This window comes from Bradyrhizobium sp. U531, from assembly GCF_051710265.1.
Lineage (GTDB): Bacteria > Pseudomonadota > Alphaproteobacteria > Rhizobiales > Xanthobacteraceae > Bradyrhizobium.
In genome coordinates, this window is record NZ_JASVEN010000004.1 from 56656 (window position 1) to 110407 (window position 53752).

General features: G+C 65.2%; 63 protein-coding genes, 1 tRNA gene and 1 other RNA gene (1 of these 65 cut by a window edge). 29 read left to right on the forward strand and 36 right to left on the reverse strand.

Going from position 1 to position 53752, the window contains the following annotated elements; translation table 11 throughout:
* Positions 1–90: 90 nt before the first annotated feature.
* Both QRQ56_RS19720 and QRQ56_RS19725 read left to right on the forward strand, forming a co-directional pair.
* Positions 91–813 (forward strand): response regulator, encoded by a 723-nt coding sequence (locus QRQ56_RS19720; protein ID WP_438742440.1) that lies wholly within the window; start codon positions 91–93, stop codon positions 811–813.
* A complete protein-coding gene (locus QRQ56_RS19725; RefSeq protein ID WP_438742442.1) occupies positions 813–2165 on the forward strand; it encodes a sensor histidine kinase in 1353 nt (450 codons plus the stop codon). The genes QRQ56_RS19720 and QRQ56_RS19725 overlap by 1 nt, the downstream gene beginning before the upstream one ends.
* A 27-nt stretch (positions 2166–2192) precedes the next feature.
* Here the strand turns inward: QRQ56_RS19725 and QRQ56_RS19730 are convergent, their stop codons facing one another.
* The 9 genes from QRQ56_RS19730 to QRQ56_RS19770 all read right to left on the reverse strand — a co-directional run bounded on the left by QRQ56_RS19730 (position 2193) and on the right by QRQ56_RS19770 (position 9663).
* Positions 2193–2702: an Lrp/AsnC family transcriptional regulator gene (locus QRQ56_RS19730; RefSeq protein ID WP_097661776.1), complete on the reverse strand. Its 510-nt coding sequence runs from the start codon at positions 2700–2702 to the stop codon at positions 2193–2195.
* A 70-nt stretch (positions 2703–2772) separates the two neighbouring features.
* Complete coding sequence (locus tag QRQ56_RS19735) at positions 2773–3723, reverse strand: sugar kinase (RefSeq protein ID WP_438742444.1); 951 nt, start codon at positions 3721–3723, stop codon at positions 2773–2775.
* A gap of 10 nt (positions 3724–3733) precedes the next feature.
* Complete coding sequence (gene nudC, locus QRQ56_RS19740) at positions 3734–4678, reverse strand: NAD(+) diphosphatase (RefSeq protein WP_438742446.1); 945 nt, start codon at positions 4676–4678, stop codon at positions 3734–3736.
* A 9-nt stretch (positions 4679–4687) separates the two neighbouring features.
* On the reverse strand, positions 4688–5107 hold the full coding sequence (locus tag QRQ56_RS19745) for an HIT domain-containing protein (RefSeq protein WP_438742448.1): 420 nt from the start codon (positions 5105–5107) through the stop codon (positions 4688–4690).
* Between the two features lie 257 nt (positions 5108–5364).
* The gene (locus QRQ56_RS19750) at positions 5365–6492 is read right to left on the reverse strand and encodes a muconate cycloisomerase family protein (RefSeq protein ID WP_438742450.1); all 1128 of its coding nucleotides are present in this window, start codon (positions 6490–6492) and stop codon (positions 5365–5367) included.
* Positions 6489–7244 carry an SDR family NAD(P)-dependent oxidoreductase gene (locus QRQ56_RS19755; RefSeq protein WP_438742451.1) on the reverse strand — a complete coding sequence of 252 codons (756 nt, stop codon included), beginning with the start codon at positions 7242–7244 and terminating at the stop codon, positions 6489–6491. Before QRQ56_RS19755 ends, QRQ56_RS19750 begins: the two co-directional genes overlap by 4 nt.
* Entirely contained in the window at positions 7244–8038 is a 795-nt protein-coding gene (locus tag QRQ56_RS19760; RefSeq protein ID WP_438742452.1) for an amino acid ABC transporter ATP-binding protein, read from the reverse strand. The genes QRQ56_RS19755 and QRQ56_RS19760 overlap by 1 nt, the downstream gene beginning before the upstream one ends.
* The gene (locus tag QRQ56_RS19765) at positions 8035–8697 is read right to left on the reverse strand and encodes an amino acid ABC transporter permease (RefSeq protein WP_438742453.1); all 663 of its coding nucleotides are present in this window, start codon (positions 8695–8697) and stop codon (positions 8035–8037) included. The genes QRQ56_RS19760 and QRQ56_RS19765 overlap by 4 nt, the downstream gene beginning before the upstream one ends.
* Positions 8698–8817: 120 nt before the next feature.
* Positions 8818–9663 carry a transporter substrate-binding domain-containing protein gene (locus QRQ56_RS19770; RefSeq protein ID WP_438742454.1) on the reverse strand — a complete coding sequence of 282 codons (846 nt, stop codon included), beginning with the start codon at positions 9661–9663 and terminating at the stop codon, positions 8818–8820.
* A gap of 183 nt (positions 9664–9846) precedes the next feature.
* Between QRQ56_RS19770 and ffs the strand changes: the two genes are divergently transcribed.
* From ffs to QRQ56_RS19795, 5 genes are all read left to right on the forward strand, one after another.
* An RNA gene (ffs, locus tag QRQ56_RS19775) (signal recognition particle sRNA small type) lies at positions 9847–9943 on the forward strand.
* 95 nt (positions 9944–10038) lie between these two features.
* Positions 10039–11877 carry a DNA polymerase III subunit gamma/tau gene (locus QRQ56_RS19780; RefSeq protein ID WP_438742455.1) on the forward strand — a complete coding sequence of 613 codons (1839 nt, stop codon included), beginning with the start codon at positions 10039–10041 and terminating at the stop codon, positions 11875–11877.
* Between the two features lie 29 nt (positions 11878–11906).
* Positions 11907–12227 carry a YbaB/EbfC family nucleoid-associated protein gene (locus QRQ56_RS19785; protein WP_438742456.1) on the forward strand — a complete coding sequence of 107 codons (321 nt, stop codon included), beginning with the start codon at positions 11907–11909 and terminating at the stop codon, positions 12225–12227.
* A gap of 1 nt (position 12228) precedes the next feature.
* On the forward strand, positions 12229–12831 hold the full coding sequence (recR, locus tag QRQ56_RS19790) for a recombination mediator RecR (protein ID WP_438742458.1): 603 nt from the start codon (positions 12229–12231) through the stop codon (positions 12829–12831).
* A 90-nt stretch (positions 12832–12921) separates the two neighbouring features.
* On the forward strand, positions 12922–13356 hold the full coding sequence (locus QRQ56_RS19795) for a hypothetical protein (protein WP_438742459.1): 435 nt from the start codon (positions 12922–12924) through the stop codon (positions 13354–13356).
* Between the two features lie 138 nt (positions 13357–13494).
* Here the strand turns inward: QRQ56_RS19795 and QRQ56_RS19800 are convergent, their stop codons facing one another.
* The 3 genes from QRQ56_RS19800 to QRQ56_RS19810 form a co-directional block, all read right to left on the reverse strand.
* Positions 13495–14856, reverse strand: coding sequence for an AmpG family muropeptide MFS transporter (locus QRQ56_RS19800; protein WP_438742460.1), 1362 nt, complete (start codon positions 14854–14856; stop codon positions 13495–13497).
* Positions 14857–15036: 180 nt separating this feature from the next.
* Positions 15037–15339, reverse strand: coding sequence for a GIY-YIG nuclease family protein (locus QRQ56_RS19805; protein ID WP_438742462.1), 303 nt, complete (start codon positions 15337–15339; stop codon positions 15037–15039).
* Between the two features lie 130 nt (positions 15340–15469).
* Positions 15470–16666: a DNA recombination protein RmuC gene (locus QRQ56_RS19810; RefSeq protein ID WP_438742464.1), complete on the reverse strand. Its 1197-nt coding sequence runs from the start codon at positions 16664–16666 to the stop codon at positions 15470–15472.
* Positions 16667–16836: 170 nt separating this feature from the next.
* Here QRQ56_RS19810 and def point away from each other — a divergent pair, with 170 nt between their 5' ends.
* The 3 genes from def (at position 16837) to truA (ending at position 19265) form a co-directional block, all read left to right on the forward strand.
* Entirely contained in the window at positions 16837–17361 is a 525-nt protein-coding gene (def, locus tag QRQ56_RS19815; protein WP_438742467.1) for a peptide deformylase, read from the forward strand.
* 122 nt (positions 17362–17483) lie between these two features.
* The gene (gene fmt / locus QRQ56_RS19820; protein WP_438742469.1) at positions 17484–18407 is read left to right on the forward strand and encodes a methionyl-tRNA formyltransferase; all 924 of its coding nucleotides are present in this window, start codon (positions 17484–17486) and stop codon (positions 18405–18407) included.
* Between the two features lie 120 nt (positions 18408–18527).
* The gene (gene truA / locus QRQ56_RS19825) at positions 18528–19265 is read left to right on the forward strand and encodes a tRNA pseudouridine(38-40) synthase TruA (RefSeq protein WP_438742471.1); all 738 of its coding nucleotides are present in this window, start codon (positions 18528–18530) and stop codon (positions 19263–19265) included.
* 159 nt (positions 19266–19424) lie between these two features.
* Here truA and dapE read toward each other — a convergent pair whose 3' ends face one another.
* The 11 genes from dapE to rpmH all read right to left on the reverse strand — a co-directional run bounded on the left by dapE (position 19425) and on the right by rpmH (position 29002).
* On the reverse strand, positions 19425–20591 hold the full coding sequence (gene dapE / locus QRQ56_RS19830) for a succinyl-diaminopimelate desuccinylase (RefSeq protein WP_438742473.1): 1167 nt from the start codon (positions 20589–20591) through the stop codon (positions 19425–19427).
* Positions 20588–21244: a DUF805 domain-containing protein gene (locus QRQ56_RS19835; protein ID WP_438742474.1), complete on the reverse strand. Its 657-nt coding sequence runs from the start codon at positions 21242–21244 to the stop codon at positions 20588–20590. Before QRQ56_RS19835 ends, dapE begins: the two co-directional genes overlap by 4 nt.
* Before the next feature lie 144 nt (positions 21245–21388).
* The gene (dapD, locus tag QRQ56_RS19840) at positions 21389–22234 is read right to left on the reverse strand and encodes a 2,3,4,5-tetrahydropyridine-2,6-dicarboxylate N-succinyltransferase (protein ID WP_438742475.1); all 846 of its coding nucleotides are present in this window, start codon (positions 22232–22234) and stop codon (positions 21389–21391) included.
* A gap of 193 nt (positions 22235–22427) precedes the next feature.
* Positions 22428–23117, reverse strand: a complete 690-nt coding sequence (locus tag QRQ56_RS19845; RefSeq protein WP_438742477.1) for a pyrimidine 5'-nucleotidase — start codon at positions 23115–23117, stop codon at positions 22428–22430.
* Positions 23118–23131: 14 nt separating this feature from the next.
* Complete coding sequence (locus QRQ56_RS19850; protein WP_438743008.1) at positions 23132–24118, reverse strand: DUF1036 domain-containing protein; 987 nt, start codon at positions 24116–24118, stop codon at positions 23132–23134.
* Positions 24119–24303: 185 nt separating this feature from the next.
* A complete protein-coding gene (gene argB, locus QRQ56_RS19855) occupies positions 24304–25191 on the reverse strand; it encodes an acetylglutamate kinase (RefSeq protein ID WP_438742479.1) in 888 nt (295 codons plus the stop codon).
* 239 nt (positions 25192–25430) lie between these two features.
* Positions 25431–25799, reverse strand: coding sequence for a DUF423 domain-containing protein (locus QRQ56_RS19860; protein WP_438742481.1), 369 nt, complete (start codon positions 25797–25799; stop codon positions 25431–25433).
* Entirely contained in the window at positions 25799–26452 is a 654-nt protein-coding gene (gene yihA, locus QRQ56_RS19865) for a ribosome biogenesis GTP-binding protein YihA/YsxC (RefSeq protein ID WP_438742483.1), read from the reverse strand. The genes QRQ56_RS19860 and yihA overlap by 1 nt, the downstream gene beginning before the upstream one ends.
* A gap of 109 nt (positions 26453–26561) precedes the next feature.
* Positions 26562–28412 (reverse strand): membrane protein insertase YidC, encoded by a 1851-nt coding sequence (gene yidC, locus QRQ56_RS19870; protein WP_438742485.1) that lies wholly within the window; start codon positions 28410–28412, stop codon positions 26562–26564.
* A 16-nt stretch (positions 28413–28428) separates the two neighbouring features.
* Positions 28429–28839, reverse strand: a complete 411-nt coding sequence (rnpA, locus tag QRQ56_RS19875) for a ribonuclease P protein component (RefSeq protein WP_438742487.1) — start codon at positions 28837–28839, stop codon at positions 28429–28431.
* Positions 28840–28867: 28 nt separating this feature from the next.
* Positions 28868–29002, reverse strand: coding sequence for a 50S ribosomal protein L34 (gene rpmH / locus QRQ56_RS19880; protein ID WP_008542748.1), 135 nt, complete (start codon positions 29000–29002; stop codon positions 28868–28870).
* 364 nt (positions 29003–29366) lie between these two features.
* On the opposite strand from rpmH, the gene QRQ56_RS19885 reads away from it, so the two are divergent.
* The 6 genes from QRQ56_RS19885 (at position 29367) to QRQ56_RS19910 (ending at position 33364) form a co-directional block, all read left to right on the forward strand.
* Positions 29367–30866 carry an ATP-binding protein gene (locus QRQ56_RS19885; RefSeq protein ID WP_438742489.1) on the forward strand — a complete coding sequence of 500 codons (1500 nt, stop codon included), beginning with the start codon at positions 29367–29369 and terminating at the stop codon, positions 30864–30866.
* Between the two features lie 298 nt (positions 30867–31164).
* Positions 31165–31241 (forward strand) — tRNA-Arg (locus QRQ56_RS19890).
* 84 nt (positions 31242–31325) lie between these two features.
* Entirely contained in the window at positions 31326–31682 is a 357-nt protein-coding gene (gene queD / locus QRQ56_RS19895; protein ID WP_438742490.1) for a 6-carboxytetrahydropterin synthase QueD, read from the forward strand.
* Between the two features lie 165 nt (positions 31683–31847).
* Positions 31848–32045: a type II toxin-antitoxin system RelE/ParE family toxin gene (locus tag QRQ56_RS19900; RefSeq protein ID WP_438743009.1), complete on the forward strand. Its 198-nt coding sequence runs from the start codon at positions 31848–31850 to the stop codon at positions 32043–32045.
* 13 nt (positions 32046–32058) lie between these two features.
* Positions 32059–32367: a HigA family addiction module antitoxin gene (locus tag QRQ56_RS19905; protein ID WP_063199905.1), complete on the forward strand. Its 309-nt coding sequence runs from the start codon at positions 32059–32061 to the stop codon at positions 32365–32367.
* Positions 32368–32467: 100 nt separating this feature from the next.
* Complete coding sequence (locus QRQ56_RS19910; RefSeq protein WP_438742493.1) at positions 32468–33364, forward strand: hypothetical protein; 897 nt, start codon at positions 32468–32470, stop codon at positions 33362–33364.
* A 67-nt stretch (positions 33365–33431) separates the two neighbouring features.
* Here the strand turns inward: QRQ56_RS19910 and QRQ56_RS19915 are convergent, their stop codons facing one another.
* The 4 genes from QRQ56_RS19915 to QRQ56_RS19930 form a co-directional block, all read right to left on the reverse strand.
* A complete protein-coding gene (locus tag QRQ56_RS19915) occupies positions 33432–33791 on the reverse strand; it encodes a BA14K family protein (protein ID WP_438743010.1) in 360 nt (119 codons plus the stop codon).
* 171 nt (positions 33792–33962) lie between these two features.
* Positions 33963–34226, reverse strand: coding sequence for a hypothetical protein (locus QRQ56_RS19920; protein ID WP_438742495.1), 264 nt, complete (start codon positions 34224–34226; stop codon positions 33963–33965).
* Positions 34227–34461: 235 nt separating this feature from the next.
* Positions 34462–34902 (reverse strand): nucleoside diphosphate kinase regulator, encoded by a 441-nt coding sequence (gene rnk / locus QRQ56_RS19925; protein WP_438742497.1) that lies wholly within the window; start codon positions 34900–34902, stop codon positions 34462–34464.
* Between the two features lie 9 nt (positions 34903–34911).
* On the reverse strand, positions 34912–35451 hold the full coding sequence (locus tag QRQ56_RS19930) for a GreA/GreB family elongation factor (RefSeq protein ID WP_438742498.1): 540 nt from the start codon (positions 35449–35451) through the stop codon (positions 34912–34914).
* A 370-nt stretch (positions 35452–35821) separates the two neighbouring features.
* On the opposite strand from QRQ56_RS19930, the gene QRQ56_RS19935 reads away from it, so the two are divergent.
* Complete coding sequence (locus QRQ56_RS19935) at positions 35822–36487, forward strand: class I SAM-dependent methyltransferase (protein WP_438742500.1); 666 nt, start codon at positions 35822–35824, stop codon at positions 36485–36487.
* 13 nt (positions 36488–36500) lie between these two features.
* Positions 36501–37544 (forward strand): zinc-binding dehydrogenase, encoded by a 1044-nt coding sequence (locus QRQ56_RS19940; protein ID WP_438742501.1) that lies wholly within the window; start codon positions 36501–36503, stop codon positions 37542–37544.
* Here QRQ56_RS19940 and QRQ56_RS19945 read toward each other — a convergent pair.
* Positions 37537–38769 (reverse strand): MFS transporter, encoded by a 1233-nt coding sequence (locus QRQ56_RS19945; protein WP_438742502.1) that lies wholly within the window; start codon positions 38767–38769, stop codon positions 37537–37539. The genes QRQ56_RS19940 and QRQ56_RS19945 overlap by 8 nt on opposite strands.
* Positions 38770–38911: 142 nt before the next feature.
* On the opposite strand from QRQ56_RS19945, the gene QRQ56_RS19950 reads away from it, so the two are divergent.
* The 6 genes from QRQ56_RS19950 (at position 38912) to QRQ56_RS19975 (ending at position 45418) form a co-directional block, all read left to right on the forward strand.
* Positions 38912–39541, forward strand: coding sequence for a LysR family transcriptional regulator (locus QRQ56_RS19950; RefSeq protein WP_438742504.1), 630 nt, complete (start codon positions 38912–38914; stop codon positions 39539–39541).
* Positions 39542–39631: 90 nt separating this feature from the next.
* Positions 39632–41833, forward strand: a complete 2202-nt coding sequence (locus QRQ56_RS19955) for a GumC family protein (RefSeq protein WP_438742505.1) — start codon at positions 39632–39634, stop codon at positions 41831–41833.
* Positions 41834–41835: 2 nt separating this feature from the next.
* Positions 41836–42978 carry a glycoside hydrolase family 5 protein gene (locus QRQ56_RS19960; protein ID WP_438742507.1) on the forward strand — a complete coding sequence of 381 codons (1143 nt, stop codon included), beginning with the start codon at positions 41836–41838 and terminating at the stop codon, positions 42976–42978.
* An 82-nt stretch (positions 42979–43060) separates the two neighbouring features.
* Positions 43061–44620: a hypothetical protein gene (locus QRQ56_RS19965; protein ID WP_438742508.1), complete on the forward strand. Its 1560-nt coding sequence runs from the start codon at positions 43061–43063 to the stop codon at positions 44618–44620.
* Between the two features lie 87 nt (positions 44621–44707).
* The gene (locus QRQ56_RS19970; protein WP_438742509.1) at positions 44708–44926 is read left to right on the forward strand and encodes a hypothetical protein; all 219 of its coding nucleotides are present in this window, start codon (positions 44708–44710) and stop codon (positions 44924–44926) included.
* 33 nt (positions 44927–44959) lie between these two features.
* Positions 44960–45418 carry a hypothetical protein gene (locus QRQ56_RS19975; RefSeq protein ID WP_438742510.1) on the forward strand — a complete coding sequence of 153 codons (459 nt, stop codon included), beginning with the start codon at positions 44960–44962 and terminating at the stop codon, positions 45416–45418.
* Between the two features lie 58 nt (positions 45419–45476).
* Here the strand turns inward: QRQ56_RS19975 and QRQ56_RS19980 are convergent, their stop codons facing one another.
* Positions 45477–45905, reverse strand: a complete 429-nt coding sequence (locus tag QRQ56_RS19980; protein WP_438742511.1) for a hypothetical protein — start codon at positions 45903–45905, stop codon at positions 45477–45479.
* Positions 45906–45946: 41 nt separating this feature from the next.
* Here QRQ56_RS19980 and QRQ56_RS19985 point away from each other — a divergent pair, with 41 nt between their 5' ends.
* On the forward strand, positions 45947–46228 hold the full coding sequence (locus QRQ56_RS19985) for a hypothetical protein (protein WP_438742512.1): 282 nt from the start codon (positions 45947–45949) through the stop codon (positions 46226–46228).
* A 112-nt stretch (positions 46229–46340) separates the two neighbouring features.
* On the opposite strand, the gene QRQ56_RS19990 is transcribed toward QRQ56_RS19985, so the two are convergent.
* From QRQ56_RS19990 to QRQ56_RS20000, 3 genes are all read right to left on the reverse strand, one after another.
* The gene (locus QRQ56_RS19990; protein ID WP_438742513.1) at positions 46341–46877 is read right to left on the reverse strand and encodes a hypothetical protein; all 537 of its coding nucleotides are present in this window, start codon (positions 46875–46877) and stop codon (positions 46341–46343) included.
* A gap of 215 nt (positions 46878–47092) precedes the next feature.
* Positions 47093–47491 carry a hypothetical protein gene (locus QRQ56_RS19995; RefSeq protein WP_438742514.1) on the reverse strand — a complete coding sequence of 133 codons (399 nt, stop codon included), beginning with the start codon at positions 47489–47491 and terminating at the stop codon, positions 47093–47095.
* 72 nt (positions 47492–47563) lie between these two features.
* The gene (locus tag QRQ56_RS20000; protein WP_438742515.1) at positions 47564–47908 is read right to left on the reverse strand and encodes a DUF1236 domain-containing protein; all 345 of its coding nucleotides are present in this window, start codon (positions 47906–47908) and stop codon (positions 47564–47566) included.
* A gap of 358 nt (positions 47909–48266) precedes the next feature.
* Between QRQ56_RS20000 and QRQ56_RS20005 the strand changes: the two genes are divergently transcribed.
* Entirely contained in the window at positions 48267–48425 is a 159-nt protein-coding gene (locus QRQ56_RS20005; protein WP_438742517.1) for a hypothetical protein, read from the forward strand.
* Between the two features lie 92 nt (positions 48426–48517).
* Positions 48518–48811, forward strand: a complete 294-nt coding sequence (locus QRQ56_RS20010; RefSeq protein ID WP_438742518.1) for a hypothetical protein — start codon at positions 48518–48520, stop codon at positions 48809–48811.
* 148 nt (positions 48812–48959) lie between these two features.
* On the opposite strand, the gene QRQ56_RS20015 is transcribed toward QRQ56_RS20010, so the two are convergent.
* From QRQ56_RS20015 to QRQ56_RS20025, 3 genes are all read right to left on the reverse strand, one after another.
* Positions 48960–49421 (reverse strand): DUF2846 domain-containing protein, encoded by a 462-nt coding sequence (locus QRQ56_RS20015; RefSeq protein ID WP_438742519.1) that lies wholly within the window; start codon positions 49419–49421, stop codon positions 48960–48962.
* 93 nt (positions 49422–49514) lie between these two features.
* The gene (locus tag QRQ56_RS20020) at positions 49515–50537 is read right to left on the reverse strand and encodes an LLM class flavin-dependent oxidoreductase (protein ID WP_438742520.1); all 1023 of its coding nucleotides are present in this window, start codon (positions 50535–50537) and stop codon (positions 49515–49517) included.
* A 30-nt stretch (positions 50538–50567) separates the two neighbouring features.
* Positions 50568–51494, reverse strand: coding sequence for a LysR substrate-binding domain-containing protein (locus QRQ56_RS20025; RefSeq protein WP_438742521.1), 927 nt, complete (start codon positions 51492–51494; stop codon positions 50568–50570).
* Positions 51495–51614: 120 nt separating this feature from the next.
* Here QRQ56_RS20025 and styA point away from each other — a divergent pair, with 120 nt between their 5' ends.
* Together styA and styB are read left to right on the forward strand one after the other, a co-directional pair.
* Positions 51615–52865 (forward strand): styrene monooxygenase subunit StyA, encoded by a 1251-nt coding sequence (styA, locus tag QRQ56_RS20030; protein ID WP_438742522.1) that lies wholly within the window; start codon positions 51615–51617, stop codon positions 52863–52865.
* Positions 52866–52871: 6 nt separating this feature from the next.
* Positions 52872–53375, forward strand: a complete 504-nt coding sequence (styB, locus tag QRQ56_RS20035; protein WP_438742523.1) for a styrene monooxygenase NADH-dependent flavin reductase subunit StyB — start codon at positions 52872–52874, stop codon at positions 53373–53375.
* Between the two features lie 7 nt (positions 53376–53382).
* Here styB and QRQ56_RS20040 read toward each other — a convergent pair whose 3' ends face one another.
* Positions 53383–53752, reverse strand: partial view of a methyltransferase domain-containing protein gene (locus QRQ56_RS20040; RefSeq protein ID WP_438743011.1) — the 3' portion only. 314 nt of this gene lie beyond the right edge of the window; 370 of the gene's 684 nt are visible here — the last part of the coding sequence; its start codon lies off the right edge, out of view; its stop codon occupies positions 53383–53385.

Consider the following 53752-nt stretch of genomic DNA (forward strand, 5'->3'; position numbering starts at 1 on the left):
ATTGTTATGGCTTTGTCGGCCCGATGTAACACTATGTAACAAGGGCGCCGCTGCCCTTGCGCGGCGCGCGCGGTCGTCCACAATGCCGTTATGAACGCGCATTCGGCCACAATTCTCATGGTGGAGGACGATTCCGAGATCAGCCGGCTCGTCGCCGATTTCATGCGGCGCGAGGGGTTCGAGGTCGCTTGCGTCGCCGACGGCAAGGCGATGGACCAGATGCTTCAGCGCCTGCGGCCCGATCTCGTCATCCTCGATTTGATGCTGCCGGGCGAGGACGGTCTTTCGATCTGCCGTCGCTTGCGCGCCGACGATTCCCTCCCGATCCTGATGTTGACCGCCAAGAGCGACGAGATCGACCGGGTGGTCGGTCTCGAGATGGGGGCCGACGATTATCTGACGAAGCCGTTCGGGCCTCGGGAGCTCCTTGCACGCGTTCGCGCAATCCTGCGCCGCGCCAACGGTGTGCCGGCAAAGCCGCTGGTCCGCCGTTTCGCGTTCGATCGCTTCGTCATAGATCTCGATTCCCGCAGCGTCGAGATGGTCGCGGCCGCGACGGCGGCATTGCAATTGACCAGCGCCGAGTTCGACCTGCTCGGCTGCTTCGTGCAGCGTCCGCGCCGGGTGCTGACCCGCGACCAGATCCTCGACTGGACGCGCGGCCGATCGGCCGAGCCGTTCGACCGCACGGTGGACATGCTGATCTCGCGGCTGCGCAAGAAGCTCGATGGCGCAAGCCCCGGCTCCGGCCTGATCACGACGGTACGCAACGGCGGATATCTGTTCACCGCGGCCGTGAAACAGGTGTCGTGATGCTGCGCGTGACGCTTGCCGCGCGGCTGGCGCTGATCGGACTGGTCGGCTTCTCGGTGGTCGTCACCGTCATCCTGGCGGTCTTCTACCGGACCACGGTGCACGAGAACGAGCTGACGCGGCCGTCGCCCGCGCGGCTCGATGCGCTGGCAACGCTGCTCGAGCGCGTGACCGGCGACTCGCGGCAGGCCGTCCTGGACGCGGTGTCGTCGCCACAATTCATGGTGCGGATCGTGCCGTCGGGCACGCCCGTCAGCGGCGAGACGCCGCCGCAGCAGGCGCAATTGCGCGAGACCTATGCAGCCGGTCTCGCCGGCCGGCCCGTCGAGATCGTGGCACCGCCCGATCATCGCGCCAGCCGGCTGTTTCCCCGCATCGCACGGCTGATGGCTAACGCGATCGAATTCCGCATCGGCCTGCGCGGCGGCGATCTCTTGATCATCGACGCCTACACCCGGCTGCCGGTCACCCCGTTCGGTCTGCCGGTCGGTTTCGGCGCGGGCCTGTTCGGCTCGATCGTGGCGCTGCTGGCCCTGCTGGTCATGCAGCGCGAGACGCGCCCCCTGGCGCAACTCGCCGCGGCGGTCGATCGTGTGGACTTGTCCGCCGATCCGCCGCAGTTGCCCGACGCGAGGCGCAGCGCACCGGAGATCCGCGCCGTCATCGCCGCGTTCAACCGCTTGCAGAGCCGGCTCGCGGAGATGTTGCGGGCGCGAATGACGCTGGTCGGCGGCATCGCCCATGACGTCAGGACGTTTGCAACGCGGCTGCGGCTACGGGTCGAGCACATTCCCGACGATGTCGAACGCCAGCGGGCGGTGGCCGATATCGACGACATGATCCGGCTGCTCGACGATGCGCTGCTGTCGACGCGGGCGGGAGCGGGCGGCCTGTCGCAGGAGATGATCGAGCTTGCGGCCTTGATCGCAGTCGAGGTGCACGACCGGCGCGTTCAGGGCGCGTCGATTGATCTGGTCACGGAGGAGCGCGCGCGGAACGCCGTCGTCCTCGGCGACCGGCTGGCGCTGCGGCGCATCCTCGCCAACATCATCGACAATGCGCTCGCCTATGGTCACGCGGCGCATGTGCGCGTGGCCCTGAGGGGCGGGGCCATCGTCGTGTCGATCGACGACGAGGGGCAGGGCATTCCCGCAGATCAGCGCCAGACCGTGCTGGAGCCGTTTCACCGGTTGGAGAAGTCGCGCAATCGCGCGACCGGGGGCGCCGGCCTCGGCCTTGCCGTGGTTCGCAACCTGGTCGAGGCGCATGACGGGACGATCGACATCGGCGCGGCCCCGGGCGGAGGGACGCGCGTCGACGTCACCTTGCCGGTGTTCCGGCCGGCTTCGTAAAGAAACGCTTCAAAGCGAGAACCCGCCTCAGGCCGCCACCACCGCCGGGATCGGCAGCGCCGTGACCGACTTGATCTTCTCCATCGCGAAGCGCGAGGTGACGTTCTTCAGCGGCACGGCGCTGATCAGCTTCTTGTAGAACACGTCATAGGCCTGCATGTCCGCGACCACGACGCGCAGCATGTAGTCGACGTCGCCGGCCATCCGGTAGAATTCCATCACCTCGGGCATGGCGCTGACGGCTTCGGCGAATTTCTTCAGCCAGGCGTCGGAATGGTCGGAGCTTTCCACCGAGACGAACACCGAGATGCCGAGCCCGATCTTGTTCTGGTCGACGAGGGCGACTCGCTTGATGATCACGCCGTCGGCTTCCAGCCGCTGGATGCGCTTCCAGCAGGGGGTCGAGGACAGGCCGACGCGGTCGCCGATCTCGGCGACGGACAGCGAGGCATCCTCCTGAAGCACCATCAGAATCTTGCGGTCGATGGCATCGAGGCGGCGGCTGGTCTCGGGGGGCTGGACAGCGAGGTCAGTCATCTGAAGAACTTTGTTCCATATCAGGGGTATAATTCCCTGATATAGAGAAAATATTTCTATAGCAAGCCCATTATCTCGGCGGTCGGTCGGCCTCCGTCAGCCCCGCGTCGCGCAAAAGCCGTTCAACTTCAATGCGTTGAGGGGCAGCTTGGCCGCCGCCATGGCGAGTGCATTTCAGCGCTGCGGCGGCCGCGGCGAATCGCAGCGCCTCCCGCACCCCCGCGCCCTCGGCGAGGCGAAGCGCGAAGGCGCCATGGAAAACGTCACCTGCGCCGAGCGTGTCGACCGCTGCGACCGGGAAGGCCGCGGTCTCTTCGAGCTCGCCGGTCTCGTTCAGCCAGATCGTGCCGTCCGGTCCGCGCGTGGCCGCGAGGAAGGCGGGCGTCACCTTGGCGAGAAGCCTCAAGGCCTCGCCGTCCTCGGTGACGCCGGAGGTCTCCTGCACCTGCTCGCTGGCGAACAGGAGGTGCGAGCCCGCCATCAGCAGGCCGTCCTGCAGCGACATCGCGCGATCGACGCCGACGATGACGGGAATGCCGCGCTGACGTGCCTCGGCGCAGAGCCCAGTGGCGAACGCGGCGCAGCGGCTTTCCACGAGCAGTGCCCCGCAATCGGCGAGCAATTCGTCGGCGTCGGGCAACGCGACGGTCCAGAGAGCCGGATCGCGGAAGATCGTCAGCGTCCGCTCACCCGTCGCGTCGATGATGATCGCAGAGACGGGCGTGCTCACATCGGGCATGCGCACGATATGGCTGGTGTCGATACCCTCGGCGGCCATGCGTTCAAGAATGAAGCTGCTCGACGTCTCCCGCGCATCGCCCATGGGCCCCGCGAATGCGACGCGGCCGCCAAGCCGCGCGATGGCGATCGCGGCATTGAGCGCGTTGCCACCGCAGATCTCGGCGAGATGGCTGGCATTGGCCTTGCTGCCGCGCGCGGGAACCGCCTCGACCCGGAAGGTGAGGTCGCGCACGGGAATGCCGATGCAGAGGATGCGCGGCGCTGTCCCGGATCGCAGCATCGATGATCGCTTATGCGCCGCTCTTGTCGTGGACCCAGCGGCCGAGCAAGTGATGGGCGATGGCGAAGGGATGCGGGCCGGCGAGCCCGTCCGGATGCGTGCGGGTCAGCATCAACGTGGCCTCCTCGCGCGTGAACCAGCGCGCGTCCTCCAGCTCCATGCGATCGACGACGATATCCTCGCTCACGGCCCGCGCGCTGCAGCCGATCATCAGCGACGACGGATAGGGCCAGGGCTGGGTCATGTAATACTGCACGTCGGTGCAGCGAATGCCTGATTCCTCGAGGATCTCGCGGCGCACCGCGTCCTCGATGGTCTCGGCGGCTTCCACGAAGCCGGCGAGGCAGGAATACATGCCGGGCGGAAACTGCTTCTGGCGGCCGAGCAGGCACTTGTCGCCGGAGGCAACGTGCATGATCACGACCGGATCGGTACGCGGAAAATGCTCGGCCTTGCAGGAAGGACAGTCGCGCTTCCAGCCGCCTTCCTTCATCGCGCTGCGCGTGCCGCAATTGGCGCAATAGCCGTGGCGCTGGTGCCAGCTCACCATCGACTTCGCCATCGCGATCGCCGAGAGCTCCTCAGGGGGAATCGCGCCCTGCATCGCCATGCCGCGCAGCTCGGTCAGGGTATAGTCCTCGCGCCCTACCAGCTTCTCGGCGGTCGCCTGCGACAGGCCCATGCCGAACATCGCGGCGCCGTCGCGTAGCCCCAAGAAGATCGTGCCGGGATTGGCGCCGCACTTCAGCGCCTCCTCGATCCCGAGCAGCGCACGCACCTTGTCGCCCTCGCGCTTGACCAGCAGCGAGTCACGGTAAACCACATAGGCGCGCGAGGAGGGCTTCTGCTCCATCGCGAACAGCTTCTCGTCGTCGCGGCGCAGATGCGCGGCGCGATCGAGGATGTTGGTGACGAAGGCCGGCTGTCCCAGCGGAAAGGCGTCGAATGCTGACATTATGTTCTTTCAACCCAACCAGATCTTGCGGCGAAGTGCGCTGATGAAATTCTGAACCTCCGCGGCGTCGTGCGCCAGAGGCGGCATCACGCCCCAGACCGGCCGCGGCCAGGCCGCGTCACTGGTGCGGCGCGCGATGATGTGGACGTGAAGCTGCGGCACGAGATTGCCGAGGGCGGCGACGTTGAGCTTGTCGCATTTGGTGATCTCCTTCAGCGCGCGCGAGACGCGGGAGATTTCGGTCATCAACTGTGCCTGCTGCACCTCGTCGAGATCGATGATCTCGACCGCATCGGGCCGCCGCGGCACCAGCAGTAGCCAGGGATAATGCGCGTCCTTGATGACCAGCACCTTCGACAGCGGCAAATCGCCGATATCGATGGTGTCCTCTTTCAGGCGGGAATGCAGCGACCAGGCGGGTTCGGACATATGTGTTTCCGGATGGCCCGATGGGGAGCGGGCATGCTTGATATGACCATACGATAGGGATTCCGATAGGGGAAGGATCGTGCCCCGCGGTCACCGCATACGCGATCGTCGTCCCGGACAAGCGCAGCGAAGATCCGGGACCCATAACCACAGGGGGTGGTTGTTATGCGAGCCGGCAACTCCGAGTCTTCGCCAAACTCGATCCTGTGGCTATGGATTCCGGGCTCGCGCTGCGCGCGCCCCGGAATGACAAAAGACTACGCCTCCGCCAGCACCCGCGCATTTCCGCGCACGGAGGCTTCGCTGACGCGGATGCCCAGGCCGGGGCCGTCGGGCACCACGACAAGACCGTTGCGATTCGCAACGCGCTCTTCCAGCACGTCCTCGGTCAGCACGTGGTGCGGCATGTAAAATTCGCAGCCGAGCGAGATGCCTGGCGTCGCCGCGATCAGCTGCGTGCTGGCGGCAAGGCCGATGCCGCCTTCCCACAACGTGCCGCCATAGCCGGGCAGGCCGGCGATGTCGGCGATCGCCATGATCGCCTGCGCCTCGAACAGGCCGCCGGCTTTCATCAACTTGATCGAGACGGCGTCGGCCGCCTCGCGGCGCACCACCTCCATCATGTCGCGGCGGTCGAAGCAGCTCTCGTCGGCGAGCACGGGCGTCTCCAGCGCGGCGGTGAGCTGCGCCATCGCGTCGAGGAATTTGCGCGGCACCGGCTGCTCGATGAAGGTCGGCGCAAATTCCTCGACGTCGCGCAGGATCTTGATGGCGCCGAACGGCGCCAGCGCCTGGTTGTAGTCGACGCGCAAATCCACCTTGTCGCCGAACTCTTTCCGGATTGCTTCGAGATGATCGAGATCCTCGCGATGCGGCTTCACTCCCGTCTTGACCTTATAGATGACGTTGCCGTCGGGAACCATTTTCCGCATGCGTTCCAGATCGGCGGCGAAATCGGGATCGGCGATCGAGAAGGAGAGGGGGATGGTGTCGCGCACGCGGCCGCCGAGCAGGTCGGCAACGGAAAGCCCCGACGATTTGCCGACGATGTCGAGCAGGGCCATCTCGATTGCGACCTTGGCCTCGGCATGTCCGACCAACGCGCGGTCGAGCTCTGCCATCAGCGCGCGGATGCGGCGCACGGGTTTGCCGAGCACGATCGGACGCAGATAGATGTTGAGCGCGGAGAAGGCCGCTTCCGGCGTTCCCGTGAACACTTCCCACGGCGCTGCCTCGCCCCAGCCGATCACGCCGTCGCTCGAGGTGAGCTCGATCAGCACGCGCTTCACGGTGCCCTTGACGTTGCCGACGCCTTGCAGGCGCGCCATCTTGATCGGGCTCTCGATCAGGAACAGCCTGATTCTTTCGACGGTTGCTTCGCTCATGTCAGGCCTCCATTGACGTGCCAGACCTGGCCGGTGACGTAGGACGCCTTCGGTGACGCCAGGAAGGCGATGATCTCTGCGACTTCCTCCGGACGGCCGCGGCGGCGCATCGGGATCAGCGCTTCGGTGGCGGCGATCTGCTCGGGCGACAGCCGGCTCTCGCTGGGCTTGTCCTTGACGATCAGGCCCGGTGAAACCGCGTTGACGGTGATGCCGTCCTTCGCAAGCTCGATCGCGGTGAGGCGCACCAGCGCTTCCAGCGCGGCGCGGCTCGCGGCGGTCGCGGCGAAGGGTGCGAATTCGGGCCGGATCGCATGGGCGACGAAGGATGATACCGCGACGATGCGCGCATCCTGTCCCGCGCGCAGCAGCGGCAGCGCGGCTTCGACTAGCCTCGTGAAGGCCAGCGCCGATTCGTCCATCGCCTGGCGAAACGCATCTGCCGGCGTGCCGATGGCGCTGCCGCGGCGGGCGTGGCCGCCGACGAGGACGAGGCCATCGAGCCGGCCGAAGGCGGTTTGCGCGGCTGCGACGGCTTCGGTCGCTGCCGCTTCCCCGGCGAGGTCGCCGAGGCATTTGGCGACCATTGCACCTTTCGCTTCGGCATCGGCGGCCGTGGCATCGAGGCCTTCGGCGTTCGAGCGCGTGTGGAGCAGCAGCGCGACGCCCGGCGCGGCGAGCAGTTTTGCGGTGGCACGGCCGATGCCGCTGGCGGCGCCGGTCACGAGATAGACGCGGTTGATATCTGGCATCAGCTTGTCGCGTTGGCCGGCGGCAGCGCGCCGGTGCGGTGGAAATGGCTGAGGAAGGCGCGCGTTGCGGCCTCCCCGGGGTTGTCGATTACCTGCCGCGCGGGGCCTTCCTCCACCACGACGCCGTAGCGCATGAAGATGAGGCGGTCAGCGACCTCGCGGGCAAAGGCGATCTCGTGGGTCACGATCACCATGGTCATGCCTTCGGACGCCAGCTGCTGGATCACGTTCAGCACCTCGCCGACCAATTCAGGATCGAGCGCCGAGGTTGCCTCGTCGAACAGCATCACGTCAGGCTCCATCGCCAGCGCGCGCGCGATCGCGACGCGCTGCTTCTGCCCGCCGGAGAGCGTCGCCGGATATTGGTCGGCCTTTTCCGCGAGCCCTACCTTGGCGAGCTGCGCCCGCGCGAGCTTCTCGGCATCCGCCCTCGCCATGCGCCGCACCGTCACCGGTCCCTCCATGACGTTCTGCAGCGTCGTCATGTGCGGGAACAGGTTGAAGTGCTGGAACACCATGCCGGTGGTGGCGCGGAATTTGGCCAGAGTCTTCACATCGGGCAGCTTCGCGCCATCGCCGAACGCAAAGCGCGTGTCGCCGACGCGGACGCTGCCGCCGTCGGGCACGACCAGCAGATTGATGCAGCGGAGCAGCGTCGACTTGCCCGAGCCTGACGGTCCGATCAGCGCAACGACCCCGCCCTTGGCGACGTCGAGGCTGATGTTCTTCAGGACCTCGTTGCTGCCGAAGCTTTTGCGTAAGGCTCGGATCTCGATTTTAGACGGCTCGCTCATTCGCTCACCGCCAGTCGCTTCTCGCCGCGGCGGACGATGATGGTCAGCGGAATCAGGATCGCCGCATAGGCGACCGCGACCGCGGTGTAGGCCTCCAGCGGCCGGTAGCTGTCATGCGCCGCGACCTGGCTCTGATAGACGAGGTCGGGCACCGCGAGCACCGAGACCAGCGAGGTGTTCTTGAACTGGATGATCGACTGGTTCATCAGTGCCGGGATCATGCGCTTGATCGCCTGCGGCAGCACGATGCGCCGCATGCTCTGGCCCGGCGTCATGCCGAGCGCGGCGCCGGCCTCCGACTGGCCCTTGTCGATCGAGATGATGCCGCCGCGGATGATCTCCGAATAGAACGAGCCGCCGTAGAGCGAGAGCGCCAGCGCCGAGGCCGTGATCGGCGTCATCTCGACGCCGGCGAGGATCGGCAGCGCGTAATAGAACCAGATCAGTTGCACCAGGATGGGGGTGCAGCGGAACGCCTCGATGAAGGTGAGGGCGAGCAGGCGCAACGCCCTGAAGCGAGACAGGCTGCCGAAGGCACCCAGCAGGCCGAACAGCAGCCCGCACACCACGATGACGATCGTGAAGCCGACGGTGACGCCAAGCCCGTTGAGAAACAGCCAGCGATAGCTCCAGAGGATGCCGAAGTCCCAATGATACATGCGTGCGTTACTCGTCGTGGGTGCGATCTCGCACCGTCGTTCCGGGGCTCGCGAAGCGAGAACCCGGAACCTCGAGATTCCGGGTTCGCCCTTCGGGCGCCCCGGAATGACCGTGAAGATTTACAGCGACACGCCCGGCGGAATGTCCGCTTCCGTCACGCCCACCAGCTCCATGTTGGTGATGATGGCGTTGCGGATGAAGCCGAGGCCCTTGTTGAAGTCGATCCAGGTGTTGACGTAGTCGCGCCAGGTCTTGTCGCTCTCGCGGCGGAAGCCTGCATTCGACGTCGTCGCGAAGATCGGCGTCGGCAGCACGAGCTGGCCGAGCGAGGGGTTCTTCTTCAGCACGGTCAGCGACAGCATGGTGATCAGGCACTGCGCGTCGACGCGGCCGGTCTGCAGTGCGGCGGTGGCATCGTCCGCGGTCTTCAGCCGCGTGATCTGCGCCTTCGGCGTCAGGCGGCTGACGACCTGGTCGTGCGAGGAGCCCTGGTCGACCGCGATCTTGATGTCGGGCGAGTTCAGCTCGGCCCAGCTCTTCGGCTTGAAATCCTTCTTGCAGAGGATGGCGAAGGCGTTGTTGAAGACCGGCACCGAGAAGTCGACCACCAGCGCGCGCTTCGGGGTCGGGTTGAGGCCAAAGAAGATGTCGATCTTGTTGGCCTGCAGGTCCAGCACCGAATTGCCCCACGTGGTCTCGGTGATCTCGAGCTCGGCCTCCATGTCGTCAGCCAGTCCCTTGGCGATGTCGACGTAGAAGCCCTTCCACTGACCGCTGGAGAGATCCTTCATGTAATAGGGCGCGCCGCCGCCGACCGCACCGATCCGCATCTTCTTGGTGCGGCGGATGCGGGCAAAGGTCGATTCGCTGGGATCGGCAGTCTGGGCCACGGCCGGAGCGGCCAGCGTGGCTGCGGCTACCGCACCAAGCCCGACGATCGATGCAACATCACGACGTGTAACCATTGGGATCACTGCTTTTCTGGTTGGGTGGAGTTCCGCCAAGGTTCTTAGCAAAGGTGGTGCCAGCAGAGAAAGCACAGCCTATCGGCTGGGCAGTGCCGGAATTGCCCGGATGCTGGGCAAGATCAAGCTGTTCGGGTCGATACCCGCTTGCTTTCCGGTCCCTTTGGCCCCAAATAGGGACCGGGAGATTGGCGGTGGACGAGCCACTCGCCAACCGGGTCAGGTCCGGAAGGAAGCAGCCCTAACGAGGTCCGGATCGGGTCGCTCGTCAGTCTCCTACCTGTTTTTCGAGCGAACCAGCGCCGGCGGCACCAGTCGCCAGCGCGCTCCTTTCCGCAAAAACCGGCCAAGAGACATTTCATTGCGGATCGACCGATGACCGACGCTGGCGCCCCTCCGAACCCCGATAGCGCCGGCCAGGCCAACGCACCTTACCGGGTGCTGGCGCGCAAATACCGCCCCTCCTCATTCGACGATCTGATCGGCCAGGAGGCCGTGGTCCGCACCGTCTCCAATGCGTTCGAGACCGGCCGTATTCCACAGGCCTGGATCCTCACGGGCGTCCGCGGTGTCGGCAAGACCACCACCGCGCGCATCCTGGCCCGTGCGCTCAACTACGAGATGCCGGATGGCTCGGTGAAGGGGCCGACCATCCACATGCCGACGCTCGGCGTGCATTGCCAGGCGATCATGGAAAGCCGGCACATGGACGTGCTGGAGATGGACGCGGCGTCGCACACCGGCGTCGACGATGTCCGCCAGATCAATGACAGCGTGCGCTATGCACCGGCCAGCGCCCGCTACAAGGTCTACATCATCGACGAAGTCCACATGCTGTCGACGGCGGCGTTCAACGCCTTCTTGAAGACGCTGGAGGAGCCGCCGGAGCACGCCAAGTTCGTGTTCGCTACCACCGAGATCCGCAAGGTTCCGGTCACGGTGCTGTCGCGCTGCCAGCGTTTTGATCTGCGCCGCGTCGAGGCCGACGTGCTCATGAAGCATCTCGCCAATATCGCCAGCAAGGAAAACGTCGAGATCGAACCGGAGGCGCTCGGCATCATCGCGCGGGCGGCCGAAGGCTCGGTGCGCGATTCGCTCTCGCTGCTCGACCAGGCGATCGCGCATGCGGCAGGCCAGGTGAAGGCGGACGCGGTCAGGCAGATGCTCGGCCTTGCCGACCGCACCCGCGTCATCGACCTCTTCGATTCGCTGGCGCGCGGCGATATCGCTGCCGCCTTTAGGGAATTCCGCGACCAGTATGACGTCGGCGCCGATCCCATCGTCGTGCTGTCGGACCTTGCCGAATTCGTCAATTTCGTCACCCGCGTGAAGATCGTGCCGGCGACGGCCGACAACGTCGCCTATGGCGAGACCGAGCGCGTGCGCGCGAAGGAGTTCGCCTCGAAGATCTCGATGCGCGTGCTGTCGCGGATGTGGCAGATGCTGCTCAAGGGCATCACCGAGGTGCAGGCCGCGACGCGCCCCGCCGCAGCCGCCGAGATGGTGCTGGTGCGCATCGCCTATGTCGCCGACCTGCCGACGCCGGACGAAGCGATCAGGATGCTGGAGCAGAACGGCGGCGGCTCGCCGGTCGTGGGCGGCGGCGGTGCTGCGCGCGGCGGCGCGCCCTCTGCGCCGATGGCGTCCGCGGCGCCGGTATCGGCTGCGCCAATTCGCATGCCGACATCGTCGCCGACGGCGTTCGGTGGCGGCGGCGCCCGGCCGCAGATGGTTGCCCCCGCGCCGGATCCGCAAGGCGCCGCGCCGCAGCTGCGCATCACGAGCTTCACCCAGCTCGTCGCGCTTGCCAGCCAGAAGCGCGACGTCATGACCAAGGCCGCGCTGGAAGGCGACATGCGCCTCGTCCGTTTCGAGGAGGGCCGGCTCGAAATCGCGCTCGAGCCGAACGCCTCGAAGACCATGATCACCGAGCTCGCGCGAAAATTCGAGATGTGGACCGGTCGGCGCTGGACCGTGATCGTCTCGAACGAACAGGGCCAGCCGACGCTGCGCTCCGTGAACCAGGCCGCGAAGCAGGAGCATGCCCGCACCGCCGAGGCCGATCCGCGCGTGAAGGAGGTGCTGTCGCGCTTCCCCGGTGCGAAGGTCGTCGAGGTCCGCAGGCTTGCCCCCGAGACGCCGGAAACCAATATAAACACTGACTATGGCAGTGACGATCCGCCCGACGGTTCCGACGGCGACGACGATCTCTGATCCATCAATTTCTTAGGGACACCCGAGCTATGGCTGATTTTCTCGGCATGATGAAGCAGGCAGCGCAGCTGCAGTCCAAGATGCAGGAAATGCAGGAATCCCTGGCCAATGTGGAGGTCGAGGGCATCTCCGGCGGCGGTCTCGTCGCCGTGCGCATGACTGCGAAGATGGACGTCAAGGGTGTCAAGATCGATCCCTCCCTGATGAAGCCGGAAGAGCAGGAAGTGCTGGAAGATCTGCTCGTCACCGCCCTCAGCGATGCGCGCCGCAAGGCGGAGGCGGCGATGCAGGAGAAGATGCAGTCGCTCACCGGCGGGCTCGGCCTGCCGCCGGGGCTGTTCGGCCAGTAAGATGGGCGCGGTTGCAGGTCCCGAAATCGAGCGGCTGGTTCAGCTGCTCGCGCGGCTGCCGGGCCTTGGCCCGCGCTCGGCGCGGCGCGCGGCGCTGCATCTGATCAAGAAGCGAGAAGCGTTGATGATGCCGCTGGCCTCGGCCATGCAGGTCGCGCTGGACAAGGTCCAGGTCTGCAAGACCTGCGGCAACATCGACACGCAAAATCCCTGCACCGTCTGCATCGACCCGAAGCGCGATCCCGCCATCATCGTCGTCGTCGCTGACGTCGCCGATCTCTGGGCGCTGGAGCGGGCCAATGCGACTCAAGGGCGCTATCATGTGCTGGGCGCGACATTGTCGCCGCTCGACGGTGTCGGCCCGCAGGATCTGACCATCGACGCGTTGGTGGCGCGCGCGCATGATGCGCAGGTGCACGAGATCATCCTGGCGTTGAATGCGACGGTCGACGGCCAGACCACGGCGCATTACATCACCGATCTGCTGCAGGACGCCAATGTAAAGGTGACGCGGCTCGCTCACGGAGTTCCAGTCGGCGGCGAGCTTGATTATCTCGACGAAGGTACGCTATCGGCAGCGATGCGGCAGCGCACCCTATTCTAGAGCGTTTTCGAGCGAAGTGGATACCGGTTCGCGTGAAAAAAAACGCGTCACAACAACAATCTCCATCCAAGATCTCACGGAACGGACGACATGACGAAACTTTTCGCCACACGTTTGGCTTTGGTCGCGACGATGGCCATGCTGGTGACCCCGGCCATCTCCGCGCAGCAGGGTGACGAGGCGCCGCCGCCGTCGAAGCCCGGCAAGCCGATCAACAACGGCGACGTGCTGTCGGGCGAGCTGAACGCGATGAAGGTGCGCGACGTTAAGAACGGCAAGCGGGTTCCGATGTATCAGATCACCTCCGAGCCGCGACGCCTGCCGGCACCGAACGGGCTGTGCAATCTGGAGACCGGCCCGGAGACCTTCCAGCTCGTCACCTCCAGCGACGCGCAGGCCACGCAGCTGAAATCGTTCGTCGGCAAGGAGATTTCCGTCAAGGTCGACGAGATCGCCTGCGCCAGCGATGCCGGCCAGATGAGCGAGGCCGTGATCACGAAGTGGAGTCTGATCAAGAAGCAGTAGGGCGGCGACGTCCTCACCACGATTCCCGTGTCATCGCCCGCGAAGGCGGGCGATCCAGTACGCCGCGGCTTCTCGGTCAGTCACGGCTGTCTCTGGAATACTGGATGCCCCGCCTTCGCGGGGCATGACAGCGAGATATTAAACCCGCACCGGCCCCAGCGCGTCGAAATGCCCGCGCTTCTGCAACCAGGCCAGCAGCACCAGGCTCGGGATCGCCACCAGCACGCAGATCACGAAGAACATCGGCCAGCCGGTCGCCGCGGCCACGAAGCCCGCGCCTGACGAGAGATAGGTCCGCCCCACCGCCGCGAGCGCGGTGAGCAGCGCATATTGCGTCGCCGTGTGCAGCGGGTTCTGGCACAGCGCGGAGAGATAGGCGACGAAGATCACGGTGCCGATGGCGCTGGTGAAGTTCTCGGCGCAGATCGCGAACGCCAGCGCCCATTGACTGGTGCCAACCACGGCGAGCCAGGAAAAGGACAGGTTTGCCAGCGCCTGCACGATGCCGCCGATCCAGAGCGATGCCGCAAGCGGATAGCGCCGCGCCACGAAGCCGCCGGCAAAGCCGCCGACCAGGGTCGCAGCCAAGCCGACGCCCTTCACGATCGCCGCATAATCGTTGCGGGTGAAGCCGAGGTCGATCACGAACGGCGCGGTCATCGTGCCGGAGAAGGCGTCGGTGAACTTGAACAGCACGACGAAAGCCAGCGCGACCAGAGCGTCCTTGCGCGTCAGGAATTCCGAGAAGGCGCCGACCGCAGCCTGGATGACACGGTCGAAGGCCGGCGCCGCCTGCGTCGCGGCGTCTGCGCGCGCCGATTGCGCAGGCTCGGTCGCGACCAGCGCCGTGATCGTGCCGATCAGCACCATCGCGGCCATCACCACATAGCCCCACATCCAGGCGGAGGTGCGGGTGATGCCGGTGCTCTCGAAGCCCGAGACCATGAACAGCGCGCCCGCGGTCGAGATCAGCATGCCGATCCGATAGGCCGCGACGTAGGCGGCCATGCCGGCGGCCTGCTCGCTCTCCGGCAGGCTCTCGACGCGGAAGGCATCGACCACGATGTCCTGGGTCGAGGACGTCGCTGCGACCAGCAACGCGCCGAGCGCGACATAGAACGGCGAGCGCGCGGGGTCGGTCATCGCCAGCAGCAGGATCGCGACGATCAGCAGCAATTGCGAAAACACCAGCCAGCCGCGCCGCCGCCCGAAGGCGCGGGTGAACAGCGGCACGTGCAGCGCATCCACCAGCGGCGCCCACAGGAATTTCAGCGTGTAGGGCGTGCCGACCAACGCAAACAGCCCGATGGTCTTCAGGTCAACCCCGGCCTCGCGCATCCACACCAGCAGTGTCGATCCCGACAATGCCAGCGGCAGGCCGGAGGAGAAGCCGAGAAACAGCACGATCAGCACCCGCGGTTGCAGGTAAACGGCAAGACTGTCGCGCCAGGAGGTCGCAGGGGCGGGAGCGGCGGATGAGGTCGCGTCGGGTGCGGTCATGGGGCGATGTTAGCAGATTCTGGGGGAAAAGACTCGCTGGCGTCAGAGAGGCGTAAGCGCCTTCAGCATCCTCGCTGTCATCGTCCGCGAAGGCGGACGATCCAGTATTCACCAGCGATTCGGTTCAATCAGAGCTGCTGCGGCGTACTGGATACCCCGCCTTCGCGGGGTATGACGGCGTCACGGTGGCCCGGCAATCTCGTGATACAGATCATCCCAATTCGGATTGTGCTGTTCGATCAGCCGAACTTTCCAGGCCCTGTTCCACTTCTTGAGCCGTTTCTCCCGCTTGATTGCGTTCTCTGGGTCGTCGAACTGTTCGAAGTAGACCAGTCTTGCGACATCATACTTCTCTGTGAAGCTCTCGATGACCTTCGACTTGTGCTGCGCTACGCGGCGGATGAGGTCGTTGGTCACGCCAATGTAGAGCGTGCCACCGATCTTGCTGGCGAGAATGTAGACGTAGTAGTGGCGTCCACCCATCCGACCACCCTAGAGGTGTCACCGTCCGCGAAGGCGGACGATCCAGTACTCACCGGCGTCCCGGTTCAATCATATCCGCTGCGGCGTACTGGATGCCCCGCCTTCGCGGGGCATGACAGTGTGCCCTAATTCATTCCCCCGCCTGGAGCTTCCGCGGAAACAGCTCGCCTGCGCCCGTTGCGACCAGTCGCGGGCCTTCCGCGTCGGTCTTGCTGAAATCGAGCTCTTCGATTCGCCCGGCGCGCTTCTCGATCTTGTCGGCGGAGATCAGGATCTGGCGGACGTCCTCGTTCGCGTCGGAGAAATGTTTCTGCAGCTTGACCACGCGGTCCCTGAGACGACCCAGATCGTCGCCGAGCTTGATCACTTCGGTCTGGATCTGGTCGGCGGCATCGCGCATGCGCGCGTCCTTCATGATCTGCTGCATCACCTGGATCGCGAGCATCAGCAGCGAGGGCGACACCAGCACGACCTTGGCGCGGTAGGCCTTCTGGATCACGTCGTCGAAGCCGTCATGGATCTCGGCATAGACCGATTCTGACGGCACGAACATTAGCGCCATCTCCTGGGTCTCGCCGGTGACGAGATATTTTTCGGCGATGTCGCTGACATGCTTCATCACGTCGCCGCGCAGCCGCTGCGTGGCAACGCGCTTCTCCTCGTCGGTACGGGCGTCGTGCAGCGCGGTCATCGCCTCCAGCGGAAATTTCGCGTCGATGCAGAGCGGGCGCTGGTCGGGCAGGAACACGACGCAGTCGGGCCGCTTGCCGGTAGAGAGCGTGAACTGGAACTCGTAGGAGCCCTTGGGAAGACCGTCCTGGACGATCGCCTCCATCCGCGCCTGGCCGAAGGCGCCGCGCGACTGCTTGTTGGCGAGCACGTCGCGCAAGGTCGTCACCTGCGTGGTGAGATCGGTGAGGTTCTTGTGGGCGCTGTCGATGATGCCGAGCCGCTCGTGCAGGGCGCGCAGGCTCTCCATGGTGTTGCGGGTCGAATGTTCCATGGACTGGCCGACGCGATGCGTCACCGAATCCAGCCGCTCGTTGACCGCCCGCGCCATCTCGGCTTGGCGGCCGGCCAGCGTCTGGGTCATGGCATCGACCCTTCCCGCGGATTCGCTCTGGGCGCGTAGCACCTCGCTGAGGCGCTCCTCGAGCTCATCGGCCCGGATCGCATGCGCCATCGCGAGTTCCGCGCCGCGCCGCCCGGAGCGCGCGATCACCACCGCGATCGCCACCAGCAGGATGAGCACGAGGGCGCCGAAGCCGATCAGCGCGTCGATGGTGCGTACCGGCCAGTCGCCAGCCGTGAAAATGATCTCGTTCATGCAGCCTTGTAGCCGATTCGCCGGGCTCTCGCGAACGAAGAGGGAACGATGGCGGTTAACGACCCCCTAATTTTTATGGTTAAGGAAACCTGAAGTTTTATGGTTAGCGAGGGGTTAACGGAGTTCCCAGGCGCATTGACCGCATCCGGCATGCGGCTTAAATCGCGGCCATGGCCCTCAGAGAAATCATCATCCTGCCCGACAAGCAGCTGCGTCTCGTCTCTAAGCCGATCGAGAAGGTCACGGCCGAGATCCGCAAGCTTGCCGACGACATGTTCGAGACCATGTATGACGCACCCGGCATCGGGCTTGCGGCGATCCAGATCGCGCAGCCGCTGCGGCTGATCACCATGGACCTCGCCAAGCGCGACGAGGACGGCGAGACCAAGCCGCTGCCCCGCGTCTTCATCAATCCCGAGATCATCGCCTCCTCCGAGGAGCTGTCGGTCTACGAGGAAGGCTGCCTGTCGATTCCCGAATATTACGAGGAGGTCGAACGGCCCGCGAAGGTGCGCGTGCGCTTCACCGACCTCGACGGCAAGGTGCACGAGGAGGATGCCGAAGGCCTCTATGCCACCTGCATCCAGCACGAGATCGACCATCTCAACGGCGTGCTGTTCGTCGATTATCTGTCGAAGCTCAAGCGCGACCGCGTGATCAAGAAGTTCGAGAAAGCCGCCAAGCGCGCGGAATGAGGTTGCCGTCATTCCGGGGCGATGCGCAGCATCGAACCCGGAATCTCGAGATTCCGGGTTCGGCTCTTCGCGCCGCCCCGGAATGACCGTCAGTAGATTCGCGTTGCTCGCAGGTTTTTCCCATGCCTCTCCGCCTCATCTTCATGGGCACGCCCGATTTCTCCGTGCCGACGCTGCTCGAGCTGGTTGCGCACGGTCACGAGATCGTCGCCGTCTACACCCGCGCGCCCAAGCCGGGCGGTCGTCGCGGTCTGCAATTGCAGCCGACGCCGGTCGAGGAGGCTGCGCGAAAGCTCGGCATTCCCGTGCTGACACCGAAGACGCTGAAGACCCAGGAAGCGCTCGACGAGTTCAGCGCGTTCGGGGCCGACGCCGCAATTGTCGTCGCCTATGGCATGATCCTGCCGCAGGCGATCCTCGATGCACCAGAGCTCGGCTGCTACAATCTGCATGCTTCGCTGCTGCCGCGCTGGCGCGGCGCGGCCCCCATCAATCGCGCGATCATGGCCGGCGATGCCGAGAGCGGCGTGATGGTCATGAAGATGGATGTCGGCCTCGACACCGGCGACGTCGCCATGGCCGAGCGTCTTCCGATATCGGACACCATGACGGCGCTGGATTTGCACGACCGGCTCTCCCGCCTCGGCGCCGACCTGATGGTGCGCGCGATGGCCGCGCTCGGGCGCGGCGGACTCCAGCTCAGGAAGCAGAGCGAGGACGGCGTCACCTACGCCGCCAAGATCGACAAGGCCGAAGCGCGGATCGACTGGAGCAAGCCCGCGCGCGCGGTGCTGCGCCACATCCACGGCCTGTCGCCGTTTCCCGGCGCCTGGGCCGAGCTCGAGAATGCGCGCGTCAAGATCCTGCGCTGCGAACTGGCCGAGGGATCGGGCGCGCCGGGCGAGGCGCTCGACGATCAGCTCACCATCGCCTGCGGCGAGGACGCCATCCGCATCCTCGAGCTGCAGCGCGAGGGCAAGGGCCGCATGCAGGCCGCGGACTTTTTGCGGGGTGTGCCGGTGAAAGCGGGAGCGACGTTCACCTGACGCTGTCATACACCGCGCAGGCGGGGTATCCAGTACGCCGAGGCGTCTCGGCTCAATAGAGATGTCTCGGAGTACTGGATCGCCCGGTCAAGCCGGGCGATGACACCACCCGGATCGAGAATGCCCCGCTACAAGCTCACGATCGAATATGACGGCGCGCCGTTCTTCGGCTGGCAGGTCCAGGACACGCTGCCGTCGGTGCAGGGCGCGCTGGAAGCGGCGGTGAAGGCGATGACCGGCGAGGATCTGCGCGTGCATGGCGCGGGCCGCACCGATGCCGGGGTGCATGCACGCGGCCAGGTCGCGCATGTCGACATCGAGAAGCAGTTTCCGCCGGGCCGTTTTCGCGACGGGCTGAACGCGCATCTGCGCCCGCATCCGATCGCGGTGCTGGAAGCCGACATCGTGCCCGACAGTTTCGAGGCGCGTTTCTCGGCGGTGAAGCGCCACTACCGCTATCGCGTCATCAACACCCGCGCCAATCTCGCGCTCGACATCGGCCACGCCTGGCGCGTGCCGCGCAAGCTCGATGCCGATGCCATGCATGCGGCGGCCCAGCGCCTGCTCGGCAAGCATGATTTCACCACGTTTCGCGATACCGAGTGCCAGGCAAAATCGCCGGAGAAGACGCTGGATCAGCTTGACGTCGAGCGCGATGGCCGCGAGATCATCATCGTCACCTCGGCGCGCTCGTTCCTGCACAGCCAGGTGCGCTCGATGGTGGGCTCGCTGGTCTGGGTCGGCGAAGGCCGCTGGACCGCGGATGATCTCTCCGCAGCCCTCGCCGCGCGCAACCGCGCCGCCTGCGGCATCGTCGCGCCGCCGGACGGGCTGTATCTGATGCAGGTGGATTATTGAGGGGAGAGGGTAGGCGCTCGCACCGTACCCTCGGTGTCATTCCCCGCGAAGGCGGGGAATCCAGTACGCCGCGGCCCCTCGGGTCAATCACGGCCGTCTCTGGGATACTGGATCGCCCGCCTTCGCGGGCGATGACAGCGGCACTTGTTGAGGCAGGCCCTACCCAAAATACCGCGTCAGAATCCCGCGATACACCTTCGTCAGCTTCTCGAGATCCGCCACCGGCACGCGCTCGTCGATCTGGTGCATGGTCTGGCCGACCAGGCCGAACTCGATCACCGGGCAATAGCTGGAGATGAAGCGCGCATCCGAGGTGCCGCCTGACGTCGACAGCTCCGGCTTGCGTCCCGTCACCTCCTCGATCGCGGCGACTGCGAGATCGGTGAACGCGCCGGGTTTGGTCACGAACACGTTGGAGTTCGAGGGCTCCCAGACGATGCGGGCCTTGATGCGGTTGCCGCAGGCCTTTGCGAGCCGCGTTTCCACCAGTTCGCGCAAGCTGGCCTGGGTGTGATTGTCGTTGTAGCGGATGTTGAATCTGGCGCGGGCCTCGCCGGGGATGACGTTGAAAGCCTTGTTGCCGACGTCGACCGAGACGAATTCGAGGTTCGAGGCCTGGAATTGCGCGCTGCCGTGGTCGAGCGGCTCGTCGCTGATGGCGACGATCAGGCGCGAAATATCCGGCACCGGATTTGCCGCGCGATGCGGATAGGCGACGTGGCCCTGCACGCCGTCCACATAGAGCGTGCCGGATTGCGAGCCGCGGCGGCCGACCTTGATGGTGTCGCCGAGCGTCTCGACATTGGAGGGCTCGCCCAGCACGCAATGGTCGAACTTCTCGCCGCGCTCGGCGGCCCATTTCAGCAGCTTGATGGTGCCGTTGATGGAGACGTCTTCCTCGTCGCCGGTGATCAGGAACGAGATCGAGCCTGCACCATCGGCGCGCGGCTTGCCGCCGTTCGCGGCGAGATGCTCCAGGACAGCCGCGACCGAGCAGGCGATGCCGCCCTTCATGTCGACCGCGCCGCGGCCGTGCAGGACGCCGTCCTTCACCTCGCCGGAGAACGCGCCGACGCTCCAGGCGCTCTCGTCGCCCGGCGGCACCACGTCGGTGTGGCCGGCGAAGGTGATGTGCGGTCCTTCGGTGCCGATCCGCGCATAGAGATTGTCGACGTCGGCGATGCCGTCTTCGCTGAACGTCACGCGGTGGCAAGTGAAGCCCGCTGCGCCAAGGGCCTTTTCAAGCACTCCGAGCGCACCGGCATCGGCCGGGGTCACCGAGGGGCAGCGGATGAGATCGCGGGCAATCGAGAGAGCATCGGTCATGAGCCCCGCTTAACATGCATGCCGCCGGGTGGGCTAGCGCTGGGCGGGACAATTTCGATCTCGCGGCTCTGGTCCCAGTTTTGCTCAGGGGATGCGGGCACGGGGGGCTCCTCCTCGTCCCGTGCAAATGGATCAGGACCGAACCGGTTGTTGCCCGCCGTGCCGGGCACAATGAACATTTCCACGAGGCCCCACAGCCACAACGCGTGGATCCCCCAATAGAGCGGAACGAACCAGCGGGCGTCGGGCAGCAGATCCGAGAAATGAGCCATCAGGTTGGGGATGACGGCGAAAGGGACGATCCACCAGCCGCTGCGGTTGCGGTCGTGCAGCCGCTTGATCGCGGTCGCGAGGGAGATCCATGCGAACAGCGATGCGCCGAAAATCCTCAGCACCAGGCTCGCGCGCTCGGTGGGCGACAGCAGGCGATCTCTTCGCGGATCGATGATCCCAAGCAGGCTCTCGAAGCCAAAGTCGAAATCGAAGTCGATGCTGAACTTGAACTTGGCGGATTTGGCCCCGTCGGGGATGTTGATGGCCTGGTCTACGATTCCCAGCAAGCCCGCGAGCAGCGCGACGATCAGCAGCGCCTGCCACAGCAGGGCGCGGTTGATGCGGCCGTCGAAACGGAAGAGGTACCAGGTCCAGTCCATGCGAAGAACTCCGGGCGGTCAGGGCCGCCCGAAGATTGGTCGCGATGGTGGGAGGGTGGGTTCGATCCCGCTCTCAGACCCGTCATCCCCGCTTAACGGCTTCGCCGTTGCGCAGGGGTGACGGATTACGTTTTGCGGACGAACTCAATCCCGCAGCAGCTCGTTGATGCTGGTCTTGGAGCGCGTGCGTTCGTCGACGCGCTTGACGATGACGGCGCAGGCGGTGCTCGGGCCGATCTGGCCGTTCTTCATCGGCTTGCCGGGCAGCGCGCCGGGCACGACCACCGAATATTCGGGGACTTCGCCCATGAAGATCTCGCCGGTCTCGCGGTCGACGACCTTGGTCGAGGCGCCCAGGAACACGCCCATCGCCAGCACCGCGCCCTTGCGGACGATGACGCCTTCGGCGACTTCCGAACGCGCGCCGATGAAGCAATCGTCCTCGATGATCACGGGCTCGGCCTGGAGCGGCTCGAGCACGCCGCCGATGCCGGCGCCGCCGGAGATGTGCACGCGCTTGCCGATCTGGGCGCAGGAGCCGACGGTGGCCCAGGTGTCGACCATGGTGCTCTCATCGACATAGGCGCCGAGATTGACGAAGGACGGCATCAAGACGACGTTCTTGGCGATGAAGGCCGAGCGGCGCACGACCGCGCCCGGCACGGCGCGGAAACCGGCGTCGCGAAAGCGGTTCGGGCCCCAGCCTTCGAACTTCGAGGGCACCTTGTCCCACCAGCTCGCCTTGCCGGGACCGCCGCCGATGACGTCCATGTCGTTGAGGCGGAAGGACAGCAGCACGGCCTTCTTCAGCCACTGGTTGACCTTCCACTTGCCGTCGGCGCCGCGCTCGGCGACGCGGGCCTCGCCCTTGTCGAGGGTCTCCAGCGCCTGGTCCACGGCCTCGCGCACTTCGCCCTTGGTCGAGGTCGAGATGCCGTCACGCGCGTCGAAAGCGCTGTTGATGGTGGATTCGAGGGCTGCAAGCGACATGGGATTTCCTCTGGGAGGCGGGAATTTTGACGGATTGGGGCGCTTTTTCGGGATTTGGAGGGGCGGAGTCAAGGCTGGGTTCGCCATCATCACCCACCAAGATCCGTAGCCCGCATGAGCGAAGCGATATGCGGGACCGCTCGGACCAATTCCCGGATGTCGCTACGCTCATCCGGGCTACGGGACTACGGCCTTATCGAGGGAGCCCCGCCAAAAACCCCGTCAAATCATCCGTGACGTGGTCGACATGGTCGGCGTCCCGGCCCTCCAGTTCCCAATCCTCCCGCACCACCTCCTTGGTCCCATCCGGGACCACCAGCACCGTGGTCATGCCGAGCGCGTGCGGGACGGTGAGGTTACGGGCGAGGTCCTCGAACATCGCCGCGCGAGTCGGGTCGACGGAATGGTCGCCCAGAAATTTCCGGTAGGTCTGTTCCGCCGGCTTCGGCTCGAACCCGGCCGCGATGATGTCGAACACGCCGTCGAAATGTGAGCCGAGGCCGAGCCGCGCCAGCACGGCGTCGACATGGTCGACCGAGCCATTGGTCAGGATCAGCTTGCGCCCCGACAACTTGGCGATGGCCTCGCCGAGCGCCGGGTTCGGCTCCAGCGGCGAGTGGTCGATCTTGTGGACGTAAGCGAGGTAGTCGTCGGCCGAGACGCCATGCAGGGTCATCATGCCGCGCATGGTGGTGCCGAAGCGGCGGTAATAGTCCTTCTGGATGTTACGCGCTTCCTCCGGCCCGACATTCAGCCAGTTGCACACGAACTCGCCGATTCTGGCATCGACCTGCTGCCACAGATTGACGTGATGCGGATAGAGCGTGTTGTCGAGGTCGAACACCCAGGTGTCGACATGGGCGAAGGTGCGGGGAGGGGTCATCGCAACTCTCTCATTCACGGCACCGCGAACCGCAGCGTCTTGCCGCCGCTCGACATATCGACCGCACCAAATCCCGTCGTCGCAAATCCGCGCGCGCCGCAATCGGTCTGCTCATTGGTCTCGAACTTTGTCTCGCGGGTGCAGAGCTGCTTGTCGCCGCCCCAGCTCAGCGGCCGGTCCTTCAGCTTGACCGCGCGGTTGTCGGCGTCGACGGCTTCCGCGAAGCTGAGGATCTGCTTCGGCTGGCCGCTCACATCAGGATGCAGGCATGTCTTGGGATCGATGCGATACCAGCCGCGGCTGGTCACGGACTTGCCGTCATCGGTCGCGATCGCCGCCATCACCTTGTGCGGGGTGTCGTTGCACCAGGTGAGGCCGGTGGCGGACGGCGTCTGCACCGCGTCGACCATGGTCTTGAAGAAGTTCGGCGAGCCCACGATGTCGGACGCCAGGCCGCGGCTCTTCAGGAACGCTGCGAGCGCGCCTTGCGTCTTCGGCCCGTCGACGCCGTCGATCGGCGCCGCGTCATAGCCGGCGATCACCAGCAGCCGCTGGATGCCGGCAAGGCGCGCCTGCTCGTCGTCATATTCGGAATCCTCGGCGAGATAGGCGACGAGGTTGCCGTCCGCCCCCTGCGTCGGCGTCACCTGCGTGAATGCGACCTGGGTTTGCCCGCTGCGGCATTGCCGCGCGGCCGCGATGACGAAATTGTCCTGCGCGACACAGAGCATGTCGCTGCCGCTTTGCGGGATCGGGGAGGCGCCGTAGACGCCGAGCGCGCGGGCGTTGAGCAAGATGCGGTCGGCGGTCAGCGTGCCCTGCACCACCACGCGGCAGGTGGCGGGATCGATCCTGAACCAGCCGCGCGTTGCCGTCGCCGCCTTGTCGTCGATGCCGATCGCGGCCTCGACCACGTAGGACATGCGATTGCAGATCTTGAGGTCGGCGAAAGCCGGCGCGGATGAGAAGACGAGCGAGATGATCGCGGCCGGCAACGTCATCAGGAAGCGGGTGAGGGGCGAGCTGCGGGGAGGCTGAACGCTCCGCTCGTCATGGCCGGGCAAAAGCGCGGAGCGCGCCTGAACGGACAAGTCCCGGCCATCCACGCCTTGTTTCGGCAAAGAAAGGGCGTGGAGACCCGGGACAAGCCCGGGCATCACGCCCTGTTTTCTCGGCCGTTTGCTCATCACTTGTGGATCAGCGTTCCCGTGCCCGTGTTGGTGAACAGCTCGAGCAGCACCGCATGCTGCATCTTGCCGTCGATGATGACGACGCCCTGCACGCCCTGCTCGAGCGCGTAGATGCAGGTCTCGACCTTCGGGATCATGCCGCCGGAAATGGTGCCGTCGGCGATCAGCTTGCGCGCGTCCTTGACCGACATTTCGGGGATCAGCTTCTTCGACTTGTCGAGCACGCCCGGCACGTCGGTGAGCAGCAGCAGGCGCTTGGCCTTCAGCGCGCCCGCGATCGCGCCGGCAAAGGTGTCGCCATTGACGTTCAGCGTCTGGCCGTCATGTGAGGTGGCGAGCGGCGCCAGCACCGGGATCAACTCGTAGCCGATCAGTTGGTTGAGCAGCGTTAGGTCGACCTTCTCGGGGTCGCCGACAAAGCCGAGATCGATCACCTTCTCGATGTGCGAATCCGGATCGACCATGGTGCGCGTCGTCTTCGACGCCTTGACCATGTTGCCGTCCTTGCCGCAGAGGCCGACGGCCTTGCCGCCGGCGTCGTTGATGTAGCCGACGATCTGCTTGTTGACGGAGCCGGCCAGCACCATCTCGACCACCTCGATCGTCGCGGCGTCGGTGATGCGCAGGCCGGCTGCGAATTCCGAGGTGATGCCGAGGCGCTTCAGCATGGTCGCGATCTGCGGCCCGCCGCCGTGCACGACGACCGGGTTGATCGCGGTCTGCTCGAGCAGCACGATGTCGCGCGCGAAGTTCTTCGCGGTCTCCTCGTCGCCCATGGCATGGCCGCCATATTTGATGACGATGGTTTCTTCGTCGTACTGCTGCATGTGCGGCAGCGCTTCGGACAGGATGCGGGCCTGGTCGAGCGGAGAAATTTCGGTCATGTCACGGTCTCGCTGGCGGGTCGGTCGGTGCGCGTTCTATCCGATTGGCGGCCGTGGCGCAAAGTGTGGGTTCTTCCCCTCTCCCCTTGTGGGAGAGGGTGGCTCGCCGCGGTAGCGGCGAGACGGGTGAGGAGTCTCTATCCGCGAGTGACCCTTTCGTAGCGTCGGACGCGGAGACAGACCCCTCATCCGGCGCTTCGCGCCACCTTCTCCCACAAGGGGAGAAGGAAGAAAGGGCCCTATTTGTTGGGCCCCACCACCGCCGCGAGCGTCACCGCCAGCCAGCCCGCGATCATCACCGTTCCGCCGGTCGGCGCAGCCATTGGAAACAGCGAATGCCCGGCATATTGCCGCAAGGTGAGATCGCCCGCGAACAGCACAGCGCCGATCACGAAGCCGAACGCGGCGACGGTGCCAATTCCGCCGTGCAGAAGGCCACGCGCGAGCAGGGCGACAGATGCCAATATGGCAGTTGCATGAAACAGCAGCATGGCGCTCGCCGTGGCGAGCCGGCTCGCATCCGCGCCGTGGGCGGAGGCCGCGGCCAGCGCGACGCCGGCGGCGCCCATCAAGCCGGCAAGCCCGATCGCCACACGATGCGCCATCATCACGAGGTTCGCTCTTCCAGGAGCTTCGCCATCGCGGCGCGCAGGCTCTCCATCCCGGTGGAGGTCCGCGACGAGGTCGCGAGCACATTCGGGAACGCGGCCGGATGCTTGGCCAGCGCAGCCTCGGTCTCGGCGATGCGCGTTTCCAGCTCGGACGCCTTCACCTGGTCGGCCTTGGTCAGCACGACCTGGTAGCTGACGGCGGAGCGGTCGAGCGTCTTGAGGACTTCGAGATCGACCTCCTTGAGCCCATGGCGCGCGTCGATCAGCACGTAGACGCGGGCGAGCGAGGCGCGTCCCAGCAGGAATTTGTGGATCAGCTCGGTCCAGGACGCGACCTGGCTCTTCGGCGCCTTGGCATAGCCGTAGCCGGGCATGTCGACGAGACGCAGATCGGTCTTGCCGGGGACCTCGAAGAAGATCAGCTCCTGGGTGCGGCCCGGTGTGTGCGAGGTGCGCGCCAGCGCGTTGCGTCCGGTCAGCGCGTTGATCAGGCTCGACTTGCCGACATTGGAGCGGCCGGCAAAGGCGATCTCCAGCCCCGCCATCGGCGGCAGCGCCTGGATCGAGGGCGAGGCCCAGATGAACTGCCAGTCACGTGCGAACAGCTTTCGCCCGGCTTCGATCAGCTTCGCATCTTTATCGTCGGTCATGCGAAGCTCGCTCTTTCCCGTCATTGCGAGCGAAGCGAAGCAATCCAGAAATGCATCCGCGGAGGGATACCGGATTGCTTCGTCGCTTCGCTCCTCGCAATGACGATGCCTACGTCGCCTTCCTCGCGAACGTCGCCTTGAGATTGTCGAACAGCTCCACCTTCACGCCGTTGCGGCGCATGATGTAGCTCTGCTGGAGCACCGAGAGGGTGTTGTTCCAGGCCCAGTAGATCACAAGACCCGCCGGGAAGCCCGCCAGCATGAAGGTGAAGATCAGCGGCATCCAGTTGAAGATGATCTGCTGGGTCGGATCCGGCGGCGTCGGGTTCAGCTTCATCTGGAACCACATCGTGATGCCCATGATGATCGGCCAGATGCCGAGCGCGAGGTAATGGCCGAACACCGGAATGGTGGTCGGATCGACCGGGATCAGCCCGAACAGGTTGAACAAATTGGTCGGATCCGGCGCCGAGAGGTCCTTGATCCAGCCGAAGAACGGTGCGTGCCGCATTTCGATGGTGACGAACAGCACCTTGTAGAGCGAGAAGAACACCGGGATCTGGATCACCACGGGAAGACAGCCGGCGACCGGATTGATCTTCTCCTTGCGGTAGATCTCCATCATCTCCTGCTGCTGCTTCACCTTGTCGTCGGGGTAGCGCTCCTTCAGCGCCGCAAGCTGCGGCTGGACCGACTTCATCTTCGCCATCGAAGCGTAGGACTTGTTCGCCAGCGGGAAGAACAGCAGCTTCACGATCACGGTCACGAGCAGGATCGAGATGCCGAAATTGCCGAAGAAGCGGTAGAAGAAGTCGAGACCGAGGAACATCGGCTTGGTGATGAAGTAGAACCAGCCCCAGTCGATCAACAGATCGAAATGGTTGAGGCCGAGCTCCTTGTTGTAGCCACCGAGGCCGGCGAGCGGGAATACGCCGACGACGCCGGCTTCCTTGGCACCCGCGAACAGCCGCGCATTCGCGGTCGCAGTGCCGCCGATCGCGACGGTGACGGGATCGAGCAGATAGTCGGTCTGGTAGGTGTGGACGTTGCCGACCGGGTTCGAGGAGAAGCGTGCCTGCAGCTGCGCGTTGGTGTCGGGCAGCAGCGCCGAGGCCCAGTATTTGTCGGTGATGCCGAGCCAGCCATTGGTGGCCTTGAAGTCGACCTTCTTGGCTTCGTCGATCTTCTTGTAGGCATATTCCTGCAAGCCCTGGTCGCCGAGATAGCCGATCAGGCCTTCATGCAGGATGTAGTAGCCGGAGACCTGCGGCGCGCCGTGGCGCGAGATCAGCGCGAACGGATAGAGCGTCACCGGCGCATTGCCGACATTGCTCACCTCGTCCTTGATGGTGAAGAGATAATGGTCGTCGACCGCGACGGTGCGGCGGAAGGTGAGGCCGTCGCCATTCTCCCACCTCAGCACCACTGGCGTCGTCGGCGTCAGGCTGCCGCTGCCGTCCTGCTGCCAGACGGTCTGCGCATCCGGCATCTTCGACGTCACGCCGGTCGCCGCCACCCAGCCGAACTCGGCGTAATAGGGCTCTGCGGTGCCCGAGGGCGAATAGAGGATGATCGGCGGCGACTTCGCGTCGACCGTTTCGCGGAACTGCACCAGTGCGATGTCGTCGATGCGGCCGCCCTTGAGCGAGATGCTGCCGACGATGCGCGGGGTGTCGATCTTCACGCGCGGGCTGGCGGCGATCGCGGCGTCGCGCGCCACGACCGGCTGGGCCGCCTGGCTGGCGCCCGGCGTTGCCGGCTGGGTCGCGGCACCGGGCTGCGGCGCGGCGCCCGGCGTCGCAGAGGCGGTCGGCTGCGGCGTGCTCTTCTGCAGCTCGGCCTGGGCCTGCTGCTGGGCGCGCTGCTTCTCCATCGCCGGTACATTGTAGAAATACTGCCAGGCGATCAGGACGAGGCCCGACAGAATGACGGCGAGAATGGTGTTGCGATTGTCGGTCATCTCTAATGTCTCGTCATCAATCCGGTTTGCGGCCGGCAGGGGCGGCGGCGCCTGGCTTTTGGCCACGTCCCGTCGAGGGTCCCTTGTGAGACCCTCTGGCCGTATGCCGCGCGGGCTTCGTGAACGCTATGCGCAGATCGTCGAGCATGGCGGCGAAGGGGCGCGAGAGCGCGTCCCTTCGGCCGACCAGCACATAATCATGGTGGGGCTGCATCGACACCGGATCGAGCCGCTTCACCAGTTCGCGAAGCCGGCGCCGGATGCGATTGCGCGCGGGGGCGTTGCCGTTCTTTTTGGTAACGGTGAAGCCGATCCGGATAGGGCCGGAATCATCGCGGGGGCGGCTTTGCAGGACGAACGCGGGACTGTTCGCCCGCGCGCCATTGGCAACGGCGAGGAAATCCGCCCGCTGCCTCAGCCGATCCATGATGAAATCCCGGAAAAGGGGGTCCGGCTCAGGCGCTCAGACGCTTGCGGCCGCGGGCGCGGCGGGCGGCGAGGACCTTGCGGCCGCCGGCAGTAGCGAGACGGGCACGGAAGCCGTGACGGCGCTTGCGCACCAGTTTGCTGGGTTGATAAGTCCGCTTCACGGGTTTTTCTCCGCTGACCGGGCAATTTGCCTGTAGAATTGATGGTAAAGCCCGGAAGATGCGGCCCCAAACGGGCCCTTTTTCGGCCCCAAGAGAGCCGCTCCCGGCGTCACACCGGGTCATCGCGGACAATTTGCGCGGCTTATAAGCGAGCGCCTTGTTTTCGTCAACGCCGCACAAGCGCACGTTTTCAGTGAATATCGCTGTTTGTGCGGGGTTTTTAACCCTTGAGGTGGCGACTCGCGATATCAGCGCTTACATCCCACCTCGGCAGATTAGCGATCCGTAATTTGACCCGACCGGGGTCGGGCCGCATCTTTCTACCGCCAATCCTTCATAGGCCAAGGCAGCGAGGGCGAATTTCGTGGCAGCGACAGACCGCCAGCCGATCCAGGATCAGGATCAGCCGGACCAGCCGGCGACGCGCTCCCGCGGGACGCGCGGGCTCGGCCTGTCGGGCAAGCTGCTGCTGCTGACCGTTCCCCTGGTGATGATCGCCGCCAGCCTGCTTTACGTGCCCGCCATCGCCAACTTCTGGGTCAACCGGCTGAACGACCGCGTCGCCGCGGCCAATACGGCCGCCCTGGTGCTGGACGCTGCGCCGCTCGGCATGGTTCCCGATTCGCTGTCGCGCCAGATCCTCAAGAGCATCAACGCCCGCGCCGTCGCCATCAAGATGGGCCAGCAGCGCCGCCTGCTCGCCAGCGACAATCTACCTGCCACGATCGAGCACGACGTCGACCTGCGCGACATGACCGTGTGGGAGGCGATCATCGGCTCGTTCCAGATGATGCTGGAGACCGGCAACCAGCCGATCCGCATCGTCGGCCCCGGCGTCGGCAATGCCCAGTTCGTCGAGATCGTGACCGACGAATTGCCGCTGCGGCAGCAGATGTACCGCTTCTCCCGCAACGTCGTGGTGGTCGCCCTGATCATCGGCGTCCTGACTGCGGGACTGGTCTATTTCGCGCTTCATTTTCTGTTCGTTCGCCCGATGCGGCGGCTGACCGCGAGCCTGGTCGGCTTTCACGAAAACCCTGAAAGTTCGGCCGGAATCATCGTGCCGACGCAGCGCAGCGACGAGATCGGCGTTGCCGAGCGCGAATTGTCCGACATGCAGCGCGATCTGATGTCGATGCTGCATCAGAAAAGTCGTCTCGCCGCCCTCGGCCTCGCGGTGTCCAAGATCAACCACGATCTGCGCAACCTGCTCGCCTCGGCCCAATTGCTGTCGGATCAGCTCGCCAGCGTGCCGGATCCGCGGGTGCAGCGCTTTGCACCGAAACTCGTTCGCTCGCTCGAGCGCGCCATCGCCTTCTGCCAGTCGACACTCTCTTATGGCCGCGCCCAGGAGGCCGCGCCCGACCGCCGCATGATCATGATCGAGCCCGTGGTGCTGGAGGTGCGCGAGACCGCAGGTCTTGCCTCCGACGCCTCGATCGCCTGGGTCGCGGCGATCGAGCGCGGGCTCGCCATCGATGCCGACCCCGATCAGCTGTTCCGCGTGCTGCTCAACCTCGTCCGCAACGCGGCCCAGGCGCTGGAGAGCCATTCCACCGGCGAGGGCGGCCCGCAGCAGATCCGGATCACCGGAAAGCGCGAAGGCGCGGTCGCGATCCTCGAAGTCTCCGACACCGGCCCCGGCGTACCCCAGAAGACCAGGAACCATCTGTTCGAGGCGTTCCAGACCTCCGGCCGACCCGGCGGCAGTGGCCTTGGCCTCGCCATCGCCGCCGAGCTGGTCCGCGCCCATGGCGGCGACATTCACTTGGTCGAAGGCACCATCGGCGCCACCTTCCGCATCGTCATCCCCGACCGCCCGGTGGAGCTGCTCTCGATCCGCAACGAGCGGCAGCGGGCGTAGTCGGCCAGCGGCCTAGCGGGCGGTCTCTGGGCGGTGCGCGCGCCCATTTATCCTGTCATTCCGGGGCGCGACGAAGTCGCGAGCCCGGAATCCATACCCGCGAGCCGGGGTTATGGATTCCGGGCCTGGCCTTCGGCCATCCCGGAATGACGACAACGAGGTGGAGGTCCGCGAAAATCTCCCCATCCCGGACCTTGCCAATCGGGGCAAGAGCGGTTAGTCAGAGCGCTCTTTCGCACCCCTCCGGCGCTGTCCGGAGGCTGCCTGCGGGCCTAGGCCCGCACTGTTCGCGAAAAACGCGCCCGTAGCTCAGCTGGATAGAGCATCAGACTACGAATCTGAGGGTCGGACGTTCGAATCGTTCCGGGCGCGCCATTCTTCGCCGAAAGGTCAGGACCAAGCAGCATCTGGTCGCCAGACGGGCCCGAGACCGGATGGCTATGCCTTGTGAGGAGCTGGATGAGGATATCGCAGGCGTTCAAGTTCGAGGCGGCGCATCGGCTGCCCAACGTGCCTGAGACGCACCGATGCCGGCGGCTGCATGGTCATTCCTATCGGGTCGAGGTCCAGTTGGACGGACCGGTCGATCCGTACACCGGTTTCGTCGCCGATTTCTTCGACATCGAAAGCAGCTTCGCCGACATCATGGCCGCGCTGGACCACCATTGCCTGAACGAGGTCAAAGGCCTCGAGAACCCGACCGCCGAGAACATCGCGGTATGGATCTGGGACCGCTTGAAGCCGAGCCTCTCGCAACTCTCGGCGGTGCGGGTTTATGAAACCGCGGACTGCTGGGCCGAATATAACGGGCAGTGACGACGGCCCTGCGCTCATCCGGCGCGGGCCTCCCCCAGATCGACTGGATGGCGTCAGACGACGAATCCGAGGGGCGGACGTTCAAATCGGCCGTGCGCGACGTTCGCTGCGTTGATTTTCCAACAGCGGCGCGTTCCGAAGGAATTTCCGACCGACGTTGCCAAAGTGGCCCGCCGAAAGTTGGTGCAACTGAACAATGCCACAATGCTTGGTGATCTCGTGGCGCCACCGGGCAACCGGCTGGAAGCTCTGCGAGGCGACCTCGCTGGCAAGCATTCAATCCGAATAAGCGATCAGTGGCGGATCGTATTCGTATGGAGCGATCAGGGACCGGAGGAGGTCGAGATCGTGGATTATCATTGAGAGGCATACTGGCATGGCCAAGAAACTTCCTCCTGTTCATCCCGGAGAAGTCCTGCGCGAGGAATTCCTGCGCCCCCTGGACCTCTCGCCTTACGCGGTGGCTCGTGCCGTTGGCGTGCCGCGCACGCGAATTGAGCGGCTCGCCAATGAACAAACCCCGGTGACCGCCGACACGGCCCTTCGGCTCGGCAGATATTTCGGCACCTCGGCCGCTTTCTGGATGGGCATCCAGACACAGTATGACCTTGAACGGGCCGAGGATGAATTGGGTGCCACGCTGCGCAAGATCGCCCCAGCGCGCGAAGCTAAACCGGCCGCCTGATCGCGGGTTGGAAATCCTTGCGCAATCGCGCGGATCACTTTTAGCCGCAGCGCCCCTCTTCATTGGCCGCGGCGCGCCATTCCGGTAGTAATTACGCCCCATGCGCAGCATCGATCGCCTGTTCATCCTCCTCGTTCTATTCCTGATAGCCGCCCCGGTGCTTCCAGCCACCGCGGCCGAAACCTGTCCGTTCATCAGCGCCCAGGAGCTCGCCCGTGCGATGCCGGCGCTCAAATGGTCGCTGATTTCAAATCAGGACGGCCGCGGCTGCATCTACCAGGCCGGGCGCGGCGACACGATGATGCTCTCCGTGTTCCGCAATCCCGACAAGGACCGCGCCAGGGAATTGTACGCGACCTTCGTCAAGACGCTCGGCGAGCGCATGCCGCTCAGCCCAGTTGCGGGGATCGGCGAGGAAGGCCAGGGCGGAACGAGCGGTGCCGGCGCGGAGCGCCAGGAGGCCTCGGTCGTCGCCTTGTCAGGCGACTCCATTCTGCAGCTCACCGTCTATCCGATCGGTCGGCGCGCCGACGATGCGCTGCTCGGGCCGATCACCGAAGCTGCGCGAATTGCCATTGGCAGTGTCAGCAAAAGCAGCGAGCGGTTCGGCACGTGCGAGTGGCTCACGGCCGGCGATGCCGACGGCTTTCTCGACGCGAGCACGCTGACGGTGCAGCGGACCGGCGCGGGCAGCTGCATGATGTTCGATCGCGAGGCCAACACCATGACGGTCGCGGTGATCGCGACCTCGCGCGGCACCGCCGCCGGCATGATGAAGCGTGCGGGCCCCTGCAAGCACGTGGCGATTCCCGAACTCGGCGGCGAAGCGTTCGGCGAGCATTCCTGCACCAAGGGCAACGGCAACGCCGTCAACATCTTCGTCTGGAAGAACGGCAAGCAGGCCTCGATCCTGTTCGCACCGGTCAAGCCGCACGCCGAGTCCGGTTCGGTCGAACGTCTGAAGGCGGTCGCGACGCGGGTCTACGGAAAGCTGTGACGGGAGGTGTGCCGAGTGCCGGCAGCCTCTCGCCGCGCGAAGAGGCTGCCGCGGGCTCAGGCGCTTATCATGGGCAGGCGTGACGCATGCCGTCGTGGCCGAGATAGGTCCCAGAGCCCGGATCGTAGGAGCGATAACGCTGCGCACAATAGGCGGCGGCATTGGATTGAGCCTGGCTGTTGGCGATTGCGCCGCCGATGATGGCGCCGGCCGCGAGGCCGCCCAGGACGGCCGCGCCGCCACCGTAATGACCGTGATGGTGCCCGTAATAGCCATGCCGATGTCCGTGCCCATGACGGTACTGCACCTGCTGCACGCTGTTGTCAGGCGAGGGGTTTGCAATCGGCAAAGGCGCCGCGACCACCTGCGATGCCGCTGTCGAGAGCATCACCCCGGCGGCCGCGAGGGCGACGAAAGTTCTACGCATTGTCATATCAAGCTCCATGTCGTTGAGGATGCTGGAGCAACGGCCGCTTGCCGGCTCCGTTCCTGCAACACGCGGAGAGCGTCAGAGGGTCGCAGAAAATGAATTGTTCGTAAGGATGCGAGTCCGAGAGCAAACGCGCCCAGCATTACGAAACACCGCGCCGGCCCGCGTCTAGCTGTCCTCGCGGTCCCGCCGCCGGAAGGGATCGGCGACATCATCGTGACCGCTGCGGCTGCTGAAGAACATCAGGGCCATCAGCCCGCAACCGATCAGCAGTGAGAAGAAGGCTCCGAGACCGAGCGCGATCCAGCCATGCTTGCCCATCTCGACGCCGCCGCTGGTTTCCCAGACGGAAACTCCCCAAACAGCGGTGAGGATCAACATGGCTCCGAGAGCAATCAACAGGGCGATTTGGCCGGCACTGATGTTCTTCATGGTTGTTCCCATTGTCGTGCCCGACGAAACTCAATTGCGAAGGGGCGATGAGGTGTTCCCTGACGATGCCGACCTCCTCGCCGCTTCTATGAGTTCGCCTGCCGAAGCATGGTAGCGAGGCCCGGAAGCGTATTCGTTGAGCTGCAGCAAGTTGCAGGTCGTCGCAACCTGCCCGGTAGGCCACGCCGGCAAGAGGGCGCGCATCCGGAGCTGCGCGCCCGCTATTGCGAGACAGTCATGCTCGGTCGGATCCGTCGATCATTTCTGACTCGGAGACAGCAAGAACGGTCAGGCCTCTGATGCGCTTGTCCGGCGTCTCGAACGCGATGCGCTGTCCCACCGAAAGGCCGATCAGGGCCGCTCCGACGGGTGTCAGGATCGAAATCCGGCTGAGCGCGATGTTGGCCTCGTGCGGATAGACCAGCACGATCTCACGGCTCGCACCCCTGTCATCGCGATAGGTCACTTTGGAGCCCATTCTGACCACGCCGCGCAAATCGTGCTCTTCCGCGACCGTCGCGCGGTCCAGCTCGCGAGCCAGAAACTGAGCGACACCAGGAAACAGGTCCATGGTCGAATTCGCCAGCGAGCTGAGACGCTGCGATTCGTCTTTTGCGAGCATGATCGGCGGCAACACGAGATGGTCTCCCTTAATCTCGGCTTCAAAGTCCTGCATTGATTTCTCCTATGCTGCAGTCGGTCCGGGATCGTCGTCGAGCGGCCTGCCGCGCCGGCTCGCCGGAAACAGATTGACGACGTTCGGGCTCGATCGGTTGATGGTCTCAACCCTGACGACGTTCAGGCAACCGGCGACGAAGTACGGCATTTGATCGCCGACCCGCAGGCCGATCAAGGCCGCTCCCAGAGGTGACAGGATCGAGATGCGGGCCGGATCCGACCAGCACTCCTCGGGCCAGACCAATTGCACCGTGCGACGCGGAACGCCCCAATTGGTGCAAAAGGTGACCCATGATCCCACGATCACCCGGGAGCCGAGATCGTCCCACGCGTCCGGCACGATGTCGGCTCGGTTGATCTCACCCAGGAGGAAAATCCCGTCCAGATCACCTCGCTGTGCGGCGCGGCGGGCAAGCTGTTCGAGCCGGGGATAGTCCGATGCGTTGAGCGCGATTTTTGGAAGAGGCAGCACGGCACACTCCTTCTGCTTCAAGACGACCTCTCGGGGAGAGGTCACGAAAGCTGGAAAAGAGCCCGGACGGCGCACGCACCGTCCGGCTAACCGCCTGCTTGGAGGCGGCCGGCGTGAAGACCAAAACGCGCGGTGCGCGCGTCTATGTCGACGACATATGCCATGACGTTCTGAATATAGTGGCTCCCTTGGCTGGAGACATTGCGGCGAAACCGCACAGCGGCGAGTGATTCAAGCTTCGCAGCGGGCCATGACCTGGCGGCGATGCAAGCCACAGCCCCCTGTGGCTGCCAGCATGGGAACCCGCGCGGCCGCAGGATTCCCCATCATTGATCTGCAGCAATGATGATCCCGACCACCAGTGCTAGAAGGATTCGCAAGTCGCGACTCAGGGCTCCCCTGCCGGTCGCGATAATCTTATCGCGTGCTGGAATCCGAGGGCTAAATGGGACGACTCCTGAATATCGTGACGCCGCTGCATACCGCGACCAAGCGCGACTACATGGGGCGCATGAACGACGACAAGATCGGCTGCTCGCTGAAGGCGCGGGAATACGAGGCCGATTATTGGGATGGCGATCGCCGCTTCGGCTATGGCGGCTACCGTTTCATGGAGGGGCGCTGGGCGCCGGTCGCCAAGGCGCTGATCGAGACCTATGGCCTCAAGGACGGCTCCAGCGTGCTCGACGTCGGCTGCGGCAAGGGCTTCCTGCTGTACGAGATGCAGAAGATCCTGCCCGGCCTGAAGGTCGTCGGCTTCGATATCTCCAAGCACGGCCTCGCCAATTCGCACGAGCAGGTGCGGCCCTATCTGTTCAACTATCGCGCCCAGGACATCTATCCCTATGGCGACGACAGTTTCGACCTCGTGATCTCGCTCGGGACCCTGCACAATCTCAGGCTCTACGAGCTCGAGGCGGCGCTCAAGGAAGTCGAGCGGGTCGGCAAGAACAAATACGTCATGGTCGAGGGCTACCGGAACGTCGCCGAGCTGCACAACCTCGAATGCTGGGCGCTGACCGCGGAGTCGATCCTGCACACCTCGGAATGGATCTGGCTGTACGGCAAGCTCGGTTACACCGGCGATTACGAATTCATCTATTTCGAGTGATCGGGCGCTTCCCATGGACATCAAGACTGCCAAGGCGGCAATCCTCGTCGAATCGGGCAAGCCGCTGATTGTCGACGAGTTCAATTTGCCGGACAGGCTCGAACACGGCCAGGTGCTGGTGCACGTGCACACGTCGAGCATCTGCGGTGCGCAGATCAACGAGATCGACGCCGTCAAGGGCGTCGACAAGTTCCTGCCGCACTTGCTGGGACACGAAGCGCTGGCCACCGTCGTCGAAACCGGACCCGGCGTGGTCTCCTGCAAGCAGGGCGACACCGTCGTCATGCATTGGCGGCCGGGCAAGGGCGTCCAGGCCAACACGCCGGCCTATTCCTGGCGCGGCAAGCGCCTCAATGCCGGCTGGGTCACCACCTTCAACGAATATGCGGTGGTGTCGGAGAATCGCGTCACGCCCGTGCCTGCCTCGATCGACCGCACCAGCGCGCCGCTGCTCGGCTGCGCCGTGACGACCGCGCTCGGCGTCGTCAACAACGACGCGCAGATCGCCATCGGCGAAGCCGTCGTCGTGTTCGGCGTCGGCGGCGTCGGATTGAACATCGTGCAGTTCGCCGCGATGGTCGGGGCCTATCCGGTGATCGCGATCGACCGCCTCGACAACAAGCTCGAAATGGCCAAGAAGTTCGGCGCCACCCACCTCATCAACTCCGAGGCGGTCAAGGATGTCGCTGCCGAGATTCGGGCGATCACCGGCGCTGATGGCCCCGACAAGGTCGTCGAGACCACCGGCGTCAAGAATCTGATCGAGCTCGCCTACGAGATCACAGCGAAGAAGGGCCGCTGCATTCTCGTCGGCGTTCCCCGCGAAAAGGCCGAGATCTACACGCTGCCGTTACACTTCGAGAAGGTGCTGAAGGGTTCGGAAGGTGGGCAATGCCAGCCGGCGCGCGATATTCCGCGGCTGGTTCGTCTGAGTGACGCCGGCAAGGTGGACTATCGCGGGATCGTGACGCACGAATTCGCGCTCGACGACGTCAACGACGCGCTGGATTTGATGCGCAGCGGCACATCTGGACGAATCCTGCTGAACATCAGCTGACCGCAACGCAGGCGCCGACGATATGTCGGCGCTGGCGCTGCAGCAGCCAGGCGGCGATCGCGATGTTGACGATATTCCAGGCGATGCCGTTGACCAGCGCCGAGGCATAGGAGCCGGTCCGGTCAAAGATCGCGCCGGCCATCCAGCCACCCAGCGCCATGCCGGCAAGCGTGACCGAGATGGCGAGGCTGATGCGAAAGCCGGCCTCCCGCGCCGGAAACAGCTCGCGGATGATCACCGCGTAGCTCGGCACGATGCCGCCCTGCGCCAGTCCGAAAATCGCGGACACCACGTAAAGCGAGACCAGCCCGTTGAACGGCAGATAGAGCGCAAGCGCTGTCGCCTGCATCGCCGAGCCCAGCAGCAGGGTGGGCAGGCCGCCGATGCGGTTCAACAGCCAGCCGAAGACGAGACGGCTCGCCACGCTGAAGCCGAGCATCACCGCCAGCATCTCGGCGCCGCGTGCGGAGCCGTAACCGAGGTCGCCGCAATAGGCCACCAGATGGACCTGGGGCATCGCCATGGCGACGCAGCAGCATATGCCGGCCAAGGCGAGCAAGCCCTGGGTGGCGGACGGCGGCAGGCCGATGGTCTGCATCGTCGTGCTTCCGCTCGCCACTTCGCGCGCGGCATTGGGCACAGCCGGCCGCCGCTGCAACACCAGGGAGAGCGGCAGCATCGTCGCCAGGCAGAACAGGCCGATGCCGATATGGGTCTGTCGCCAGCCATGTGCGGCGATGGCGTGTTGAACCAGTGGTGGCCAGACCACGCCGGCAAGAGAGCTGCCGGCCGTCGCCAGAGAAATGGCGAGGCCGCGGTGTCTGTCGAACCACAAGGAGACGTCGGCCACCAGCGGCGCAAAGCTGGCCGCGCCGCCGAGGCCGATCGTGACGCCCGAGATCAGTGCAAACACGGACAAGCTCGGCGCGAAGGCGCTGAGGACGTAGCCGAGGCTCATCAGGACCGTGCCGCCGGCCAGCGGCGGCAGGATGCCAAAGCGATCCGCGAGGCGGCCGACGACGATGCCGCCGATCATGAAGCCGATGATGGCGAGCGTGTAGGGCAGGGTCGCCTCGGCGCGCGGCGCGTTGAAATCGGCCTGCACCGCCGGCAACGCCACGACCAGCGACCACATGCCGACGCAGCCCAGCGTGCTGAGGATCATGCTGACGGTGAGACGAATCCAGGAATAGGAGTTTTCGATCGACGGCGTTTGGGGCGGCACTACGGTGGGTTCCTTGGGCTGCACTTGAGATCAGCCCTGGGCTATCGCCCGCCGTCAGCGGCGACAAAGCAGGATTTCTCTTTTGTCGCGCGAGCAAAACTCATGCATCCTGCCCCTTTCCCCGCATCGTCCGGAGCCGGCCATGACGTATCTGCTGCCGCCACTCAATGCTTTGCGCGCCTTTGAGGCCGCCGCGCGTCATCTCAGCTTCAAGCAGGCCGCCCACGAGCTGCATGTCACCGCAGGTGCGATCAGCCAGCAGGTCCGCCTGCTGGAGGAGCGGCTCGGCGTGCAGTTGTTCGAGCGCCGCACACGGCAGGTCATTCTGACCTCGGCTGGCGAACCCTATCTGGCGCAGGTCCGACAGGCCTTTCGCTGCCTTGCCGAGGCGACTGCCGAGCTCAAGCCCGAGGGCGTCACCAGCATGCTGCATATCGGCCTCCATGCGAGTTTTGCCGTCGAGGGGTTGCGAACGCGCCTTGCCAAGATCCGCCGCGTCCATCCCCAGCTCGCCATCCGCATCAGCCAGCCGGCAGGGCTGCACGAGCTGCTCGAAGGCAAGGTCGACGTCGTGATCGCGGACCGGGTGCAGCGCTGTCCGGGCTATCGGTGCGAGCCGCTGGCGCGCGGCTTCCTGATCGGGCCGCTCGGAACCGCCGAATGCCCTGAAATCGAAACCCTGCGGTCCTGCCTGCTCGGCGATGTCGCGCTCGCGCATGCGGCGGCGTCCAGGGCGCCGCTGCTGCCGGCATCCCAGGGCCGCGCGCCCTGAGGTCTTCGCGCCGGCCGTAACCGCCGGTTAACCATGGATATTTACGGTGTCGCAAGCCTCTGAATTGTGTCTGTGAGTTGATTGCGAACCATGGCGTTCGGTAGCCGCGCATCTCCGCGAAGCATCGCCCCGACGGAGCCTGCGGCTTCGTGGGAAGCGCCGCGGGCTGCGCAGACCAGGCCCGATGGCGCCGCGCCGGGACTGATCAGGGGATCGCTCACGGTCTCCGGGGCGCTCGCGTTCTTCCGCGAGAACGGAAGGCGGATTCTGACGCTGGCTGTGGCGCTGTTTGCCCTCGGCGTCGTCGCTCTCATGGTTCTGCCGGTCCGCTATGCCGCGACGGCGCTCGTCGTGCTCGATCCGCGCGAGCTCCGTGTCACCACGGAGCAGGACGTGCTGCCCGGCATCGGCCAGGATGCCGCGGCGCTCCAGAGCCAGATCGAGATCGCCAAATCCGACGGCTTTCTCCGTCCGCTGATCGAGCAGCTCAAGATCGCCGAGGACGACGATATCGCGGGCGGTCATACCGACATGACGCGCCTGCTCGAGAAATTCCGCAGCCGCCTCGAGATCACGCGCCGCGGGCTCACTTACGTCATTGCCATCTCCTTCACCTCGAACCGTTCCGAGCGGGCCGCCTACTACGCCAACGCGATCGCCGAGGCGTTCGTCGCGAGCCAGGGCCGCGTCCGCACCGCCGCCACGGACGAGGCCGCCGACTGGCTCAAGGATCGCCTCAAGACGCTGAACGAGCGGCTGCGCGCATCGGAAGACGCCGTTGCCGCCTTCCGGCTCGAGCACAAGATCCTCAATGCCGGCAAGGATTCGACCACCCAGCAATTGCGGGTGACCGATATCAACCAGCAGGTCTCCGCCGCGCGCCTCCGCACCGAGGAAGCCAAGGCGCGCTACGACCAGGTGCAGCGCGATCTCAAGGCCAATGTCGAAGGACCGGTGAAGCAGGACCTGTTGAGCATGCTGCGCGCGCAGCGCTCGACCCTGAACGACCAGATCGCGCAGAAGAAGGCCGTGTTTGGCGACCGCCATCCCGACCTCGCGATCTCCTACAGCCAGCTGGCGGACATCAACCGCCAGATCGAGGTCGAGCGGAAGAAGAACATCGACACCGCCAAGTCGGAATATGAAGCCCAGCTAGAGCAGCAGAAGGCGCTGGAAAAGCAGCTCAAGGAAGTCGAGACACAGATGCTGGTCGACGGGCAGGCGCTGGTGAAGCTGCAGGAGCTGCAGCGCGACGCCGACGCCAACCGGAACATCTACGAGCAGTTCCTGTCGCGGTTCAAGACCACCAACGAGCAGCGTCAGCTGCAGAATTCGCAGACCAAGATCGCTTCGCCGGCCATTCCGCCGCTGCGTTCGACGCGCCCGCCGCTCGCGCTGCTGCTGGCGGCGCTGGCGATCGCCTCGCTGCTGACATCGACGGCCGGCGTTGCCGCGATGGCGAGCATGTCCGGGGCGCCTGCCTCCTCCGAGGCTCCCGTGCCTGCGGCCGTGGCAGACACGCAAGGTCGGCAAGCCCGATCTCAAGTCCAGCCTCAAGTCCCATCGCAGGTTCAACCGCAAGCTCCGCCGCAAGTGCAAGCGCCGGCCGTCGCCGCGGGCCGGCCGGAGGCGATGCCGCGACTTCCGGTCTGGGCCCGCATCCCCGATCTCGTGTCCGGGACCGGCCCCACCACGGTCTGGCAAAGGCCGGTCGCCGCGTCGGCCGAGCTCGATCTCGGCGTCTATCTGCGGCCGCTGCTGGAGCGGATCGATCGCGTGCCGGTGCGCGGCTGCAAGGTCGCGCTGGTTTTGTCGGTCGGCAAGAGCGCCGGCGGCAACACCGTCGCGCGCTCGCTCAATCGTGCCGCCGTGAACCGCGGCATGATGAGCGTCCTGATCCGGCTGCAGGGGGAATTCTCCGGCCACCAGCCTCCGGTGACCAAATGGAATGACGGCTCGACCACGGCGGGCCTTCAGTCGATCGACGAGCTCCTGAGCGCCGGCCGCAAGGCCGATGCGCGACCTGAGGACGATATTCGTTCGGAGTTCGACCTGATCATCGTCCATGCCGGCAATCTCGCACTTCAGCCCGACGCCGTCGCGCTGGCGGCGCATGCCGATCTGATCGTGCTGGTGGCGCGTGCCGGCGAGCTCGGATCGGCGGCGATGCGCCGGGTGACCGCGGCGCTGTCGCGCTACGAGGCCGTGCCGACGGGTCTCGTCGTCAATCATGCGCCCGCGGGCACGCAGGCGCCGCACCCCGAGGGCGGTGCATTGGGTCTTGCGGTTTGACCATGACAGCCTCGCGCCGCCGTCTGCTGGCCGCGGTGATGCTCCTGTTCATCCCCTCCGGCGCGCCGGCCTTCGCCGACATGTGCGTGCCCGTGCCGCAGACGGTCGCACCCGTGCGGCTCGCCGCGCTATCGCGCGGCTTCAATGCCGATGGCTGGATCAACGGCGAGGTGCCGAGCCGCGAGCTGCTGCAGCAATTACGAAAGTCGGGCATGAGTCATGTCCGGCTGCCGGTGCCGGCGGAGCGCGTGATGCCGCATTTCGCCGCGAAGGCCGAGCGCGACGAAACGCTGGGCGTGCTCGACAAGGCGCTGAAGCAGCTCACCGCGCTCGGCTATGCCGTTTCGGTCGATCTTCATCCCGGCGACCGCTTCAACCGTCTGCACAAGGATGAGCCGGACGCGTCGCTGCATGAGATGCAGGAGGCCTGGAGCGGTCTTGCCGGGGTCATGCGATCCTATCCCACCGATCGTGTCTTCGCCGAGTTGCTCAACGAGCCCGATATCGACGCCGACCGATGGCAAACCCAGGTCGAAACGCTTGCCGCCTTCGTGCGCAAACTGCTTCCAACCACCACGCTCGTCGTCGGTCCGGTCAATTGGCAGCGCGCGGACTCGCTGCCGCGGTTTCGTCCGCTGGCGGATCCCGACGTGGTCTATGCCATCCATTTCTACGATCCCATGGTGTTCACCCATCAGGCCCATTGGGATGCGCAGGATCCGCTGCACGACATCATCGATCTGCCTTATCCGATCAATGCCGGCGATCCTAAGGTGCAGGCGATCCGCGGGGATCTGCAGGCGAGGGGCGCGGCCAAGGCGCTCGGCATGCTCGACATTGCGATCGCCGCGGCCAGGGACAAGCCGGGGGCCGACCGCTGGCTCGCGCCTGCGTTCGAATGGCAGCAGCAGTTCAAGCGGCCGATCATCGTCAACGAGTTCGGCGTGCTGAAAGCCGGCGCGCCCAGACAGAGCCGGTTGCGCTGGCTGGCGGAGGTCACAGCCTATGCCAGGGAGCATTGCTGGGGCTGGACGCATTGGGAGCTGGCGCAGGGTTTTGGCCTGGTCGACCGCAGCACCGGCAGGCCCGATCCCGACGTGATGCGCGCATTGCTCGGCGGCGCGGGCCGGCCCGGCCGGCGCTGACGCCGGCGCGAACCGGGATCGTTAACGACTCCTTACCCATCGCCCCGCTATCGTGTCGCCGCGCGATGCCAAGGGACGATCGATGAGCGCCGCCAACCCACCGCTGGACCAGAGCGTGCAGGCCGAGCCATCGCCGCCGGCCTGGCGCGAACTCGCCGCGACGTTCTGCATCGCCACGGCAACGATCGGCTTTGCGCCGGTGCTGCATCTGGCGAATCCGGCTCTGGCCATCGTCGTCGAGGTTCTCGTCGGCATCGCCATCGTGCTGGCGGTCCCGACCTATGCGCCGGCCATCGCGATCTTCGTTCTGTTCTTCCAGAACCTGTTCGTCTCGATTCTGTCGCCGCTGGTGCCGCTGCCCTCCGATCTCGACTTCATCAAGGGCTACAATTTTCTCGTCTGCTCCGTGATGTGGCTGGCGACGTTCGGCCTCTACGTGCTGGGCCAGAGGAATCAATCGGCCGAGGTGAACAAGATCATGCGCTGGGGCGTCGCCACCCTCGCCGTGGTGTCGCTGTATTTCGCGATCGGCTTCATCCAGGATGGACAGCCGGCGGCGGTCTATCTGCGCAACATCGTGCTGCCGCTGTTCCTGTTCCAGCTCTCGCTTCTGACGGCCGCCACCTACGAGGTGCGCATCACGCCGTTCCTGGTGACGCTCGCGGTCATCCTCGTCGGTTGCGGCTACGTCGAATTTGCGTTCCGCGACGGCTGGCTGGCGATCACCAACAGCTATACGTTCTGGGGCTTCGACGAGCTCAAGGCGACCCATTCGGGCGTCTGGGAAGCCCAGATGCGGGCCACCGGCAACGTGCCGGTCGATCTCAAGGACCGCTTCAGCTTCGACTTCCTGAACACGCCCCTGCTCGAAGGCTTCGGCCTGTCGAAGATGCTGCGCATCAACGGTCCGAACATGCACCCGATCAGCTTCGCCTACGGGGTCGGCTTTCTCGTCCTGTTCCTGTTCTCGGTGGGACGGCCGCTGCTGGCCCTCGCGGCTTTGCCGCTGCTGGTCTTCTGCAGCGTGAAGGGCGCGCTGATTACGGTCATCTTCGTGGTCGCGGCCTGGATCGGCACCCGCGTGCTCGGCGCCGTGGTGACCTTGTTGCTCGGCTTCCTCGGCATGATCGCGTTTGCCATTCTGGCAATTCGTCTTGGTCTCCAGATCGGCGACTATCACGTCATTGGGCTCATGGGCGGCCTCGATGGATTCGTGCAGAGGCCCTTTGGCCGGGGCCTTGGCATCGGCGGCAATTTGTCGGACAGCTATTTCTCCATCGACTGGAGCGCGGCACAGGCGGCCGGAACCATCGACGGCGCGGTCGAAAGCGCGATCGGCGTGCTCTTGTACCAGATGGGCATCGGCGCCTTCGCGCTGCTGGCGTTCTATTTCGCGATGGCGCTTAGGGCCTGGCGGCTCTACGCCTCGTCGGGATTTCTGACGCAAGGGCTCGCCGGCTTCGGCGTCATGGTCGTGCTGCTCAACGGATTGTTCCAGGAGGAGGCCCTGTTCGCGCCGCTCGCGCTGGGACTCATGCTCTCGCTCACCGGCCTCGTCATCGGCGGCCATGTGAGGATGCAGGTCGCCGCGAGCGAGGAGGCGGAATTCGAGCCCCTCACGCACTACCAGCCCGTGGCCTAGCTCCGCGTCAGACTGCGCCTCTATCGCAGGAACTTCCATTTTTTCCCGGCGTTGAGCCGACGGTCCGCACAGGGCCCGGTTCATGCGATGAAGAATTTTTCCAACGCCGCATTCTCCCCCGAGGTGATCGGGATCATGACGAGCGCTCTGGAAGGCGCAGTTGCGAGCCTGCCCGAGCCCGTGCATGCCTCGCACGTCAACGCGCTCGCGGAATCGATCCTGCGCACCGCTGGCGCGGGCGAGCGCAACGTCGCCGACCTGCAACAGATCGCCCTGATGGAGCTGCAGCTGCTGCCGCGCGATTGAAGAGCAAGAATTGAGCAAGGGATGAAAGTGCACATGAAGACGATACTCGCTGCCGGCTTCGCGCTGCTTGCCACGCTGTCCGCCGCGCGGGCGGAGAGCTGGACCAGCTATCGGATCGCCGAAACCGGAACGGCGGTCGACATTCCCGCGTCGCTGTTCACGGAGATCGCCGGCAAGCCCGAAGGCTACGGCCAGCAGTTTCGCACCTCCGATGGCCGAGCCGACCTCTCGGTGCAGGCCGTTTCCAATCAGGAAGGGCTTTCGCCGGCGGAGTTCCTGGCCAGGAAGAATCCGCCGTCCGGGATCATCTACAAGCGCGTCACCCGGAATTTCTTCGTCGTCTCCAGCACCCGGCGCGACAAGATCTGGTACAACCGCTGCAATTTTACGCGCGGCTATGTGCACTGCGTGCTGATCAATTATCCAGCGGCCGAGAAGCGGCAGTGGGACGGCGTGGTCACGCGGATCAGCCACAGCCTGCGCGCCGACTGAAGCGAACCAGCAAGAAAAAAAGCTGCCCGAGCAAGTCGGGCAGCAGGGGGCGTGAGGGTTAGCGCGCGGTCGTCGACGTCGTCGACATCGTGGGCTTGGAGCCCGGCACATGCGACATCGTCTTGGTGGTCGAGCCGACCTCCTCGCCGGCCTTGACCTGGGTGCGCGTATGCGAGCGGCTGAACGTGCCGCCCTCATGGGCCTGCGCCCGCGCGTTGGAGTTCATCACGGGGCCGTTGCCCTTGTTTGTGCTGACGCCGGTCTGCGCCTTGCCGTCGACGGCAGCGGCGCTTCCGCCGGCAGCGATCGATGAGCCGGTGCTGCCGGTCGCCGAGGTGGACGTGCCGCCCGTGCCAACCGTCGAGGCCGAGGTGCCGCCGGCTGCGGCCGAGCCGCCGCTTCCGCCCGTGACGCTCTTTTGTGCGAGAGCCGGTGAGGTGGCGGCAAGCAGAGCTGCGACTGCCGCGGTCGCAAATAGCGTTCTCATGTTCAATCCTCTCTGTGAATCCCTACGGGGACGATGTCGAAATGGTGCAGCCGTTGACCGTGATGGTGCTGGCGCTGGTCGCGCCGGGCCCGCCTGCGGTCGATGACGAGCTGGAGACGCTGCCGCCGCCAGCCTGCACGTGCACCGATGATCCGCCGGCCGAGCTCGAGCTCGACAGCGAACCGCTCGACGCCGTCGATCCCGTGGTGCCCGATCCCGATGCGCCCGCCGCGCTGATGCTGCCGTCGGCATGTTTTTCGACCGTGACCTTGCAGGTCTCACCCGATGCCGTCTTGCCGGTCTTTTCCATGGTGGTCGCCTGAGCTGCGCCGGCCATCAAGGCCAGCGTTGCGATCGCAATGACTGATCTGTTCATGCGCGTTCTCCTCCAACAAGGACGAGGGAGCGGCATTGCTGCCGCTCCCTCTCAAGGCATCAATCCTTGTCCTTCTTCATCTCACCCTTGTTGTGGCCCTTGCCCTTCTCCATGCCCATGTCGCTGGCATGGCCCGCCGAAGAGCCGGCCGCGCCGACCGTCGAGCCGCTCTTGCCGTCGCCGGCGGACGAACCGCCGGTGCCGACGGTCGATGCGGAGCCCGAGCCCGAGCCCGCTGCCGAGCCACCGGTGCCGACGCTGGACGAGCTCTTGCCGCCGCCGGCCGACGAGCCACCGGTGCCGAGCGTCGAAGCCGAGCCGCTGCCCGTGCCGCTGCCGGCTGCGGAGCCGCCGGTGCCAACGCTCGAGCTGCTGGTGCCGCCGCCCGCCGACGAGCCGCCGGTGCCGAGCGTCGAAGCCGAGCCGCTGCCCGTGCCGCTGCCGGCCGACGAACCGCCGGTCCCCACAGTCGAGCTGCTGGTGCCGCCACCCGCTGACGTACCGCCGGTGCCGACCGTCGAACTCGATTGCGCAACGGCGAGCGCGGTGCTGGCCAGCAGTGCGGCCGCAGCCGCAGAAAGCTTGAGAATCCTCATGTCGTCTTCTCCAGGGTTTCCAAAAACAAATTGCCAAATAAGGCTCGGGATAAATTGGCAATCGCGCAAACGTTCCTGATGGAGGACTCATTGACGCGTTGATTTCCGCGATACGCGAAGTTCCGTGCGGGCTTCCACGTTCCGCGTTCATTCATTCCATGTTCATTTGTGCGAAGGCCTGCGGCCGTGCGCCGCGATAGCGCGACGGACAGTTCTCAGAATGCCCCGACCATCACCTGGCGATCGGAGAGCCGGCGTGAATAGGTTGCGCCCGCTGTTCGCTTAAAACGAAAGCGCGTGGCGCGGACGGGCTGCGGCCGGGATGTGATCTTCTTCTCCGGATGCTCCGGTGCGGCCATCGCAAACGCGTTGCCGACAGCGTGGTCTGGCGACTCGGCGGCGAGCACGGGCGAGGAGGACGTGGGGGCGATGTGAGTCGATGTATCGAAGATGATTTTCTCCGGCCAGGCGCGCGCGGAGTGGATGCGAATGATGGATCGATCCACCTCCGGACCGGCAGAATTTTCGCCGAGCGGCGGCAGCCAGCGATCCAGCAAAAAGAGCAGCGCCAGCACGAAACAGCTGGCAAACAGGACATATCGAATGATCGGCATCAAGCGCCACCGGAAAATGAAGCAATTGGATGCGCGGCCGGCCGCTCCTCCACGGCCAGCCGCGCGGCGGCGTTAGTCCACCTCCTGGACGATCATGCGCGTGTCTGGATCGACCAGCATCACGCGGCTGCCCGAATAGACGTAGCGGTACTTGGTGAGCGAAGGACCCCAGTCACTCGGAACGGTCGCGAGCTCGACGTCGCGCGGCACCGGCGAGCCGACGACGATCTTCTCGCGCGTTTCGACGGGACGGATCTTGTGCTCGGTGACGTAGGAACGAATCCTGGTGCGATACTCCGGTTCGATCTGGACGGTCGCGCCATGACCCGCGCCTGTCGTTGTCGTGACAGTGGTCTGAGCCATCGCGCTGGTCGAGACGAGCAGGGCAGCTGCCGATATCAGCATGAATTTCTTCATCGCATTCTCCTTCACCGCTGTATGCGGCGCTGCGATGAACTCGCCATCCGCCGGCCCGTTCCGTTCGTCGAGGAACGTTTGCCACTTTTTCCCGTTGTGTGCTCGGGAGCAGCTGATTGGAGGAGAGGAAAATGCCCCTACTCATTCTCTGGGCCGTGCCCGCCATGCTGGTCGTCGGCGGCGGCATCTATCTCATCGGCCACATGCACTGAATGCGAAGGCCCCGGTCTTCCGTGAGTGATGAAACAGGGGCCTGCAGCCCGCAAGCCCACCTGTAATCTGCTTCACACGCAAAACTCGCCGATGACGCTAGATGAACCCAAGGCCTCGCCACCGCGCGGCCGGTTCGGAGCTGGCGATGATGGCTGCACTGGCAAGGGCAATATCCCGCGCAACGCGAACTGATATCGACGTCGAAACCCTGAAAGTGCTGGCGATCTTCGCCGGCGCGGGCCTGCTGCTCTCGCTCGTCGTCGCCATGATCTACAATCAAGCGGCCAACGCGGCTTTGTTTTGAGACCGCTTGTGCGGGCTTGCCTCATATTTCCGTCGCAATGGCTCGCTCCAATCCTGCTGCCGGCAGGAGGGGGGCCGTTGAAAACTGCGCTTGTGTCGTTGTTCGTCGTGTTGCCGCTCGCGGCATCCGCTCAGGCGGAGGAAGCGTCAGTCTCCCGTCTCAGATCTTGCGTCCGCGCGCACGCTGCCGACGCGCAAGCCGCCGGCGTTCGGATGCCCGGCGAGGCCGAGAACTACTTCATCAGACAATGTATCCCGTTGTTCGGACTCTTCCTGAACTCGAACAACCTCCCGACCAAGGACGACGGCCCGCTGCCGCCCGGAATCTATCGCACGACGATCGAAGAGGAGTGGCGTGCTTTCCTCGAACGGTCAAATCCGCGCTAGGTCGCGTGCGTAATGGGCAGCATCAGGCCGCCGATAGTCGTACGCGAAACTTGCTCCCGGTCGCCTCGGCATAGCGCAGCAATGTCTTTGTGCTCGGGAGCGTCAGCAGCCTGTCCGCGTCCGTCTCGCCCTGGCGAAGCGCCTCAGATCAAGCCTTGCCACATGAGCTATTGCTCTGATGCAGGCTGGCGACGTCGGCACGGCCCTGGCTTTCGGTGACCTGGATCAACGTGATTGCACCGGGCGTGATGATTCCCATCTGCGGTTGGGCGGAGAGGTAGGTGGTGCTGCCGGCGCGCAGATCCACGCTCACCTTCTCGCTGCCCTGCCCGAACAGGTTGCTGCTCAGCGGAAGATTGTTGACTGCGACCTCGTGGCGGCCCGGAGGCAGGTCGCAGGCCAGGAAACCCGCAGCCTGACTGCCTCCAACGGCGCGTCCATCGACCGAATAATTCGGCTGGATTGCGAAACCCAGGGCGGATGAGCGATAGACCACCAGCCGTGCGGTATTGGCCTTGACGTTATCTGTCAGAGCCGTGCTGCCCATCGGCCCTGACGCACACCCCGCAAGCAAGAAAGCCGCAACCAAGATCCCCGGACGCAAGCCCATTCCAACCCCCTGATTCACAGTCCCCGGGGGATCATTGGCGAGGGTGGTACGCGAAGTCAATCGCGACTTCTGGTCGTGCCGCACCAGCTCATGTCACCGCCATCCCAACGCAGGCGCGACGTGCTTCAGGATCGCCTCGATCGCATGGGCGCAATAGTCGACGCCGAGCTGATTCGGGATCGTCAGCAGCAGCGTATCCGCCTCGGCGATCGCCTCGTCCTGCTTGAGCTGCTCGATCAGCACATCGGGCTCTCCGGCATAGGAGCGGCCGAAGATGGCGCGGGTCTGCGGGTCGATGAAGCCGATCTGGTCCGCGCCGCCGCGTTCGCCGCCGAAATAGGCGCGGTCGCGATCGTTGATCAGCGCGAAGATGCTGCGGCTGACGGACACGCGGGGCTCGCGGGTGTGGCCGGCTTCCTTCCATGCCGCGCGATAGGCACGGATCTGCGCGGCCTGCTGCACGTGAAAGGCTTCGCCCGTCTCGTCGTTCTTCAGCGTCGAGCTCTGCAAATTCATGCCGAGCTTTGCCGCCCACACCGCGGTCGCGTTCGAGCCGGCGCCCCACCAGATGCGCTCACGCAAGCCGGCGGCATGCGGCTCGATGCGCAGCAGGCCCGGCGGATTTGGAAACATCGGCTGCGGGTTCGGCTCGGCGAAGCCTTCGCCGCGCAAGAGATCAAGGAAGACTTCAGCGTGGCGCCGGCCCATGTCGGCATCGCTCTGGCCCTCGGCCGGGCGATAGCCGAAATAGCGCCAGCCATCGATCACCTGCTCGGGCGAGCCGCGGCTGATGCCGAGCTGCAGCCGGCCGCCGGCGATCAGGTCGGCGCTGCCCGCGTCTTCGACCATATAAAGTGGATTCTCGTAGCGCATGTCGATCACGGCCGTGCCGATGTCGATCGTGCTGGTCCTGGCGCCGACGGCGGCGAGCAGCGGAAAGGGCGAGGCGAGCTGCCGCGCGAAGTGATGCACGCGGAAATAGGCGCCGTCCGCCCCCAACTGCTCGGCCGCGACCGCAAGGTCGATCGATTGCAGCAGCGTGTCCGACGCCGAACGGGTCTGCGATTGCGACGAGGGCGTCCAGTGTCCGAAGGACAGAAATCCGATCTTTTTCATGGGCGTCATTTAATGGCGGCAGAAGCGGCGTCAACCGCCTGAGCCGGGGGTGGAGCCATGCGAGGCGGGCGAGAAGTGGTCGGCGCGCGCGACCAGCAGATCCAGGAAGCTGCGCGCACGCAGCGACATCCACTGCGTCTCCGGATAGACCGCATGCAGCGGCAATGCGGCGATGCTGTAATCCGGCAGCACATGCTCGAGCTCGCCGCTGCGAAGCCCGTCCGCGGCGTTCCATTCGGGCAGGATGGCGATGCCGAGATGATGCATCGTGGCCTCCTGCATGGCGTCGGCGTCGTCGACGTGAATGGGCCCGTTGATCGAGGCGACGTGCCGGCCGTGCTCGGATTCGAAGGCCCATCGGTTGGCCGGCGACATCCTGGAATAGACGATGCATTGGTGCGAGCCGAGATCGTCGGGCGTGCGCGGCAGCGGGCGGCCGTGCAGATAGGTCGGTGTCGCCACCAGGTAGCGTTGCACGGTGCCGAGCCGGCGGGCGATCAGCGTGCTCGCCTCCAGATGTCCAATCCGCAGCGCCAGCTCGAGGCCTTCTTCGACGAGGTTGACGAAGCGCTCGCTGAAGCGGATGTCGACGCGCACTTCCGGATAGTGCCGCACATAGTCGGCGACGACAGGCATCATGTAGCGCCGTCCGAATGACGAGGGCACGCCGATCCGCAGCGTGCCGCTGGGGCGGGGCGCCGCCTGTTCGACGCTCGAACGCGCCATGTCGAAACTGTCGAGAATCTGCCGCGCGAGATCGTAGATGCGGTGCGCCTCGGCCGTCGGCTTCAGCGTGCGCGTCGTGCGCGAGAACAGCTGCGTGCCGAACTCGCTCTCCAGCATCGCGATGCGCTTGCTGATCGCGGGCTGGCCGAGGCCGAGCTCCTTCGCCGCCGCCGAGAAGCTGCCGCCCTCGAGGGTGCGAACGAACGCGCGCAGGCAATCGATCCGGTCCATAATTCATTCCTAATCGGAATAAATTATATCCCATTTATTCCGTAGTGCGCAACACGACTGGCCGCTAGGCTCCCTCACAACAAGCCATCACAGGCTGAAAATACAGGGGAGGGAGACCAATTGGCACGCAACGTCGGAATTGTCGGCGCCGGAATCGCCGGGCTGCATCTCGCGCTTTACCTGCAAAAGCATGGCGTCGACGCCACTGTCATCACCGACCGTCCGCCCGAGGATTATCGCAACATCCGGCTGCTCAACACGGTCGCGCATCACCATGTGACGCTCGCGCGCGAGGACTATCTCGGCGTCAATCACTGGACCGATCCGAAGGACCATTATTACTACCACGACCATGTCTTCAATTTTCCGCAGCCGCTGAGCTTCCGCGGCGATTTCTCGAAACCGAGCCGCGCCGTCGACTACCGGATCTATCTGCCGGCGCTGATGCAGGACTTCGCGAACCGCGGCGGCAAGATCGAGTATCGCCGCATCGAGGAGCGCGACATCCGTCCGCTGGTCGCGCGGTTCGACCTGCTCGTGGTCTCGACCGGCAAGGGGCCGCTCGGCCAGCTCTTCAACTATCGGCCGGAGCACACGCCTTATTCGCAGCCGCAACGGCGGCTCTGCGTCGGGCTCTACACCGGCGTGCGCCAGCCCGATCCCATGAACGTTACGCTCTCGGTCTCGCCGGGGCATGGCGAGATGATCGTGATCCCGACCATCACCTTCGGCGGTATCGCCAATGCGCTGCTGATGGAGAACGTGCCTGGCGGCGACATGGAGGAGCTGGCGACGCTCAGCTATGACGACAACCCGAAGCACTTCCTGAAGGTACTGCTGGGCAAGCTGGAGAAGCATCACCCGACCACCTACGACCGCATCGACACTGCGCGCTTCGATCTCGCGCAGCCGCAGGATCTCCTGCAGGGTGGCGTGGTCCCGACGGTGCGCACCACGATGGTCGAGTTCGACGACGGCAAATGCGCCATCGCGCTCGGCGACGTCCATGCCATCGTCGATCCCATGATGGGGCAGGGCGCGAACGTCGCCTCCTACGCCGCCTTCGTGCTCGGCGAGGAGATCGTCAAGGCCGACGCGCTCGATGCGCGCCTCTGCGAAAAGATCGATCTGAAGCGGCAGGATCGCGTGCTGGCGGCCTCGCGCTGGACCAACGTCATGCTGCAGCCGCCGAGCGAAGCGTTGGGCATGCTGATCGGCGCGATGAGCCAGAACCAGGCGCTGGCGAACGAGTTCACCGAGAACTTCAACTATCCCGACAGGCAATGGGACCGCATCTCCACCCCGCAGCGCATCCAGGCCTGGATCGAACGCATGTCGGCGCCGCCTGAGCCGATCAGGGCGATCGCGTGAGGTTCGATGCGGGCAGGGATTGAGTTGCCGCGCGCCAACCCGGCATCGTTCCGCGAAGCCGCCTCGCGCTTTGCGACCGGCGTCGCGGTGCTGACCGCGCTGGACGAGCACGGCCATGTCTGCGGCATGACGGCGAACAGTTTCGTCACCGTCAGCCTGTCGCCGCCGACCGTGTTGGTCTCCGTCATGCCCGGCCGGATGCACCGCGCGATCTCGGCGACGGGGCGCTATTGCGTCAACGTCCTGCCGGATCACGGCCGGGATCTCTCACGGCACTTTGCGAGCCAGCCGAACAGCGGCGCGACGCCAGACTACGACATCGTCGACGGCCTGCCGCGTCTTCAGGGGTGCATCGCCTGGTTCGCCTGCGAGGTGACGCGCCAAATCGATGTCAGCGACCACACGCTGATCATCGCCGAAGTCTCGGCGTGCGACCATCGCGACACCACGCCGCTGGTGTTCTTTTCCAGCCGGTATCATCGCGGAGCCGGGGCGCCGGTGGAGAGGTGAGCACGCTTCAAGCGTACGCGACCCAGCCGCGGAAGGTGAAGCCGGTGTAGAACAGCGTCGGGTCGGAAAAGCCGGCGCTGCGCAAGATTGCTTCATCCTGCTCCGGCGCCAGAATGCTCAATTGTCCGTCGACCGCCTTTCGGGCGGCCGCCGCCTTGTCGGGCTCGACTCCGGATGCCGCGAGATAAGCGGAATAGCGCGACAGCCAGATCGGCCGCGCATCTTCGCCAGCGGGGATGCTGAAATGAGCGGCCACGAACGGCGCGCCGGGCTTAAGCCGGCGGCGGATTTCCGCGGCGATGCGGCGGCGCTCCACGGCATCGACGAAGTGCAGCGTGAGCAGGCACGTGGCGCCGTCGAACGGTCCTTCCGGCGCA

Coding starts and splice junctions, on each gene's coding strand:
- QRQ56_RS19720 (WP_438742440.1), top strand. CDS start 91: ATGAACGCGCATTCGGCCACAATTCTCATGGTGGAGGACGATTCCGAG.
- QRQ56_RS19725 (WP_438742442.1), top strand. CDS start 813: ATGCTGCGCGTGACGCTTGCCGCGCGGCTGGCGCTGATCGGACTGGTC.
- QRQ56_RS19730 (WP_097661776.1), bottom strand. CDS start 2,702: ATGACTGACCTCGCTGTCCAGCCCCCCGAGACCAGCCGCCGCCTCGAT.
- QRQ56_RS19735 (WP_438742444.1), bottom strand. CDS start 3,723: ATGCTGCGATCCGGGACAGCGCCGCGCATCCTCTGCATCGGCATTCCC.
- nudC (WP_438742446.1), bottom strand. CDS start 4,678: ATGTCAGCATTCGACGCCTTTCCGCTGGGACAGCCGGCCTTCGTCACC.
- QRQ56_RS19745 (WP_438742448.1), bottom strand. CDS start 5,107: ATGTCCGAACCCGCCTGGTCGCTGCATTCCCGCCTGAAAGAGGACACC.
- QRQ56_RS19750 (WP_438742450.1), bottom strand. CDS start 6,492: ATGAGCGAAGCAACCGTCGAAAGAATCAGGCTGTTCCTGATCGAGAGC.
- QRQ56_RS19755 (WP_438742451.1), bottom strand. CDS start 7,244: ATGCCAGATATCAACCGCGTCTATCTCGTGACCGGCGCCGCCAGCGGC.
- QRQ56_RS19760 (WP_438742452.1), bottom strand. CDS start 8,038: ATGAGCGAGCCGTCTAAAATCGAGATCCGAGCCTTACGCAAAAGCTTC.
- QRQ56_RS19765 (WP_438742453.1), bottom strand. CDS start 8,697: ATGTATCATTGGGACTTCGGCATCCTCTGGAGCTATCGCTGGCTGTTT.
- QRQ56_RS19770 (WP_438742454.1), bottom strand. CDS start 9,663: ATGGTTACACGTCGTGATGTTGCATCGATCGTCGGGCTTGGTGCGGTA.
- QRQ56_RS19780 (WP_438742455.1), top strand. CDS start 10,039: ATGACCGACGCTGGCGCCCCTCCGAACCCCGATAGCGCCGGCCAGGCC.
- QRQ56_RS19785 (WP_438742456.1), top strand. CDS start 11,907: ATGGCTGATTTTCTCGGCATGATGAAGCAGGCAGCGCAGCTGCAGTCC.
- recR (WP_438742458.1), top strand. CDS start 12,229: ATGGGCGCGGTTGCAGGTCCCGAAATCGAGCGGCTGGTTCAGCTGCTC.
- QRQ56_RS19795 (WP_438742459.1), top strand. CDS start 12,922: ATGACGAAACTTTTCGCCACACGTTTGGCTTTGGTCGCGACGATGGCC.
- QRQ56_RS19800 (WP_438742460.1), bottom strand. CDS start 14,856: ATGACCGCACCCGACGCGACCTCATCCGCCGCTCCCGCCCCTGCGACC.
- QRQ56_RS19805 (WP_438742462.1), bottom strand. CDS start 15,339: ATGGGTGGACGCCACTACTACGTCTACATTCTCGCCAGCAAGATCGGT.
- QRQ56_RS19810 (WP_438742464.1), bottom strand. CDS start 16,666: ATGAACGAGATCATTTTCACGGCTGGCGACTGGCCGGTACGCACCATC.
- def (WP_438742467.1), top strand. CDS start 16,837: ATGGCCCTCAGAGAAATCATCATCCTGCCCGACAAGCAGCTGCGTCTC.
- fmt (WP_438742469.1), top strand. CDS start 17,484: ATGCCTCTCCGCCTCATCTTCATGGGCACGCCCGATTTCTCCGTGCCG.
- truA (WP_438742471.1), top strand. CDS start 18,528: ATGCCCCGCTACAAGCTCACGATCGAATATGACGGCGCGCCGTTCTTC.
- dapE (WP_438742473.1), bottom strand. CDS start 20,591: ATGACCGATGCTCTCTCGATTGCCCGCGATCTCATCCGCTGCCCCTCG.
- QRQ56_RS19835 (WP_438742474.1), bottom strand. CDS start 21,244: ATGGACTGGACCTGGTACCTCTTCCGTTTCGACGGCCGCATCAACCGC.
- dapD (WP_438742475.1), bottom strand. CDS start 22,234: ATGTCGCTTGCAGCCCTCGAATCCACCATCAACAGCGCTTTCGACGCG.
- QRQ56_RS19845 (WP_438742477.1), bottom strand. CDS start 23,117: ATGACCCCTCCCCGCACCTTCGCCCATGTCGACACCTGGGTGTTCGAC.
- QRQ56_RS19850 (WP_438743008.1), bottom strand. CDS start 24,118: ATGACGTTGCCGGCCGCGATCATCTCGCTCGTCTTCTCATCCGCGCCG.
- argB (WP_438742479.1), bottom strand. CDS start 25,191: ATGACCGAAATTTCTCCGCTCGACCAGGCCCGCATCCTGTCCGAAGCG.
- QRQ56_RS19860 (WP_438742481.1), bottom strand. CDS start 25,799: ATGATGGCGCATCGTGTGGCGATCGGGCTTGCCGGCTTGATGGGCGCC.
- yihA (WP_438742483.1), bottom strand. CDS start 26,452: ATGACCGACGATAAAGATGCGAAGCTGATCGAAGCCGGGCGAAAGCTG.
- yidC (WP_438742485.1), bottom strand. CDS start 28,412: ATGACCGACAATCGCAACACCATTCTCGCCGTCATTCTGTCGGGCCTC.
- rnpA (WP_438742487.1), bottom strand. CDS start 28,839: ATGGATCGGCTGAGGCAGCGGGCGGATTTCCTCGCCGTTGCCAATGGC.
- queD (WP_438742490.1), top strand. CDS start 31,326: ATGAGGATATCGCAGGCGTTCAAGTTCGAGGCGGCGCATCGGCTGCCC.
- QRQ56_RS19905 (WP_063199905.1), top strand. CDS start 32,059: ATGGCCAAGAAACTTCCTCCTGTTCATCCCGGAGAAGTCCTGCGCGAG.
- QRQ56_RS19910 (WP_438742493.1), top strand. CDS start 32,468: ATGCGCAGCATCGATCGCCTGTTCATCCTCCTCGTTCTATTCCTGATA.
- QRQ56_RS19915 (WP_438743010.1), bottom strand. CDS start 33,791: ATGCGTAGAACTTTCGTCGCCCTCGCGGCCGCCGGGGTGATGCTCTCG.
- QRQ56_RS19920 (WP_438742495.1), bottom strand. CDS start 34,226: ATGAAGAACATCAGTGCCGGCCAAATCGCCCTGTTGATTGCTCTCGGA.
- rnk (WP_438742497.1), bottom strand. CDS start 34,902: ATGCAGGACTTTGAAGCCGAGATTAAGGGAGACCATCTCGTGTTGCCG.
- QRQ56_RS19935 (WP_438742500.1), top strand. CDS start 35,822: ATGGGACGACTCCTGAATATCGTGACGCCGCTGCATACCGCGACCAAG.
- QRQ56_RS19940 (WP_438742501.1), top strand. CDS start 36,501: ATGGACATCAAGACTGCCAAGGCGGCAATCCTCGTCGAATCGGGCAAG.
- QRQ56_RS19950 (WP_438742504.1), top strand. CDS start 38,912: ATGACGTATCTGCTGCCGCCACTCAATGCTTTGCGCGCCTTTGAGGCC.
- QRQ56_RS19955 (WP_438742505.1), top strand. CDS start 39,632: ATGGCGTTCGGTAGCCGCGCATCTCCGCGAAGCATCGCCCCGACGGAG.
- QRQ56_RS19960 (WP_438742507.1), top strand. CDS start 41,836: ATGACAGCCTCGCGCCGCCGTCTGCTGGCCGCGGTGATGCTCCTGTTC.
- QRQ56_RS19965 (WP_438742508.1), top strand. CDS start 43,061: ATGAGCGCCGCCAACCCACCGCTGGACCAGAGCGTGCAGGCCGAGCCA.
- QRQ56_RS19970 (WP_438742509.1), top strand. CDS start 44,708: ATGAAGAATTTTTCCAACGCCGCATTCTCCCCCGAGGTGATCGGGATC.
- QRQ56_RS19975 (WP_438742510.1), top strand. CDS start 44,960: ATGAAGACGATACTCGCTGCCGGCTTCGCGCTGCTTGCCACGCTGTCC.
- QRQ56_RS19980 (WP_438742511.1), bottom strand. CDS start 45,905: ATGAGAACGCTATTTGCGACCGCGGCAGTCGCAGCTCTGCTTGCCGCC.
- QRQ56_RS19985 (WP_438742512.1), top strand. CDS start 45,947: ATGGTGCAGCCGTTGACCGTGATGGTGCTGGCGCTGGTCGCGCCGGGC.
- QRQ56_RS19990 (WP_438742513.1), bottom strand. CDS start 46,877: ATGAGGATTCTCAAGCTTTCTGCGGCTGCGGCCGCACTGCTGGCCAGC.
- QRQ56_RS19995 (WP_438742514.1), bottom strand. CDS start 47,491: ATGCCGATCATTCGATATGTCCTGTTTGCCAGCTGTTTCGTGCTGGCG.
- QRQ56_RS20000 (WP_438742515.1), bottom strand. CDS start 47,908: ATGAAGAAATTCATGCTGATATCGGCAGCTGCCCTGCTCGTCTCGACC.
- QRQ56_RS20005 (WP_438742517.1), top strand. CDS start 48,267: ATGATGGCTGCACTGGCAAGGGCAATATCCCGCGCAACGCGAACTGAT.
- QRQ56_RS20015 (WP_438742519.1), bottom strand. CDS start 49,421: ATGGGCTTGCGTCCGGGGATCTTGGTTGCGGCTTTCTTGCTTGCGGGG.
- QRQ56_RS20020 (WP_438742520.1), bottom strand. CDS start 50,537: ATGAAAAAGATCGGATTTCTGTCCTTCGGACACTGGACGCCCTCGTCG.
- QRQ56_RS20025 (WP_438742521.1), bottom strand. CDS start 51,494: ATGGACCGGATCGATTGCCTGCGCGCGTTCGTTCGCACCCTCGAGGGC.
- styB (WP_438742523.1), top strand. CDS start 52,872: ATGCGGGCAGGGATTGAGTTGCCGCGCGCCAACCCGGCATCGTTCCGC.